The organism is Pseudomonas sp. UBA7500, from assembly GCF_002478435.1.
In the GTDB taxonomy this organism is placed as follows: domain Bacteria; phylum Pseudomonadota; class Gammaproteobacteria; order Pseudomonadales; family Pseudomonadaceae; genus Aquipseudomonas; species Aquipseudomonas palmensis.
Window position 1 is genome coordinate 54,435 of sequence record NZ_DLNW01000044.1, and the last position, 56,577, is coordinate 111,011.

General features: G+C 62.3%; 53 protein-coding genes (1 of these 53 cut by a window edge). 17 read left to right on the top strand and 36 right to left on the bottom strand.

Features of this window, described 5'->3' with window-relative positions; translation table 11 throughout:
* The 20 genes from B4I46_RS17275 to B4I46_RS17370 all read right to left on the bottom strand — a co-directional run.
* A protein-coding gene (locus B4I46_RS17275) for an integrating conjugative element protein (RefSeq protein ID WP_349681956.1) crosses the window boundary here: on the bottom strand, positions 1–93 show its 5' end (the start). 327 nt of this gene lie to the left of the window's left edge; 93 of the gene's 420 nt are visible here — the first part of the coding sequence; it begins with the start codon at positions 91–93; its stop codon lies beyond the left edge, outside the window.
* Complete coding sequence (locus B4I46_RS17280; RefSeq protein ID WP_286901132.1) at positions 90–644, bottom strand: transglycosylase; 555 nt, start codon at positions 642–644, stop codon at positions 90–92. The genes B4I46_RS17275 and B4I46_RS17280 overlap by 4 nt, the downstream gene beginning before the upstream one ends.
* Positions 626–1,345, bottom strand: a complete 720-nt coding sequence (locus B4I46_RS17285; RefSeq protein ID WP_286901134.1) for a TIGR03759 family integrating conjugative element protein — start codon at positions 1,343–1,345, stop codon at positions 626–628. Before B4I46_RS17285 ends, B4I46_RS17280 begins: the two co-directional genes overlap by 19 nt.
* A 10-nt stretch (positions 1,346–1,355) precedes the next feature.
* Positions 1,356–2,027, bottom strand: a complete 672-nt coding sequence (locus B4I46_RS17290; protein ID WP_286901135.1) for a hypothetical protein — start codon at positions 2,025–2,027, stop codon at positions 1,356–1,358.
* Entirely contained in the window at positions 2,024–2,539 is a 516-nt protein-coding gene (locus B4I46_RS17295; protein WP_286901137.1) for a PilL N-terminal domain-containing protein, read from the bottom strand. Before B4I46_RS17295 ends, B4I46_RS17290 begins: the two co-directional genes overlap by 4 nt.
* 130 nt (positions 2,540–2,669) lie before the next feature.
* A complete protein-coding gene (locus B4I46_RS17300; protein ID WP_286901138.1) occupies positions 2,670–3,386 on the bottom strand; it encodes a hypothetical protein in 717 nt (238 codons plus the stop codon).
* Positions 3,387–3,451: 65 nt separating this feature from the next.
* Positions 3,452–3,946, bottom strand: a complete 495-nt coding sequence (locus B4I46_RS17305) for a JAB domain-containing protein (RefSeq protein ID WP_286901139.1) — start codon at positions 3,944–3,946, stop codon at positions 3,452–3,454.
* Between the two features lie 66 nt (positions 3,947–4,012).
* Positions 4,013–4,270, bottom strand: coding sequence for a hypothetical protein (locus B4I46_RS17310; RefSeq protein WP_286901140.1), 258 nt, complete (start codon positions 4,268–4,270; stop codon positions 4,013–4,015).
* Between the two features lie 67 nt (positions 4,271–4,337).
* Positions 4,338–4,877, bottom strand: a complete 540-nt coding sequence (locus B4I46_RS17315; RefSeq protein WP_286901141.1) for an STY4534 family ICE replication protein — start codon at positions 4,875–4,877, stop codon at positions 4,338–4,340.
* Between the two features lie 741 nt (positions 4,878–5,618).
* Positions 5,619–7,586: a DNA topoisomerase III gene (locus B4I46_RS17320; RefSeq protein WP_286901143.1), complete on the bottom strand. Its 1,968-nt coding sequence runs from the start codon at positions 7,584–7,586 to the stop codon at positions 5,619–5,621.
* 97 nt (positions 7,587–7,683) lie between these two features.
* The gene (locus B4I46_RS17325; protein WP_286901144.1) at positions 7,684–8,028 is read right to left on the bottom strand and encodes a helix-turn-helix domain-containing protein; all 345 of its coding nucleotides are present in this window, start codon (positions 8,026–8,028) and stop codon (positions 7,684–7,686) included.
* A 464-nt stretch (positions 8,029–8,492) separates the two neighbouring features.
* Positions 8,493–8,921, bottom strand: a complete 429-nt coding sequence (locus B4I46_RS17330) for a single-stranded DNA-binding protein (protein WP_286901146.1) — start codon at positions 8,919–8,921, stop codon at positions 8,493–8,495.
* Between the two features lie 5 nt (positions 8,922–8,926).
* Positions 8,927–9,421, bottom strand: a complete 495-nt coding sequence (locus B4I46_RS17335; RefSeq protein ID WP_286901147.1) for a DUF3158 family protein — start codon at positions 9,419–9,421, stop codon at positions 8,927–8,929.
* A complete protein-coding gene (locus tag B4I46_RS17340) occupies positions 9,418–10,173 on the bottom strand; it encodes a PFL_4669 family integrating conjugative element protein (RefSeq protein ID WP_286901148.1) in 756 nt (251 codons plus the stop codon). The genes B4I46_RS17335 and B4I46_RS17340 overlap by 4 nt, the downstream gene beginning before the upstream one ends.
* Positions 10,174–10,324: 151 nt before the next feature.
* The gene (locus B4I46_RS17345) at positions 10,325–11,542 is read right to left on the bottom strand and encodes an STY4528 family pathogenicity island replication protein (RefSeq protein ID WP_286901149.1); all 1,218 of its coding nucleotides are present in this window, start codon (positions 11,540–11,542) and stop codon (positions 10,325–10,327) included.
* Entirely contained in the window at positions 11,536–12,087 is a 552-nt protein-coding gene (locus B4I46_RS17350; protein WP_286901151.1) for a DUF2857 domain-containing protein, read from the bottom strand. The genes B4I46_RS17345 and B4I46_RS17350 overlap by 7 nt, the downstream gene beginning before the upstream one ends.
* Positions 12,088–12,098: 11 nt before the next feature.
* Complete coding sequence (locus B4I46_RS17355) at positions 12,099–13,643, bottom strand: ParB family protein (RefSeq protein ID WP_286901152.1); 1,545 nt, start codon at positions 13,641–13,643, stop codon at positions 12,099–12,101.
* 14 nt (positions 13,644–13,657) lie between these two features.
* On the bottom strand, positions 13,658–14,536 hold the full coding sequence (locus tag B4I46_RS17360) for a ParA family protein (RefSeq protein WP_286901153.1): 879 nt from the start codon (positions 14,534–14,536) through the stop codon (positions 13,658–13,660).
* Positions 14,537–14,539: 3 nt separating this feature from the next.
* Positions 14,540–14,755 (bottom strand): AlpA family transcriptional regulator, encoded by a 216-nt coding sequence (locus tag B4I46_RS17365; RefSeq protein WP_286901154.1) that lies wholly within the window; start codon positions 14,753–14,755, stop codon positions 14,540–14,542.
* A 113-nt stretch (positions 14,756–14,868) separates the two neighbouring features.
* Positions 14,869–15,603, bottom strand: a complete 735-nt coding sequence (locus B4I46_RS17370; RefSeq protein ID WP_286901155.1) for a hypothetical protein — start codon at positions 15,601–15,603, stop codon at positions 14,869–14,871.
* Positions 15,604–16,237: 634 nt separating this feature from the next.
* Between B4I46_RS17370 and B4I46_RS17380 the strand changes: the two genes are divergently transcribed.
* Positions 16,238–16,741, top strand: a complete 504-nt coding sequence (locus B4I46_RS17380) for a MarR family winged helix-turn-helix transcriptional regulator (RefSeq protein ID WP_286901156.1) — start codon at positions 16,238–16,240, stop codon at positions 16,739–16,741.
* A gap of 669 nt (positions 16,742–17,410) precedes the next feature.
* Here B4I46_RS17380 and B4I46_RS17385 read toward each other — a convergent pair.
* Both B4I46_RS17385 and B4I46_RS17390 read right to left on the bottom strand, forming a co-directional pair.
* Entirely contained in the window at positions 17,411–20,626 is a 3,216-nt protein-coding gene (locus B4I46_RS17385; RefSeq protein ID WP_286901158.1) for a hybrid sensor histidine kinase/response regulator, read from the bottom strand.
* Between the two features lie 97 nt (positions 20,627–20,723).
* Entirely contained in the window at positions 20,724–21,905 is a 1,182-nt protein-coding gene (locus tag B4I46_RS17390) for an MFS transporter (RefSeq protein ID WP_313717877.1), read from the bottom strand.
* A 108-nt stretch (positions 21,906–22,013) separates the two neighbouring features.
* Between B4I46_RS17390 and B4I46_RS17395 the strand changes: the two genes are divergently transcribed.
* Complete coding sequence (locus B4I46_RS17395; RefSeq protein ID WP_054916486.1) at positions 22,014–22,943, top strand: LysR family transcriptional regulator; 930 nt, start codon at positions 22,014–22,016, stop codon at positions 22,941–22,943.
* Positions 22,944–22,962: 19 nt separating this feature from the next.
* Here the strand turns inward: B4I46_RS17395 and B4I46_RS17400 are convergent, their stop codons facing one another.
* Entirely contained in the window at positions 22,963–23,865 is a 903-nt protein-coding gene (locus B4I46_RS17400; RefSeq protein WP_054916485.1) for a LysR substrate-binding domain-containing protein, read from the bottom strand.
* A 123-nt stretch (positions 23,866–23,988) separates the two neighbouring features.
* Between B4I46_RS17400 and B4I46_RS17405 the strand changes: the two genes are divergently transcribed.
* The 5 genes from B4I46_RS17405 (at position 23,989) to B4I46_RS17425 (ending at position 29,402) form a co-directional block, all read left to right on the top strand.
* The gene (locus tag B4I46_RS17405) at positions 23,989–25,614 is read left to right on the top strand and encodes a BCCT family transporter (protein ID WP_286901159.1); all 1,626 of its coding nucleotides are present in this window, start codon (positions 23,989–23,991) and stop codon (positions 25,612–25,614) included.
* Positions 25,611–26,732 carry a mandelate racemase/muconate lactonizing enzyme family protein gene (locus B4I46_RS17410; protein WP_043860271.1) on the top strand — a complete coding sequence of 374 codons (1,122 nt, stop codon included), beginning with the start codon at positions 25,611–25,613 and terminating at the stop codon, positions 26,730–26,732. Before B4I46_RS17405 ends, B4I46_RS17410 begins: the two co-directional genes overlap by 4 nt.
* A gap of 16 nt (positions 26,733–26,748) precedes the next feature.
* Positions 26,749–27,888: a mandelate racemase/muconate lactonizing enzyme family protein gene (locus B4I46_RS17415; RefSeq protein WP_054916483.1), complete on the top strand. Its 1,140-nt coding sequence runs from the start codon at positions 26,749–26,751 to the stop codon at positions 27,886–27,888.
* Positions 27,889–28,058: 170 nt separating this feature from the next.
* Positions 28,059–29,033 (top strand): Bug family tripartite tricarboxylate transporter substrate binding protein, encoded by a 975-nt coding sequence (locus tag B4I46_RS17420; RefSeq protein WP_078481051.1) that lies wholly within the window; start codon positions 28,059–28,061, stop codon positions 29,031–29,033.
* 228 nt (positions 29,034–29,261) lie between these two features.
* Entirely contained in the window at positions 29,262–29,402 is a 141-nt protein-coding gene (locus B4I46_RS17425) for a hypothetical protein (RefSeq protein WP_173925052.1), read from the top strand.
* A gap of 348 nt (positions 29,403–29,750) precedes the next feature.
* Here B4I46_RS17425 and B4I46_RS17430 read toward each other — a convergent pair whose 3' ends face one another.
* The 3 genes from B4I46_RS17430 to B4I46_RS17440 form a co-directional block, all read right to left on the bottom strand.
* Positions 29,751–30,056, bottom strand: coding sequence for a DUF3077 domain-containing protein (locus B4I46_RS17430; protein ID WP_286901162.1), 306 nt, complete (start codon positions 30,054–30,056; stop codon positions 29,751–29,753).
* A 417-nt stretch (positions 30,057–30,473) separates the two neighbouring features.
* A complete protein-coding gene (locus B4I46_RS17435; protein WP_043861673.1) occupies positions 30,474–30,764 on the bottom strand; it encodes a DUF1330 domain-containing protein in 291 nt (96 codons plus the stop codon).
* A gap of 56 nt (positions 30,765–30,820) precedes the next feature.
* Positions 30,821–31,612, bottom strand: a complete 792-nt coding sequence (locus B4I46_RS17440; protein ID WP_254999998.1) for an NAD(P)H-dependent oxidoreductase — start codon at positions 31,610–31,612, stop codon at positions 30,821–30,823.
* 85 nt (positions 31,613–31,697) lie between these two features.
* Between B4I46_RS17440 and B4I46_RS17445 the strand changes: the two genes are divergently transcribed.
* The 4 genes from B4I46_RS17445 (at position 31,698) to B4I46_RS17460 (ending at position 37,229) form a co-directional block, all read left to right on the top strand.
* Positions 31,698–32,615: a LysR substrate-binding domain-containing protein gene (locus B4I46_RS17445; protein ID WP_286901164.1), complete on the top strand. Its 918-nt coding sequence runs from the start codon at positions 31,698–31,700 to the stop codon at positions 32,613–32,615.
* Positions 32,616–33,363: 748 nt separating this feature from the next.
* Complete coding sequence (locus B4I46_RS17450) at positions 33,364–33,879, top strand: RNA polymerase sigma factor (RefSeq protein WP_104572600.1); 516 nt, start codon at positions 33,364–33,366, stop codon at positions 33,877–33,879.
* Entirely contained in the window at positions 33,876–34,790 is a 915-nt protein-coding gene (locus B4I46_RS17455; protein ID WP_104572599.1) for a FecR family protein, read from the top strand. The genes B4I46_RS17450 and B4I46_RS17455 overlap by 4 nt, the downstream gene beginning before the upstream one ends.
* Before the next feature lie 81 nt (positions 34,791–34,871).
* Positions 34,872–37,229 (top strand): TonB-dependent siderophore receptor, encoded by a 2,358-nt coding sequence (locus B4I46_RS17460; RefSeq protein ID WP_286901165.1) that lies wholly within the window; start codon positions 34,872–34,874, stop codon positions 37,227–37,229.
* A gap of 238 nt (positions 37,230–37,467) precedes the next feature.
* Here B4I46_RS17460 and B4I46_RS17465 read toward each other — a convergent pair whose 3' ends face one another.
* A complete protein-coding gene (locus tag B4I46_RS17465) occupies positions 37,468–38,361 on the bottom strand; it encodes a LysR family transcriptional regulator (RefSeq protein ID WP_088514798.1) in 894 nt (297 codons plus the stop codon).
* A 94-nt stretch (positions 38,362–38,455) separates the two neighbouring features.
* On the opposite strand from B4I46_RS17465, the gene B4I46_RS17470 reads away from it, so the two are divergent.
* The 3 genes from B4I46_RS17470 to B4I46_RS17480 all read left to right on the top strand — a co-directional run bounded on the left by B4I46_RS17470 (position 38,456) and on the right by B4I46_RS17480 (position 41,559).
* Positions 38,456–39,622 carry an MFS transporter gene (locus B4I46_RS17470; RefSeq protein ID WP_058540393.1) on the top strand — a complete coding sequence of 389 codons (1,167 nt, stop codon included), beginning with the start codon at positions 38,456–38,458 and terminating at the stop codon, positions 39,620–39,622.
* A 124-nt stretch (positions 39,623–39,746) separates the two neighbouring features.
* Positions 39,747–40,187 carry a MerR family transcriptional regulator gene (locus B4I46_RS17475; RefSeq protein ID WP_116053566.1) on the top strand — a complete coding sequence of 147 codons (441 nt, stop codon included), beginning with the start codon at positions 39,747–39,749 and terminating at the stop codon, positions 40,185–40,187.
* Positions 40,188–40,281: 94 nt separating this feature from the next.
* A complete protein-coding gene (locus tag B4I46_RS17480) occupies positions 40,282–41,559 on the top strand; it encodes an NADH:flavin oxidoreductase/NADH oxidase family protein (protein WP_286901166.1) in 1,278 nt (425 codons plus the stop codon).
* Between the two features lie 59 nt (positions 41,560–41,618).
* Here the strand turns inward: B4I46_RS17480 and B4I46_RS17485 are convergent, their stop codons facing one another.
* On the bottom strand, positions 41,619–43,031 hold the full coding sequence (locus B4I46_RS17485; RefSeq protein ID WP_286901167.1) for an amidase: 1,413 nt from the start codon (positions 43,029–43,031) through the stop codon (positions 41,619–41,621).
* Positions 43,032–43,119: 88 nt separating this feature from the next.
* Positions 43,120–44,412, bottom strand: coding sequence for an MFS transporter (locus B4I46_RS17490; protein WP_043861683.1), 1,293 nt, complete (start codon positions 44,410–44,412; stop codon positions 43,120–43,122).
* 97 nt (positions 44,413–44,509) lie between these two features.
* On the opposite strand from B4I46_RS17490, the gene B4I46_RS17495 reads away from it, so the two are divergent.
* Complete coding sequence (locus tag B4I46_RS17495; protein ID WP_100632503.1) at positions 44,510–45,493, top strand: Lrp/AsnC family transcriptional regulator; 984 nt, start codon at positions 44,510–44,512, stop codon at positions 45,491–45,493.
* Positions 45,494–45,529: 36 nt separating this feature from the next.
* Here the strand turns inward: B4I46_RS17495 and B4I46_RS17500 are convergent, their stop codons facing one another.
* The 3 genes from B4I46_RS17500 to B4I46_RS17510 all read right to left on the bottom strand — a co-directional run bounded on the left by B4I46_RS17500 (position 45,530) and on the right by B4I46_RS17510 (position 47,202).
* Complete coding sequence (locus B4I46_RS17500; RefSeq protein WP_058540389.1) at positions 45,530–45,862, bottom strand: hypothetical protein; 333 nt, start codon at positions 45,860–45,862, stop codon at positions 45,530–45,532.
* Between the two features lie 76 nt (positions 45,863–45,938).
* A complete protein-coding gene (locus tag B4I46_RS17505; RefSeq protein ID WP_254999980.1) occupies positions 45,939–46,448 on the bottom strand; it encodes an autoinducer binding domain-containing protein in 510 nt (169 codons plus the stop codon).
* Between the two features lie 121 nt (positions 46,449–46,569).
* Positions 46,570–47,202 (bottom strand): hypothetical protein, encoded by a 633-nt coding sequence (locus B4I46_RS17510; protein ID WP_286901168.1) that lies wholly within the window; start codon positions 47,200–47,202, stop codon positions 46,570–46,572.
* Positions 47,203–47,548: 346 nt separating this feature from the next.
* Between B4I46_RS17510 and katG the strand changes: the two genes are divergently transcribed.
* Complete coding sequence (gene katG, locus B4I46_RS17515) at positions 47,549–49,819, top strand: catalase/peroxidase HPI (RefSeq protein ID WP_286901169.1); 2,271 nt, start codon at positions 47,549–47,551, stop codon at positions 49,817–49,819.
* 90 nt (positions 49,820–49,909) lie between these two features.
* Here the strand turns inward: katG and B4I46_RS17520 are convergent, their stop codons facing one another.
* The 4 genes from B4I46_RS17520 to B4I46_RS17535 form a co-directional block, all read right to left on the bottom strand.
* Positions 49,910–51,778: a sensor histidine kinase gene (locus B4I46_RS17520; RefSeq protein WP_286901170.1), complete on the bottom strand. Its 1,869-nt coding sequence runs from the start codon at positions 51,776–51,778 to the stop codon at positions 49,910–49,912.
* An 8-nt stretch (positions 51,779–51,786) separates the two neighbouring features.
* Complete coding sequence (locus B4I46_RS17525; RefSeq protein WP_043861687.1) at positions 51,787–52,470, bottom strand: LuxR C-terminal-related transcriptional regulator; 684 nt, start codon at positions 52,468–52,470, stop codon at positions 51,787–51,789.
* 107 nt (positions 52,471–52,577) lie between these two features.
* On the bottom strand, positions 52,578–53,213 hold the full coding sequence (locus B4I46_RS17530) for a LysE family translocator (protein ID WP_043861688.1): 636 nt from the start codon (positions 53,211–53,213) through the stop codon (positions 52,578–52,580).
* A gap of 81 nt (positions 53,214–53,294) precedes the next feature.
* The gene (locus B4I46_RS17535) at positions 53,295–54,707 is read right to left on the bottom strand and encodes a PLP-dependent aminotransferase family protein (protein WP_043861689.1); all 1,413 of its coding nucleotides are present in this window, start codon (positions 54,705–54,707) and stop codon (positions 53,295–53,297) included.
* A gap of 360 nt (positions 54,708–55,067) precedes the next feature.
* Between B4I46_RS17535 and B4I46_RS17540 the strand changes: the two genes are divergently transcribed.
* On the top strand, positions 55,068–56,483 hold the full coding sequence (locus B4I46_RS17540; protein WP_043861690.1) for an amino acid permease: 1,416 nt from the start codon (positions 55,068–55,070) through the stop codon (positions 56,481–56,483).
* Positions 56,484–56,577 lie beyond the last annotated feature (94 nt).

Below are 56,577 nucleotides of genomic sequence, written 5' to 3' on the forward strand. Positions count from 1 at the left end.
CGCTCGGGGATCGGGCAGTTGGCTTGGGGCCGGGAGCGCACCACCCGTCCACCACAGGCAAGTACACAGCGTTACCCAGCACAGACGGTTCATGGCTGTAGCCCTCGCGGAGATGCCACTACCGCCTGGATACGCTGCCAGTGCTGGCTGAACTGTCGGCGGTAGCGCGCTGCAGGCGCCCCTCCAGCAGGCCGGTGATAGCGGCCCGCCGCCACGACCCAGTCACCGCTGTCGGCGTAGTGGGCGCGCAGCAGCTCGGCAGTCACAGCCAGGTTGGCGCGCGGATCAAGAGCCTCGCAGGCGCTGTGGTAGCGGTCCGGGTGGTAGCCGATGTTGGTCTGGCCCAACCCGACATCAATGCGCTTGGGATCGTGGCGGGCCAGTGCCTGTTTGAGGGCGGCACACGCCTCATCACGGCGGGCGAAACGCAGCGGTGTGCCCGCGATATTCAGGGTCCAGGGCCAGGGCATGAGGTGACCTCGTAGTGGCGTACCGCTCTCCTGCAGGGCGATGGCGAACAGCACGGACGCCGGGATGCCGGCGCGCGCGGCGGCCAGTTGATACGCAGGCGGCGGTAGCGCGTCCGCGTGAATGGCCGTGGAGCCGGTCAAGGCCAGCGCCAGGATCAGTCGATGCGCTGCCATTTCCCGTCCACCTGCTGGTAGCGCGCCGGCAAGGGGCGGCTGGCGCCCAGGGCGAACCAGCGGCCGCGGTCATGGTTGAGGGTGACCTGGCCACTGCTGACCTGGGCGGAGGTAATGCCGGCGCCCCGCGCCCATTGGCGTAGACGTCCGTCATCACCCTGGCTGCCGACCAGGTACACATCGAGGTGCGCGCCGCCTTGCAGCCATTGCTGGGTGTTGGAGACGCAGGGCGGGCAGCGTTCCTCCACAAACAGGGCAAAGCGGTCGGCAGGGGTAGCTTCTGGATTGTCGGCTATGGCCTCCACGGGCAGCATTCCCGGGAACAGTCGCGCCCAGGCGGCGGTATAGGCTTTTTGGTAGGCCAGTTCGCGCTCGGCGCGTTTGGCTTCGAGACGGACCTGCAGCTCGGCGTAGCGTTGCCGTTCCTGGTCCGAGTCGGCTTCCACCCCGAGGGTGGTGAGTGGGTCGAGCTGCGGCGACCAGTAGTGGCGGGGGCCAGCCTGCAGGCGCTCGAACTTGCCCCACTCAACCGCCGTCAGCCCCCAGGCCTTTGCCCGAGTTGCGTCAGATGCCTGCCGACCCAGTGGCGTCTGTTCGCTGAACTGCGGAGCCGAGTCGACCAGCTTTGGCGCGCTCAACGCCAGTCCTGCGAACAGGCAGCTGGGAACCAGGATAAGCGAGAGAATGGAGAACCGAGCCATACGCACCTCTTCACGGCAGGGGCAGTGTGTGGTCGCCATGCCCTGCGACATGGAACACCACCTGGTCCGCGCGGATCGCGCGCAGCTGCCAGCTGTTCAAGCTGTCGCCGGGCTGCAGCAGGTGCACGGTCGTCAGCGAATGCGCACCCGCGGGCAGGGCTGCCACAAACCTGGCGTCACCTCGAGTCTCGATACCCAGCAGGGTGAAGGGCGGTGTCAGCGCCTTGGCCTTGGCTTTTCCATCCGTGGAGGCCTTTGGCTGGGTGTTGGCGGCCGCAGGCACAGAAGGACGGGTCGTCAGTTTCTCGAGCTTGGCCTCTGCCGCAGCCAGCCGTCGTTCCAGTGCCGTCAGATCGCTGCTGCTTGGACCTGGCGGTGCCGCCTCGAGCGCCTTGAGCGAGACGGCCAGTTCATCCTGCTGCTGGCCGAGCGCGGCCTGCGCCGCAGTGTGTCGACCTTGCGCCTCGCCCAACGCCACGACCTGCGGCTGCAGCGTAGTAAGCCTGGCACCCAATGCATCGATATCACGGCGCAGGGCCGGCGCTGGATCGGCTGGAGCATTGCGGGCGTCAGCCTGGAGCTCGGCCAGTTGTTGATGATGGTTGTAGGCCTCGGCGGCGAGCACGGCGGCGCCCAGGCACAGGGCACCGATCACCAAGGCCTGAAAATGGAGGACCTTCATGGCGTGAGCTCCAGAGTCGAGAAGGGGGGAGTGGGCGACGGCACGCGCAGGGCATAGCACACGGTCCGATCGACTGGATCAATGTCGAGTTGCCAGGCCGGACCGCCGATGATGGTTAGGGCGTCCAGCAGCGAGATCGGTCCGAGCTGGTGCTGGACCGCGGGCAGCGGGCGACGGAACAAGCGGTCCACTGCAGCGCTATCGGCACACAGCGCGTAGCCCGAGCGTTGCAGCATATGACGCAGTGCTTCACCGACGGTGGCATGCAGAGCTGGCGCGATCTGCACGTTGACCAATTGATACAGCGGCTGGCGCTGCTCCAGCGTCGGTCGTGTAGTGACCAGGGTGTAGCGGTCTTGGCGCACCCAGGCCGGAAGTGGGGTTTTCGGCTTAAGCGATGCCGCCGGCAATGCGGGAGGTGCTGCGGGAGCCGAGGCCGGAGGCGGTGGCGGCGTGCTGCAGCCCGCCAGGGCGATCATCAGTCCGAGGGTGGAGAGTGTGGGTGTGTGCATGACCGTGTCTCGACAAATGTTGCCGATACGATGGCGAAGGCGTGAGTCGAGTCCCCACTGGAAAACCGAATCTGGCCAGCCAGCTTTTCAGTCGGCTACCACAAAAAAGGCGCCCGGGAGGGCGCCTTGGTCAGTCTTCGGTGAATAGCGGTAGCTGCGAGAGTGGTGCGGCGTCAGGGTCAAAGATCAGCAGGCGGGTGTCTGCCTGGCCTGCCAATAGGAGCAGCTTGAGTAACACTGGGGGGACACGGTCAGCGAGCATCCGCGCACTGACCTCGTCGGCGCTGCAGGTGCTGTCCCGGGCTTCAGCTTCTGTTGCCCAAGGCGTCGAATAGAGTTTGCAGCCGACGGCATGGCTGGCGTTGAGTTTGAAGCATTCGAAGAAGCCCGCTGGCGAATTGCACCAGGTGCACACCTGCAGGAACTCAAACTCGTCTGCGGGCAGGTGCGCGCTGCTGATCTCCCAACTGCGGCTGTAATGTCCGGTGGCAAAGGACAGTTGCTCGATCAGGTTACGCGCAGCCTCGACGTTGCCCAGGTCGCCGATATGCATCGGGCGTCCGAGCTGATTGCCGATGATCTGGTAGAGCACTGTGTTCACCAGACCGTCGGCCGGGCAGCGCATGCGCACAAACTCGGGCACGCACACACCGTCGGTGATCACCGCGACGTCGTCATCGAACAGGCACGGCTGCAGGTTGATGGCTTCGTTGGGTAGCTCGTTCTGAGCCGGGTGCAAGGTGCGGTAGCACGGCGGGCAATCGTCGGCATAGCTGATCTGCAGGACACGCTCGTAGCGCAAGTCTTGGAAACCGCGAAGAAACGGATTGGGTAGGGAAGGGGACATGGTGGTTCTCCGAAAGCGCCGAGGCCACCCCGACCGGGCGGTGACCTCTAGGACAAGGTGGGCTGTCAGATCCAGCCGTATTCGGCCAACGAAAGCGGGATGCCTTCGCCGACGATGATGTGGTCCAGGACGCGTACCTCGACCAGGGCCAAGGCCTCGGTCAGGCGGGCGGTGAGCACCCGATCGGCGCCGCTCGGTTCCGAGCAGCCGGAGGGGTGGTTGTGGCTGAAGATCACGGCGGCGGCATTGTGTTCGAGCGCCTTGATCACCACTTGGCGTGGATACACGGAGGCACCATCAATGCTGCCGGTGAAGAGGATGTCGAAGCTCAGCACACGGTGACGCGAGTCGAGGCAAAGCAGGGCAAACACCTCGTGGTGGTAGGGGGCGAGCTGCAGTTTCAAGTAGGCTGCGGCATCGGCGGGGGTTATCAGCACCTCGCCGCGCTGGAAGTGACGCTGGTCCAGCAGCTGCAGGGCTTCGGTGATCAGCGCATCCTCACGGACACGTTGGGCCAGTACGGCTTCGAGTGGCTCGACTAAATTTAAGGCGGTGTTCATGGCCAATTCCTCGTGAGAGATGGAGCGCCCCCTGAGTGCGTGCCCCAGGCTGGTTTAGGTGGGTGATCAAAGGCGCGTGAAGCGATGTCGAGTACCGGGTAGTGGGCTTTGGCAGCCCTCGCACGGTTGCGTGGAAAAGGCCTCGATTCCGATGCCGGTATGCGGGTCGAAATCGGCGCTAAGGGGTAGTAGGGCCTGCAGTTGGGCGTGCATGTGGCTGATGCGTTGCTCGACTTCAGCCTCGCTGTAGTACAACGACAGCGCGCTGTAGTCGTCGTAGGCGACCGCCTGCAGGCAGTCCTCACAGAGCCAGAAGCTTTCCATGACGACCTCCGACGTGAATGAACAACAGGCGCTCATAAGAGCGCCTGCTGCGGGCGGCCAACCTGCCTTAGGCAGACTGGCGTGCGGTGGTGGATTTACGTGCGGGGGGCGGTGTTGGCCGGTCTTGAGTGGTCTCACTGTCGCTGTCCGCCTGTTCCGACTCTGCTGATTCAGTAGCCTCAGGGGCGGGGGCAGCGTCGGTGCGCGCCGGCGAACGGTAGCTGAACTGGCCATCGACCTTTATCCACTCGATGAAGATCAGTCGGCCTTTGAGGCTGGCGCCGGGTTGCCCCTTGCGCTCGCCTTTCTCGTACAAGAACGGATCGACCCAGAGGTCGCCGATGCGAAACGCGATGAGGACCTTGCGTTCAGCGCGGACGTCTTCCAGGTGTTCACGGATCAGCCGGTCTGCCTCACCGCTGGCGACCTTGCAGTCGAAGCGGGTGTACTCGACGTCGTCCGAGGCACCGTGCAGGGCAGCGATGTCACAGGCCATGAACGCTTGGCCCCGGCGAACCGGGACTTCGCGAACACGGTTCAGGTAACCGATGCCTTGGGTGTGCAGGTTGAAGTAGGTGGTGGGGGCGTTATTGCTTGCAGTAGTCATGATGGAGCTCCTGTTCAGCAGAGCGCGGACATCCACCGGCCCTGGCGGCTGGTGAGTTCCGCAAGGGGAGTTGCAAAAGCGTGATCGGTAGAGAAGGCGCTCATCACCGATGAAGCGGTGACCGTGCAAGCTGCCGAGCGCGGGTCGCACTTTGGGGGAGAACCACCCGAAACGGGCGTAGCCTTGAAGGTCCTGGCTACCTGGGTGCTGTCATCGACAGCGGTGTGCAGCTCCTCTATAAAACGCCGCGAAAGGCCCGTCAACCATGGTCTTCAGGCGCCCTGAGTGGGCGGAATCGGGTGGCTTTCGGTGGATTGTCGGCGGCGAAAAAATAGCCCGACGGTCATCAGGCTAGGAGGAGTTGGACCACCCTTGACCCGGTGATGTGGCACCGGAGTCCGTCGCAGAGCTCCACTGCCGATCCACCTGGATCAACCGACCCTTGTCGTGGCCTGGGTCGGAATCAACTGGCACGCATCCGCGCACAAAAGGTGCCCAGTGTTTCGCCGGCGGGCACCGGAGCTGAGCATCGTCGCCGAAGCGGATGACCCCTGCGGCCTGGCACAAGCCGCACGGGTCATCCACCTGGGGGACTTGGAACGCTGAGAAGTCATCCGCAGATGCGCTGAAGTGTGGCTCCGAACTCTAGGAGTCTGACCGAGCTGCCCGGAGCGAATCGGTCTCGGTCGCCAAGCGGCGAGGGGCCAGATCACTACACCAGCGCTGTAGTGCGCCGTCAAGTCATGCGCTTTTCGCCCGCTTGGATTTCGCCACTGGCTTGGTGCCCTTGCATTTTGGGTAGCGGGTGCAGGACCAGAAATTGCCGGTTCGACCGTTGCGCTGGCGCATGGCGCAGCGGCACACCGGGCAGTAAGGCCCCTTGCTGGGGGGCGGGCTGAGGGTAAGCGTGGCGTTACTGCGGACCAGGCGAGTTAACCACTCTGCCTGCTTGGCGAGAAAGGTCTCGACGCTCAGCTGGCCCGATTCGATGCGGTCCAGCGCCTGCTCCCACAGCGCGGTCATGACGGGGTCGGCCACCTTTGGTGGCACCGCTTCGATCAAGGTATGCGCTGCGGCTGAGGCGGTCAGACTACGTTTCTTCTTGGTCAGGTAACCGTGGTCGATCAGGCCCTGGATGATGGCCGCGCGAGTAGCTTCAGTACCAAGGCCGCAGCTGTCCTTGAGCTTCTGCTTGAGCCACGGATCGGCCACCTGGTTGGCGATGGTTTTCATCGCTTTGACCAGGGTGCCTTCGGTGTAGGCCTTAGGCGGCTGCGTGCGCTGTGCGTTGAGCGTGGCGTCGATCAGCGCCACCGTCGCGGATTCACGCAACGTCGGCAGTTGCTGCGCCTGTTCGACCTGCTCGCTACCATCGGCCTCGTTGATCACCGCCTTCCACCCTCGAACGAGAATCTGTTTGCCGCGCGCCACCAGTTGGTCTGTGTGGCTGTGCAACTGCGCTTGGGTTTTCAGGTACTCGTGCTCGGGCATGAATTGTGCGAGGTATCGGCCGCGAATCAGCGTGTAAACCGCCCGCTCGCGCTCGGAGAGCTGCGCCAAATCCAGCGCGACGGCGGTGGGAATGATGCCGTGGTGCGCGGTGATCTTGCTGCTGTTCCAGGCGCGTGAGCGGCGGCTGGGGTCGACTTCCTTGAGAATTGCCCCCAGCGGTAGCGCGGCGGCGGCCAGGGCGTGGAGGACGCGCGGCGCCTCATCGAGCATGCTCTCCGGCAAGTAGCCGCAGTCGGTCCGCGGGTAGGTCGTTGCCTTGTGGGTTTCATACAGGGCCTGGGCGGTGGCCAGGGTTTCCTGTGCACCCAGTCCGAGCTTGGCCGAGCAGATCTCCTGCAGCGTGCCCAGGTCGAACGGCAGCGGCGGGCCTTCACGCACGCGTTCGACTTCGACACTGTAGATCTGCGCGCTGCCGGCTTGGGTGAGGCGCCTGAGCGCCTGCTGCGCGGCGGTTTCGTCGATACAGCGTCCAACCGCATCGCTGGCCACGGCTGTGGGTTGCCAGCGCGCGTGAAAGCGGATCCCGTCCTGCTCCAGGTGCGCATCGACATTCCAGAACGGTTGCGGCACAAAGCTCGCGATCGCCCGGTCGCGCTCGACCACCAGGCGCAGGGTGGGTGTCTGTACGCGTCCCACCGGTAGCAGGCCATCGAACCCGGCCCGGCGGCCGAGCAACGTGAACAGCCGGCTCAGGTTGATGCCGACCAGCCAGTCGGCTCGGGAGCGGGCGAGGGCACAATGGTACAGCGGCAAGGTCTGTTCCCCTGGACGCAAGGCGCCCAAGGCACGGCGGATTGACGCCTCGTCCAGCGCGGAGAGCCACAGGCGCAAAATCGGTCCCTGGTACTGGCAGCGCTCGAGAATCTCCCGGGCGATCATCTCGCCTTCGCGGTCGGCGTCGGTGGCGATGACCACTTCGCTGCAGGTGCCTAGAAGTTGGCTGATCACCTTGAGCTGGCCTGCGACCTTGGGCTTGGCCACCAGTTGCCAGCGGCTGGGAATGATCGGCAGATCGTCCAACGACCAGCGTTTGTAATCGCCATAGGCTTCAGGCGGCGCGGTTTCCAGCAGATGGCCGACGCACCAGGTGACGGTGATGTTCTGGCCCACCAGACAGCCATCGCCGCGGCGGCTGGCCTGCAGCACACGGGCAATGTCGCGGGCTTGGGAAGGTTTCTCGCAGATGAACAGGCGCATACACGGTCCCTCTCGGTGGGTACCGACAGGGTGGGGGTGTAATCACGAAACGTCAGGGTAAATCCGAAGGTGGCGACTTCATATCGGCGGGCGAGCGCTACTTGCGTTGCGCGAGGTGACTGGCCAGCGCTTTCAGAGACTCCAAGGCGAACTGCTTATCCGCCTCATTGAGCTCCTTGATGATTGCGTTTATCTGCACCCCCAGGTCCTGTGGCCGAGGGCTGATTGCCAGGAGTAGCTCATCGACGGGACAGCCGTACAAGTCGGCCAATTGCAGCAGCTTGGACACCGAGAGCTCAACGAAGCCTCGCTCCAGGCGCGATACAGCTTCGCCGGAAATCCGCAGATGCTCGCCCACCTGCGCCTGGGTCAAGCCTCGGGCACGGCGATACTTCGCCAGCTGGCGACCGATTTGATGTGGGCTAGGCTCTTTGACTGGCAACGGGAGGCGCTCTTTAATTCGACCTATATGGTCGAACAGCAACCCAAAGATATGAGCGACTCAGAAGGTTGACTCACAACTCTACGAGGCGTATCACTGAAAATATGTTGGATGACTCGACCGTCACCACGGAGGCAACGAATTGCACGGATCACACCAGAGTGAGGCGGATGCGTTAGCGATCAAGGCCTATGAGCTGTTCATGGCCAGCCATCTGGAACCGGACAATGGGGGCGCACGCGCTCGGTTGATTGCCTGGGTTCAGGAGAGTCCGGCGCACTGGCGGGCGTTCCTTGCCCTGGACCAGTACTTGGAGGAAGTGAAGCAAATGCTAGAAAGTGAGCGGAGCAGGAGCGCCGGGCAAGAATGAAATAACAGCAGCAGCCGATGTTGCCCGCTGAGCTGTCTGCATCGTGCCAGTGATATTGCGCTGCGGGCGGCAATTCCACGGAGTACCACGCATTTTATCCGGACTTGCGTGGCGCTGTCTTGCCACCTCCCTTGCGCGAAGAACTGGCGTTGTCGTTGGCTTTCTCGCGCATGGTCACCGAGGCCAGGCGGTGCGGCAGGATACCAATGCGCCGCGCCTCTACCTTGAACGTCACCCGAGCGTTGTCTTCGCTGTCCTCCCATTCCTCCTTGACCATGCGCCCTTCGACCAGGACGCGCATGCCCTTCTGGTACAGCGTGCTCCAGTGTTCGGCGTCGCGGTTCCAGAGTTCCACGGGTGCCCAGTAACCGCCGCGATCCTCGTAGCCGCCTTCTCGCGGTACCGGGTTGTCGAAATAAACATTCAGCCGCAGCAGGCGCCGCGGCTCATCCGGGTTGGTGTTGAACTCCTGGAATTCCGGAACGCTACCGATGTTGCCTTCACCAACAAACAAAGTACTCATACGGGTTACTCCTCGGTGGGGGTACGGGTTAGTGCGAGCTCGGCGGCCTCGAGTTTGCTAACTCCAGTGATGGCCTGGCGATACAGCGACTGCAGGCTGCTCATCTGCAGGTTCAGCACCACACGGTTGGTCTCCAGCTGATACAACGCCTGCCGCAGTTCCGGGTGCAGACGCGGCTGTACCACCGTCTCCTGCCACACCTGCACGCCCATGCGCTGAAAGTCCGGGCTGCGCCAGCGCAGGAAATCGGTGCCCGTCGCGCTGTGCTGGACGACCAGGCGCAGGTCCAGCAGCGAGAAGGGCGGCTGGGCCATGATCGCCAGCATCACCGCCATCAACTCGGCGACCTGGGCGCGAAGGCGCAGGATCGTCTCGGCGAACTGCTGCAGCTCCCCCTTACCCTTAAAAGGCTTTAAAAGGCCTTTTAGGGAGGCACCTTGTGCGAGCGCGCGATAGGCATCCGCTGACAAACGCCGCGCGATGGCTTCGGCCAGGGTCATGTGTCACCTCCTTCAATGGCGGCATCCGGAGTGAGTTGTTCATCGACCACTGGCGGACTGGCGCTTTCGAGCTTCGGCGTAGGGTTGCTTCGGGCGATCGGCGGTGCGAACTGGGAGCGGCGCGTCCCTTCGAGAATGTCTTGTGGTAGGACGCCAAATTTATCGATGGCTTCGCGGGCGCGGGCGTTATTGGCGGCCATGTCATCCCGGCTGACGCCGGCCACGCGGTAACGCTGCGCGAGGCCGAACAGGCTACGCAGCAGATGCGCACCGCAATCGATCCAGGTCTCCATGTCAACCCGGCCAATCAGCGCGGTATGGTGGGCGAGCAGCACCCTGCGGACAAACGAGTCGTAGTCGGTTAGCAGGTAGATCGCGAGAAAGCCCAGCTGGCTACCGATGAACAGCGGAAGGGTCACCGGATGGATGTTGAGGTTGTCGCCGACATCGACCTGAGTGGGCATGGCGCGTTCGACCTGGCTGACCTGCTGAGTCAGGCCCCCCATTTCACCCCTGGCCTGCAACAGCTTCTCCTCCAGCTGCAGCATGAACCAGTCGGCATACGGATCGCCCTGACTGCTGGCATGCTTGAGCAGGTTGGTAACGCTGATGTAGCCGGGCATGCCCAGAATCGGATGCACCCCTTCACGGCCACTGCGACCCTGCCACAGCCGCGCCGCGTGATGGGTGTGCAGGGTGAGGGTGATGCTGCTGCGCAGAGAACCTAGATTGAGCTGATAGTGATCGACCATCGCCAGTACCTCGTCGTCGGAATGAGGCCGACGATGGGCGTATCCGCGATGCTCCGCGCGGATCAACGCGAAGCTGCTTTGCCCGTATTTTTCAGGTAATGGACTTCCTTGGAAATGATCGCATCGGCATTGATTCCACCGACTTCCAGCCCTAACTAGCCACACTGGCGCCGCGACAGCGTTGCTTCAGTTCTTGCAGACAGGAAAGCGCGAGGGGTGAGGCGGTGCGCTGACCGTTGCGGCGTGGCCGTTCGCTGAGCGGCTCTGACACGGTTTTCGAGTTCAACGCCGGCGAAGGTACGGACGCTGCGGGTGCCGTCTCGGCGCGAGCGGCCCACAGGGTGAACTCCCCTTGGCAGGCGCGCTTGATCAAGCCCATCAGGTAGGCGATCGGTTTTCGGATCTCACCGCGGGCGCAGCGCACCGCTGCTTCGTTGATGACCGCTTGTTGCTGTTCGGGTTCGAGCTGACGCATCGCCTGGGAGGCCATGCGTCGCTCGGTCGGGCTGAGGGGTAGATCCTCAGGCCATCGCGCTCGTCCAAACTCCACCTGCGCCAGTACCGTATCTTTTTTGCTTTTGACTTTCTGTACTGTACAGCCGGCGTCGGCATTCCGAATCACAGCCGAATCCGGCGACTTGCCGCAGAGTTTGGAATCGGTTGGCGAGGGTTCAGAACTCCGAACGGTGTGGTGTTCGCTTGGTTCGGAATTGTTTGCAGCATCGCTCGAAAGCTGCAGCACCTGTTGTTGCGCTGACGGCCTAGGTGAGACGAGTTTCTCCTTGTCGACCTGTGCGACCTGCTGGTCGGCCTGGATTTCCGCAAACACATGCTGCGTCACCTCACGTACGCCTTTGGTCGCATGGGTGAGGTTTTGCTGTAGCAGCGCCGCATAGCCGGCGTCCAATTCTAGCTGTTCCGCCGGGGTCAACGGATCGCCATGCAGCACGTAGACGCAGCCACGCAGGCAGCCTTGCGCATCGCGCGTACGCTCGACCAGGCTGAGCCAGCGGGTCGTCCGGAGGACGTTGAGGGCGCGGGCGATTGTTTCACGCGACGCCTGGGTGCCACAAGGACTCGTTGCCAGGTAGGGCTGCAGATCCTGATAACGCGGCGTTTTTACCTGGCGCTCGGTGATCAGCCAGCGCAGCACCTGCCAGGTATTGCGCTCCAGCGGTGTCAGGCGGCGATCGAGCAGCAATGCCTGGGGTAAAGGATTGTTGTCGCCGTAGTAGATCGTGCGTAGCGCGGGCTCCTCCGTGGCGGCCTGCAGCTGGGCCTGCGTCGCCTGCCACTCGAGACGGCGCCGAAGCGCGTCGTAGCACTGGCGCACAACATCCTGCCAGTCGACCTCGTAGAAGCTCAGCATGGCGTACCTCCGTACAATTCGACCTGCTGCCAGACCAGGGTCAGGCTGATAAGTTGTTCCTCCGCCAGCATCATCATCGTGTCCAGCGGATCGTTTTCCGGATCTTCCGCACGCAGCTGGCTCCAGCGGTTCCATACGGCGTGCTCCTGGTCTTCGCTGAGCTGAACCGGTCGGCCGCGGTGGGTCTCGATCTTAAGCACGCGGCGCCGCAGTGCGGTTTCCGAATGGTCCAGGCCGAAGCAGCGGTACATGATGTTGGAGCTCGCACCCAATTTGAGTGCCCGGTTGATCAGTCTCTCGTTCTGTTCGTCACGATCGGCCTGGGCGATGAGCCTTCGCAGCACGGTCGTGTCGACTTTCACCTCGACCCAGGCAATTGACGAGTGCGCCAAGTGGGAGAGGGTGGTGGGCGGCAAAGACTGAAGCACCTCAATGTCTTCGTCGGTCAGGCCCAGGGCCTTGCAGCGCTGCAGACGGCCATGGCGCAGCTCATGTAAAACCTGGTTCAACATGGCGTGGTTCAACAAATTGAAGGTCGTGCTCATGAGGTTGCTCCTCACGTTAGCGAGTGGGACGACAGCGTCAGCTCGATCAACCGTCGGGCGTGACGGATCAGCGTGAAGAGCTGCTCCAATTGGGCGTCGGGTAGTCGCTCAAGGCCGATCGTCAGGGCAGGGCGCTCGGCGAACGGCATTTCATAGGCGCCGATTAGTAACTGGCCGAACAGCGCGGCCGGTATTTGCTGACGTTGGTGCCACGTCACCTCATCCTGCAGGCGCAGCAAGGCGGAGAGCAGCAGCTGAATGCCGGTGTGTCGCGGGCTGAGCAACTCGATGTGATCCGGTGACAGGGTGAACCCGAGGCCGTCCGCACAGGGACCGACCATGGCACTGGCGTCGGCATACGCGGCGAGCTCGGCCGCCAGTGCGGCGCATTTGTCCCGCAGGGTGCTGATCTCATCCTGCGAAGGCGGATGTGACAAAGAGGAACAGACTGATGCTTGAGCGCTTTCCATGTCGTCTGGCGGCATCGCTGAAAGAGGGTCGTCGCTCAGCGCCTGGCGTATGCGGGGGAGGCGTAGTTCTTGCGCCGCCGTGGTCTCGCCGGTGCCTTCCGTGTGAGCTGGGCTGGGCAACTCATTCGCTGTTTCAGATCCGTCTCCGTAGCCAAATGGCAGTCGTGAGGCCTCGCCTGGTGGTTCCTGCGACCGAGCTTGAACAGTGTTCAAGCGGGGAGGCGAGAGACGCGGCTCCTGGTGCATGTCCAAGGCCAGCAGGCGCGGTGTTTGCTTCAAGATTACCGCCATTTTCGCAATCAGTTCGTCCTGCAGCTCGCTCGAATCCAACTCGGGTTTTTCACCGTCGAACGCCGACAGCACTGCAAACCATAACAATGCGAACTCATGAGCATCACCGAAATACTGGTTCCAGACCGATTCCGCCCGGCGCCGCAAGCTGATGAGCCGTTCGATGGCGGGTTTGCCCAGACCTGCGTACAGCACCTGTGGAATGGCCGGCAGCAAGTACTCGAGCGCATCGAACATCCGACTGATATGGGACTGTGAGATCGGGTAGCCATCCTGGCTCAAGCGCGCGGAGAGCTCGCGCTGACTGAGGGATTTGTCCGGCTCCTGAAGCATGTCCTTGAGTCTTGCGACGGCGAGCGCCCGTTCGATAAAGGTGAGCTGGCCGTGCAAATCACTCTCGGCCAGGTGTCCGAGCAAGGCATGCGACTCGGACTGCCAAGGACGGAACAGGCAATGGATGCGAAAAAAACGCTCCTCATGGGTCTCCTGCCAGAGCTCACCGAGGATGCTCAAACGCGTGTTGCCACCGTTCCGGATGATGAAGTGCTGCTCGTCCGGACGCCGGGTGATTGCGGGCGGCTGGTCCAGGCCGCGTCCGCGGATCGAGGCTTTCAGCTCGTCATACAGCGGGTTACGGATTACGCGTGGGTTCAGCTCATAAGGGCGCAGTTGTTCAAGGCTAACCACCATCGGCGTGTCGCCGACCGGCACGGCCGTGATGGCACGGCCGTGTTTTTCTGGGAAATGCGCCTGCTGCAATTGACGCGTGATGTCATCGGAAGTTGGCGGCTTCATCACACAATCTCCGATCAGGCGCGACGGATCAGTCGACGGCCGCCAGCAGGCGGTTGGCCGGATACGTGCGCGCCCGAGGCGACAATTCGCTCAGCCCACTGCGGGAGCAGCTCGATCGCCAGCGCACGCATGACCTCCGCAGCGCAAGGTCCGCGGCTGCCTGGGGGTGGGATGGGCTCGACTCGGTGCGCAGGCAGCCCCATCGAAGCGGCATTGAGGTAGGCCACCCGGTCGGGAATCACCGTGCTACAGACGCTGACATGGGGATCCGCTTGGAAGGATGCCCTCAGGCTCTGAGTTATCAAGCGGGTATCGCGGCGGTTGGCATTGACCTGGTTGAGCAACAGCTTCACCGCCGGCAACGCGACACCTAGGTAGCGATACGGCTCCAACTCCTCGAACAGCCCCAGCGTGCCACGGCGCAGCTCGCGCGCAGCAAGCATTTCGGGTGGGACCGGGCACAGGGCGCAATCGGAAGCGAGAATAACCATCTCCACCACCACGCTACGTGCGCCCTGGGTATCGATAATGAGCACATCGTAGTGATCCTGGAAGGCGGGCAGGAGATTGCGTAGCCGCAGGCGGCCATCAGGGGCATGTAACAGCAGGGTGCTGATGTGCCCGGCGCGATCGTTGGACACGATCAGGTCGAGGTGCTGGATGACTGTGGTGCTGACGACTTGCTCAACGGCCGTGAGCCGCTGGGCGATGAGTTCGTAGCTACCGACTTCACGCGGGGTGCTCAAGGCGTAGTAGCTGGACAACGTCGGTTGGCTGTCGAGGTCGAGCAGCAACACCTGCAGCCCAGCGTCGGCAAGCAGTCCACCCAGGTTGGCGGCGACGGTGGTCTTGCCCGCGCCGCCCTTGGTCGAGATTAGCGAGAGGACGTTCATGGGCTACTCCCTCACTGACAGTCGATCCTGAACCCACTGCTCGATCTCCACTGAATCCCAACCGACGGCACGCGTGCCAATGCGTCGGCACAGCGGGAATTGTCCGGCCTTCATCAGGTTGTAGATATGCGAACGCTTGAAGCCGGTTTTTTGTTCCACCTCATCGCGGCGCATGATATGGCGGTCGACCGAAATTGGGGCGGGGCTGGCAGGTTGCATGGTGTCACTCCTTAGCGCCATGTGGCGCGCAGTGGGAAGTGACAGTCAGTGAAGGCCTGCAGAGGCGAGAAGTCATTGCCAGGCAATGGCGCCCATTGCCTGGCAATTTGGCCTTAGGCCTGTTCGGCCTGGGCGAAATGACGTCGAGCTTCAGCAAATTTCCGATCAAGTGTACGTTTACTCAAGCCTGGAACGCCCGGGAATTGCGTCGTGATAGCATCTACAATGGCCGTCTGGGTTCTATAGATGGACTGCAATAATCCGCTTTTCGACTTCCCTAGCATGATGGCGAGCAACGCGCCGATGATCATGAAATAAACGCTCGTGGATACGTCGGAGGGCGCTTCAAACGCACCACCCTGACCGCTTAACTCCTGGCGGCGGGCTTGGTCGGTCATTTCTTGCATCAGTGCCCTGTAGGTTTGCCGCATTTTTTCCAGCGCGCGCTCGGCTGCGTCTAAATCCGCCTTCAGCGCCAGATAAGCGCCGAGGCTCACGCATTGGCAATGATCGATATTCTTGGCAAAGAGAAAAGCGGGCTTGTCATCTGGGTAGTACTGCCCGATCCAGACTCGCAGATCACAATAGCGGATGGCGAGGTGGGCTCGTTCGAACCGGTCGCTGGGGGTGACAGGATGCCCCAAGTACGTCGCAGGTAGGTCGCCGCAAGCGATCGCGTCGTAGATGCGCTCGACGTAGACGTTGAGAAATGGCCACTGCGAAAACTGCTTGAGCAGATTCACGGTCGGGGATAGGGCGACCTGCAAAATCTCTTCCTGGTGGGCGGCAAGGCCACACCAAAGTATTGCGGCATCAATCGGGCGGTAAGTGCTTTTAGGCGAGACCATGGGCGCAGCCTCCTGCTAACTCATCCTTGAATCGCTGCCGAGCCCATCTGTTATCGACTCGGTTCAGCGAGCTTTGATCCGGACGAATTTCCGGATTCGAAGTGGTGACCATTTACTTAATATTTGGTTCGTTCTGAAAAATTTGAGTGCGACAAGTTTCGACGCACTGTCGCATAGACAGGCAAGGGCGGATTATTTTGTATGGCATACACAAATTGCTGGTTTCTGGATGCTCCTTGGAATCGCGCATCACAATCAAAGCAACGGCTCAAGCGATAAGCGCTACGAATTTAGCTGACGCAATCAATCGGGCGTGATGCTGCATTTCCAAACTCAGGTAAATCACCACAGGCGGAACAGACCCACTGGCGAAGGCGCCCAGTTGAGCTGGGAGCCGACTGCGAGGCTCTCAGGAATGCCGATGATGCTTTGATCCACCTCACGGTGGGGGGAGGAGTGCTCCTTGGAAATCGCCGACCATGGGGTTCCCGGAAATATACAGGGCATGGAGTTCATCTCGATGGCTCATGAGTGATTGCCCGAGCTTGCAGCCGTTCTCACCTCAGGCTCTCAACTAGAGGCATCGAAGGTAACGTCGCCCGTGACCCAGATTGTATGAATCAGGACATCCGCAATGACCCTCCGTGACAACCCAGACCTAGCGCGTTCTTATGCTCCAAATGATTGTATCGACGCTATCGAGGAGCCTCAGGGTCAGTTCGATTTGTTGAACGGGACGCTGGGTTACGCGATCAAGCGTGCGCAGATGCGCTCGGTAGAGCTACTGGGGGAGATGATCAATGCCAGTGGCTTGACGCCGGCTAAGATGACCGCGTTGTCCTTGATCGGTACGGAGTCAGGTATCAGCCAATCGGCTCTGGGGGAAAAGCTGAGCATTAACCGTGCAAGCGTCGTCAAGGTTGTCGACACTCTCGAGGTTCTGGGCTTCGTAGTACGGCATCCCACCCCTGGCGATCGTCGTAGTCACTCGCTGGCATTAACCAATGAGGGCAAAATCAGACTTGGGAAGCTGCACGCGCAAGTGCAGGAATTCGAGCAATCCATTTCGTCAAAGCTCTCTGTTGAAGAACGCAGTCAGCTGATCAGTCTTTTAGAGAGGGTAGCGGTTCAGTCTTGACGTCCAGACACGATTGCGTTTTTGCGGCCTCACGGGGCGTCCACAGGCACACCTCCATATGCAGGTCGGTGTAGCGCGCAGTTTTGTCCTTGTCGTAGCCGCTAGAAAGAAACGCGATCGCCGCTGGTACATTTGCTGCTGACGAGAGTGTTCCGCGCATCCGCGCCACCTCACCGCCTCTGCCGGTACCGACATTAGCAGGTGAGCGGATAGGCACAATGTCAGTGGAGCCTCGATCATCAGGTTAACTATGCGGCTCAGGTGCACGCCATTCTCTGTGTCCAACTGGTTGTGCCCCGATACAGGCAAGATGGTGGAACAGAGCATTTCTCCACAGCGGAGCGCAGGGTGCTCACCGACTTGATTTCAACGATCACCTTCGTGGGCAGGGCCAGGCGTACAGTGGCCTCGGATCAACGTCGTCATTGCGCTGCTGTGCTTGCGATACCGAGACAATGAGTCCAGAATCAAGGCCATTCCTGTTTCAGGAATTATTGAAAACCCTTTGATTTCAACGGGTCGGACACCAGATGCGAGTCTCGTTTCCCGCTCCAGTATTTGGAGCTACAGATCGAAAGGTCTGTAATTCGTCAGAAAGAAGGGCCACTGAAAAGTGGCCCTTTTTTCGTTGCGCAACAATCCTCTTCGAGTACGTGAGACAGGACGGCTTCAACCGTCCAGGGCCTGCTGTGTGTTCAGCACGGTCTCCAGGCGCGTTTGCACCTGGCGTACTTTCCGGGCCAGCTGCGGCGTGATGTGCGACCCCGCAAGCTGGCATTCCAGTTCGGCGCACAAGGTGGCCAGGGCGAACGCCTGAACCGAGCACAGGGCGCCGCCCAGGCTGTGCAGTACCTGCGCCAGGACGCCGGCATCGGCGTTGTCCAGTGCGACGTGGATCTTGCGCAGGTCGTCGCGCATCGAGGTGATGAACAGTTTTCGCATCGCAGCCGGAACGTGGACGGTGTCGACGTCGCTCAAGGGTGTGGTGGCGGCGTCGTCGACCTCGGTGAAGGGCTGCGGCAGAACCAGCTCGCAGTGCTGCAACAGCTGAGTGCGCAAGGTGTGCAGGTTCAGGGGCTTGACCATCCAGGCGTTCATGCCCACGGCCGCGCAGCGCTCGCCTTCATCGCGCATGGCGTTGGCTGTGATGCCGATCACGGGCAGGTCGGCATCCTGCTGGCGCAATGCCTGGGTCAGCTCATAGCCATTGATAACCGGCATGTTGACGTCGGTGAGCACCAGGTCGTACGCCCCGGGCGCCCAGAGTGCCAGTGCCTGCTCACCGTTGAACGCCACCGTGACCACGCAGCCCAGGGCTTCGAGTTGCTCCTTGATGATCGCCTGATTGATGGGGTTGTCTTCGGCTACCAGAATCCGCAGGTCCAGTGGCTGGCGGGTGCCCGCTGGCCAGGCGCTGTGCTGCGTGTCGTGACCGCCGTGCGCCAGGCCCACCGCCCTGGCGATCGCGCGAACGTCGTAGGCATCGACTTCCCAGCCATCAGCGCCGTGGTCGGGTGGGTTGGGCCCGCCCGGTACGGCGTTGATCCGGGGGCCAGCCCACGCTTGACCGGACGCGAGCATGTCCACCAACAGTGTCGCGTCGTTGCCCGAACCCATGTCGCTGGCCAGCGGACGGGCGTCGACCCCCAGCCGAACGAGCCAGGCGCAAAGGTGCCGGGCCAGTTCCGGGACGGGGGCGCGCACGTACACAGGGGCGGTGGATGGCTCGAGTTCAGGACAGTCGGTGAGTGCGCCGGGCGCGCGGGGCAGCTTCAGCTGCAGGGTGAAACTGCTGCCCAGCCCGATTGCACTGACCACGTCGAGCTGGCCGTCCATCAGTTCGCAGAGCCGGCGGCAGATGGACAGGCCCAGGCCTGCGCCGGCCTCGCTGCTGGCGTCGCGCACCTGATAGAACGGGTCGAACAGATGCACCTGCTGGGCCTGGGAAATGCCCAGTCCCGAATCGCTGACCTGCCACTGCAACTGGCTGTATTCGCTGTCCTGTTCCACGACCCGAGCCCGCAGCACCACCCGGCCGCTATCGGTGAACTTGATGGCATTGCTCAGCAGGTTGTTGAGGATCTGGCGAATGCGCAACGGATCGCCGCGCAGCCGGTCGGGCAGGTCGGCATCGATGCAGGCATACAGTTGCAAGCCTTTGGCCTGGGCGTATGCACTGTAGGTGCCGAGTGTGGCCTCGATCATCTCCAGAGGGCAGAAGTCCAGATCGTCGATGGTCATCTGTCCGGATTCGATCTTCGACACATCCAGCACGTCGCTGATCAGCTGGAACAGGGTGGCCGATGATCGCTGGATGGTCTGCAGGTAGTGCTGCTGGCGCGGGTCGAGCGCGGTCAGCCCCATCAGCTCCAGGGTGCCCAGTACGCCGTACAGCGGTGTGCGGATCTCATGGCTCATGGTGGCCAGGAAACGTGTCTTGGCTTCATTGGCGGAATCGGCGGCCAAGCGCGCCTGTTCAAGGCTGGCGGCATCTTCGACAAGCCGGGTAACGTCATGAAAGGCGCACAGCCAGGCGTTTTCGCCGTGGTAGCGGGTAGGCACAAGGCTCACGTGCCAATGGCGGCCTTCAACCTGCAGATCGGTTGAGCCCCGCTCGGGCAGGTCGTGCTGTCGACGCAGGGCGCCGATCAGCGTGGCGCTGCCGTGGGACTGCTGGGCGTGCTGGTTTTCCAGCAGCACCGCGTAGTCGCTGCAACGCAGCACGCACAGACCGGCTGGCGCCGTGTCGATGACGGCTCGACTGAAAGCCTCGCTCTCGGCGATGTCTTCAAGTGCACGGTGGGCAGGCAACACCACATGCTTGCGATACCAGTGATTGAACGCCCAGCCGCCGCCCAATCCGGCCAGCATCAGTGCAACCAGCCCCAGCAGCGGCCAGAAGGCATAGTCCACAAAGCTGTTGAAACCGATCACATAGATGCCGGTCCAGGGCTGCTCGCCCGGGCTTGTCACACGGAACACCAGCCCGTCAGCGTTCAGGTTCAGGCCTTCATGCAGCACCCGATCGGGCTTGAACTCGCCCACCAATGCCTCGCGGGTGGGGGCGATCAGGCTGAAGTGATCGTAGATCGACCACTGCATGATGCGTTCGATGTTGTTGACCTGATCCAGCGTGAACATGGACGCCACCACCACCGAGGGGCTGGCCCCTGAAATGTGCAGCCGGGTTGCCGACAGGTCGATGTCGACATACCCCAGCACAGTGGCAGGGGCATCGGGGCCTGCGTCATAGGGCACCCACTGCACCTGGTGGTCCTGCGGCGCGTGGTCGTGCAGGCTCTTGCCCACCTGGCGCACCACACGATCGAAGTCCTCTTGTCGGGGCCGACCCGTGCCGCGCAGGCGCCCCATGGCCGGTACGCTGATATCGAAGTTGTCCGGCAGGTTGAACAGCAGCACCTGGGGCGATTGATAGTGCGAAGCCGACCAGAATGCACTGTAGTAGTTGGCCAGGTTCGCCCCCAGGGTAGAGACGCTGACGTGTTGCGAGGCTGCGATCCTGGCCGGGTTGATCTTCACGCTGAACGGCAGGGAGAAGGCGTATTCGAGTTCTTCATAGACCGCACCGGTGGCATCGGACGAAGACCGTTGCACCACCACCGGCACACTGGAGGCGCCCAGCAGTTGGCCTTCGGCGCTTTTGCGCGACACAGCGCTGAGAAAGGCTTCCTGCTCGCGAATGTTTTCCATCAGGCGGGCGAAGTGAAACTTCACCGTGTCTTCCTGCTTCTGCAGCACGCGATTCACGCCCCAGTAGCACAAGCCAGTCAACAGCAGCGCCAGGCCCAGGAGCACGGCGAGCCCCATGTTCAGGCGCAGTGAACTGCTGGCCAGCCTGTCCAGGCGGGTGTAGCGGTGATTCATCGTGCAATCCCGTCAGTGATGAGGCGCGTCCAGACCCAGTCTATACAAGAGCTGGAGTGCTTGCCGGATCATCCCGGGTGCCACACCCCGTGCGGCCCTAGCCCTGCGGTAGCGTTCGGGTGCGGTTTTCAGCCACGAGCCGCCATACGATCATCAGGCCGGCAAGCCCCAGCCAAGGCAGCAGCAGCGCATTCATCACCTGCCAGCCAAACACGTCGAGCAGGCCGCCTGCGCCAAACGAGCACGTCAATCCCACCGCAAAGATCGCCATGTCGTTGGTCGCCTGGGCCCGGCTCTTTTCCGCCGGGCTGTAGGTTGTGGTCAGCAAGGCCGTGCCGCCGATGAACAGGAAATTCCAGCCCACACCCAGCAGAACCAGAGCACTGGCAAAGGCATTGAAGCCCGTGCCGGACCAGGTGGTCAGAACGTGCAAGGCCAGCAGCATCACCCACGCCGCACCCAGCCGGGAAATCAGGGCGCCGGTGAAGAACGAGGGCAGGAACATGCCCATCACGTGCAACTGGATGACGGTGGCGGCCGTGGCCAGCGGATGGTGATGGTGGAGCATCGCCAGCGGAGTCGCCGTCATCGCCAGTATCATCACGCCATAGCCGGTCACCGCGCCGAACAGGGCTACCAGGTAGGTCGGCTGCAGGACGATCCGTGCCCATGGCCGGCCCTTGTCCAGGCCCGCCGCCGGTGGTTCGGTGGCAGGCATATCCAGAAACAGCAGCACGCCCAGCCCCAACACGGCGACGACGGTCAGCAGAACAAATGACCCGAAGTACTGCGGGCCTATCCACTGGCCTCCGAACCGCGCCAACGCCGGCCCCAGCAGTGCAGCGACAATGCCACCTGCCAGCACCAGCGAGATGGCCTTGGGACGCAAGCTCTCGTCCGCGACCTCGCTTGCGGCAAAACGGTAGAACTGGGCAAAGGCCTGATAGGTGCCGACCAGGAAGGTGCCCAGTGCGAGCAGGGCCAGGGAGCCGAACCATATACCGGCGGCAGCGACCATGCCGCCGGTCACGCCCAGCGCCGCGCCAAGTACAAAGCCGGCCCTGCGCCCGGCGTTTGCCATGAATGACGAGGCCGGAAACATCGCCAGTGCGGTGCCCAGGAACATGCTGGCGATAGGCAATGTGGCCATGTCGGCGCGGTGGGTCAACTGGGCGCCTGCCAGTGCGCCGATGGTCATCACCAGAACCGAAACCGTCTGGAACAAGGCCTGTGCACTTGCCAGAATGCCGACCTGCCTGTGCATGTGTGTTTTTTTCATCTTGCGTGCAGCCTCTGTCTTGCCTGGGTGAAATCGAGGCTGGAAGTATGAAAATCGCAGGTCTATTATTCAAACGAATAATATCGTCACTTAACCTCAGTAAATTTAATGGACAGAATCCCGATCGATGTTCGCCACCTGCAAACGCTGGTGGCCCTGCGCGACAGTGGCAGCGTCTCCCGCGCCGCGTCCTGGATGCGACTGACCCAAGGCGCCTTGTCCCATCACATCAAGGCGCTGGAGGAGTTTTTCGGCACCCCATTGTTCGTTCGCAAGTCTTCCCCGGTGGTCTTTACGCCGGCTGGCAAGCGGCTGCTGGAAGCCGCCGACAAAGTGGTGCCCATTCTTAATCAGACCACGCGTGACCTGCTGCAGATGGCCGAAGGCACCGGCGGTACCTTGCGTATCGCCGTCGAATGCCACACCTGTTTTGACTGGCTCATGCCCGCAGTCGATGCCTTTAGAGCACGCTGGCCTGAGGTGGAAGTGGACCTGGTATCGGGTTATCACGACGATCCCGTTGGCCTGCTGCATCAGCGCACCGCCGATCTTGCACTGGTGTCCTGCTCCGAAAGGGACGAGGAAGGGGTCGATTTTCACGGGCTGTTTCGCTATCCGCTGGTGGCACTGGTTGCCAATGACCACCCCTTGGCCCTGCGCGAGTTCTTGACGGCCGAGGACTTTATCGACGAAACCCTGGTGACCTATCCGATCGAGGAAGACGCGCTGGACATTGTCCGCTCATTGTTGCGGCCCGCGGGGATCAAGCCTGTGCGCCGCACCGCCGAGCTGACTGTCGCGATCCTGATGCTGGTGGCAGCGCGGCGCGGCATTGCGGTGCTGCCACGCTGGGCCGTGCAGACCTACCTCCAGCGTCAGTACGTGACGGCCAGGCCCATCACCCGCGAGGGGCTTATCTCGGATATCTGGGCTGCCACCTTGCCGGCAGACAGCCAGAAACCCTATGTCGTCGAGTTCCTGGCGCTGCTGCGCGAAACCACGGTGGCGGCGATTCCGGATGTCGAGCTGATGGGCTGATCGGGCACCCAGTCACGCACTACGCCCCGTTGCCTGCCTCTTCCTTCAGCCACGCAATGAACTGCCGGGCCATGTCGCTGATCTGCTTGTGCGGCTTGGTCAGCAGGTAATACGCCAGCTGATGCGGCATCACCAGCTCGGGGAAGGGCATCACCAGTTCGCCGCTGCGCACCGCCCGTTCGGTCAGCTCGATCGCACACAGGGCGACACCATGCCCCTCGATCGCCAGCTGCGCGAGCACATTGGAGTCGGTGACCACGTGCCCGCTGCGCACCTCCAGCCCTGGCGTGGGGTACAGCGCCTGCCAGGCTTCCCAGTCGTGATGATGCCGGTCATGCAGCAGCGGGTGACGCGCCAGGTCGGCCGGCACCCGCAGCGCGTCGGGCCCTTCGAGCAATGCGGGCGAGCAGATCGGCACGTAGTTCAGGCCCATCAGAAACTGCGTCTCGAAACCCGGCCAGTCGGCCGTGCCCCACTTGATCGCCAGCTCCACCTCGTCGGGAAACTCGACGCGCTGGGTGCTCAGCAGTTGCTGGATGCGCAGCGCGGGGAAGCGCTGGGTGAAATGCTTCAGGCGCGGGGTCAGCCAGAACGCGCTCATCACCGGCTCGGCCTCGATGTGCAGCACCGACGGTGCGGCCTTGCGCGCGCATTTCTCGAAGGCGGCCACCAGCTGGTCGAAGGGGGCGCGAACATCGTCCAGCAGCGCGGCGCCTGCCCTGGTCAGGGCCACGGTACGGGTCGAACGCACGAACAGCGTCACCCCCAATGCCTCCTCCAGCTTGACCACCTGCTGGCTGATGGCCGACTGCGACAGGTGCAGCGCGGTGGCGGCACGGGTGAAGCTGCCGTGCTCGGCAACGGTCTTGAAGGCCAGCAGCAGGGTCATGTGCGGCAGGCGGGTCAGGGCGAATTTATTCATAAGACTTCGTTATTAGTCCATTACCAAATCGCGATTCTCTCGGCGCTGGGCACCAGCTTACATTAGCCGCCGAGCCCGCCAATACGGGGGTCTGTCCAATAATTACAACAGTTGGGACTCACTATGCAGCAGAACACCCAGAAAGACCTGACGCTGATTTTCACCAGCATCGTGGTGATATCGCTGACGGTCATCGGTTTGATGATGTTCCCCGATCAGGCCAAGGTACTGGCCGATCAGCTCTTCACCCGTGCCACCACCACCTTCGGCGTGCTGGTCCAGGTATTGGGCTTTGCCTGCGTGGTACTGGTGATCGGCCTGGGCATGAGCAAGTACGGCAACATCCGCCTGGGCGAGGGCAAGCCCGAGTACAGGAACACCAGCTGGATCTTCATGTTCATCTGCGCCGGCCTCGGCTCGGCGACCATGTACTGGGCGTTCATGGAATGGGCCTACTACTACCTCACCCCGGGCCTGAACATCACCGCCGCCAGCAAGCAGGCGCTGGAGATGAGCATCGCCTACTCGTTCTTCCACTGGGGCGTGACCCCGTGGGCCATCTACGGCATCGCCTCGCTGGCGATGGCGTATCACTTCCATGTGCGCAAGAACAAAGGCTTGAGCCTGGCGGGCATCATCGAGTCGATCACCGGCTACAAGGCCCACGGCCCGGTCGGGCGGGTCATCGACCTGATCTTCCTGTTTGCCACCTTCGGCGGGCTGGTGCTGACCACCACCCTGACCACCTCCACCGTGGCCAAGGGGCTGTCGGACTTCACCGGGCTTGCCGACGGCTTCATGCTCAAGGCGTCGCTGGTGATCCTGGTGACACTGGTGTTCTCGCTCAGCTCCTACATCGGCATCAGCTCCGGCATGCAGCGCCTGGCAAAACTGGCCTGCGGCATGACCATGCTGTTCGCCCTGGTCGTGCTGCTGCTGGGGCCCACCCAGTTCAGCGTCAGCAACATCGCCAACGCCATCGGCCTGACCCTGCAGAACTTCATCCACATGAGCCTGTTCACCGACCCTACCGGGGACGGCGGCTTCTCCCGTGACTGGACCGTGTTCTACTGGCTGTACTGGATCACCTACACGCCGGGCGTGGCAATTTTCGTCACCCGCGTCTCCAAGGGCCGCACGATTCGCGAGGTGGTACTGGCGATGATCCTGGGCGGCTGCGGCGGTTGCTGGTTCTTCTTCGGCAGCCTGCAGAGCTTTGCCATTCACCAGTTCGTCACCGATGTGGTCAATGCCCCGGCCATGCTCAGCGGTGCCGGCGGCGAAGCGGCGGTGTCGATGCTGCTCGCCAGCCTGCCGTTCGGCAAACTGCTGTCGGTGGTGTACTTCCTGCTCATGCTGGTGTTCCTGGCCTCGCACCTGGACGCCGTGGCCTACACCGTGGCCGCCACCAGCACCCGCAACCTGCGTGAAGGCCAGGACCCGTCGCCGAGCCTGCGCCTGTTCTGGTGCCTGATGCTGGCCGTGCTGCCGCTGGCGATGCTGTACATCAATGCCTCGCTCAACACCCTCAAGACTGCCGTGATCCTCACCGCCATCCCGTTCATCTTCATCCTCATGGTGAAGATCTGGGGGCTGCTGAAGTGGCTGCGCGAAGACTACGCGGCAATGCCCGCACACCTGATCGAAGCGCAGTCCGCCCGCCTGGCCCAGTGCACTGCGTGCGACGCCGAACAGGCCCCTCGCCAAGCTTGCCAGGGCGCCCCGAAAACTCTGGAAAACCTGCAATGAAAATAGTCGATGTAGAAGCGATCTGGTTGCGCGTGCCTGCGCTCGACCAGCCCTGCGAGTGGGGTGAGGATGCGTTGATCGTGCGCATCTACACCGACAGCGGCCTGCTGGGCATCGGTGAAACCGACAGCTCGCCGGCCGTGGTCAAGGCCCTGATCGAAACCCCGGCATCCCATGAAACCTGCCAGGGGCTGCGCGACATCCTGGTCGGCGAGAACCCGCTGGAAATCGACCGGCTGTGGAAGAAGATGTACCGCCACTGCGAATACATGGGCCGGCGCGGCGTGGCCATCCATGCCATCAGCGCGCTCGACATCGCCCTGTGGGACATCGCCGGCCAGCACTACGGCGTGCCGGTGCACACCCTGCTCGGCGGCAAGTACCGTGAGCGCATCGCCGCCTACGGCACCTTCATCCCGCGGCCCGACGAGGCCGGCAACCGCGAGCGGGTACGCGGCCTGCTGGCCCAGGGCCTGCGCAGCATCAAGCTCGGCGGCGCAGGTTTTGGCGAAGACCTGCCCAGGGACAAGGCATTGCTGCAACTGGTGCGCGAGGAGATCGGCGACGACGTGCAACTGCAGATCGACCTGGTGGGGCGCTGGCGCAACTACTCCCACGCGCTGGTGCAATGCGATGCACTGCGCCAGTTCAACCTCAACTGGATCGAGGAACCCTTGCCTTCGGACGACACCCGCGGCCTGGCGTACCTGGCCGAGCGCTCCGGGCTGCGCGTATCCGGCGGCGAGGGGCTGGCCACGCGGCACGAGTTCCGTCACTTTCTGGAGGCTTCGCGCCCGGCGATCATCCAGCCCGACATCACCCGCTGCGGCGGCATCAGCGAGATGCGCCACATCTATGAACTGGCGCAACTGCACGGCGCGCAACTGGTACCCCACGGCTTCAGCACCGGCATCCTGCTGGCAGCCACCGTGCACTTTCTGGCGGCCAGCGAGTTTGGCGAGTTGATCGAATACTCACAAAGCGACAGCCCGTTGTTCCGTGGCCTGGTGAGCAACCTGCTGGCGCTGGAGGACGGCCATGTGCGCGTGCCCGACAGCCCAGGCCTTGGCGTGATACTGGACGAGGCGATGATCGAGCGTTATCGCGTTCGCACCTAGAGGCGGGAGGCCCCCAATGCACAACCAGATCATCGACCGGGTCGAGGTGTTCGTGTGCGCGCCGCCGCTGCGCGGCTCCACCTGGACCCCGGAGCAACCGGCGCCGTGCACCACGCACACCTTCATCCGCATCAGCACCTGCGACGGCATCGTCGGCGTGGCGGCTACCGATTCGTACACCACGCACCACCCCGACGCGGTACTGGCCGAGACGCTGCGCGACATGATCCCCGACCTGCTCGGGCGCTCGGCACTGCAGCGCGAAGGGCTGTGGATGCACTTCAAGCCCAGGGCCTATGCGCGCTCGGCCCAGGCCCAGGCGCTGATCGACGTGGCGCTGTGGGACATCGCGGCGCAGGCGGCGGGCCTGCCCCTGTTCAGGCTGCTGGGCGGCTACCGCGAGCGCATCGACGCCTACGCCAGCACGCCGGTGCTGGCCACGCCGCAGGCCTATGTGGACGCCGTGCAGCAACTGGTCGAGGCGGGCTTTGCGGCCATCAAGTTCCATTGCTGGTGCGACCCGGCGCGCGACCTGCAACTGCTCGAGCAGGTTCAGCGGGCCCACGGCGACAAGGGCCTGGCGCTGATGCTGGACGTGGAGCAGCGCTACGACCTGGACGCCGCGCTCAAGGTCGGGCGGGTGCTGGGCGAGCTGGGCTACGCCTGGTTCGAGGCACCGCTGGACGACTACGACCTGGCCGGGTACCGACACTTGAGCACGCGGCTGCAGGTGCCGGTGCTGGCCGCCGGCAACGCCATCACCGACAGCCAACTGGTGGCGTTTGCCGCCAGCCAGCAGTGCTGGAGCCGTGTGCGGGTGGATGTGATGACCTGCGGCGGCATCACCCCCGCGCTGAAGATCATCCACCACGCTGCGGCCAGCGGGCTCAAGGTCGAATTGCAGAGCTGGGGGCATTCGCTGGCGCAGGCGGCCAACCTGCACCTGATGCTGGGGCAGCCGGTGTGCAGCTACTTCGAACAGGCGTGCGAGGTCGAGCTGTTCGAGTTCGCCACCGCCAACCCGATCCGCACCAACGCGCAAGGGCAGGTGACGGTGTCGCAGCAACCGGGCCTGGGCCTGCAGATCGACTGGGAGCAGATCGGGCGCGTCGCCCAGTTGCAGCTGAGCGTCGGCCGCCAGGCGGGCGCTGCGTAACTGCCGTGGTGCCGGTTTTGCAGTCATGGCGCGGGCAGCGTACGCTGCCTTGCTGCAAGGTTGGAGAAAGCTACACAGCCTAAGATTTGGTACGTGCAGTTGTGCACTGGCGACAACCCGCCCGGTGCGCAACTGCCAAGTCATACCAAAAACAATAACAGGCGACCGCCATGACGTTTTTCCTGCGCAGTATCTGCTCGATTGCTTGCTCCCTGTTCGCCACTTCGTTGCTGGCGGCGCCGCCGTCTTCGCCCGAGTGCATCGTGCCCGGTTCATCGGGTGGCGGTGGGGACCTGATGTGCCAGTTGATAAAGACAGCCCTGGCCCAGAACAAGGTGTTCGACCAGCCCATGCAGATCACCTACATGCCCGGTGGGGTCGGGGCGGTGACCTACAACACCATCATCGCGCAACGGCCGGCAGAGCCGGGCACCCTGATCGCGTGGTCCAGCGGGTCGCTGCTCAACCTTGCCCAGGGCAAGTTCGGGCGCTTCGACGAGGGTGCGGTACGCTGGGTCGCCGCCCTGGGCAAAAGCTATGGCGCCATCGCGGTAAGAAGCGACTCCCCGTACAAGAACCTCGACGACCTGGTCAAGGCGCTGAAGCAGCAGCCGCGCAAGGTGCTGTTCGGCTCCGGCGGCACTGCCGGCGGGCAGGACTGGGTGCAGGCCGCATTGCTCGCCAAGGCCGCGGGTATCGATATTGGCGAATTGCGCTACATCGCCCTGGAAAGCGGCGGCGAAAGCGCCACGGCGTTGCTGGGCGGTTACATCGAAGTCAGCAGTACCGATGCGTTCGAGGTCATCACGCACCTGCAGCGCGGCGAGATGCGCCTGCTGGCCGTACTCTCGGAAGAACGCCTGGGTGGTGAGCTCAAGGACGTACCCACCGCCAGGGAACAGGGCTACGACATCGTCTGCCCGGTGGTCAGGGGTTTCTATCTGGGGCCCGGGGTCAGCGACGAGGACTATGCCTGGTGGAAGCACACCTTCGACCAGCTACTGGCCTCGGAACAGTTCGCCCAGCTTCGCAGCGGCTTCAGGCTGCTGCCGTTCGCCCTGACAGGTGATCAATTGCGCACCTACGTCAAGCAGCAGGTGGCCGGGTACAAGACCCTGATCGACGACCTTCGCAGGGGCCAGTGATGCGGGTGCCCGAAACAGCTGCCATCTGTCGAGATACGTACCTTGGCACGGAATTTTCATGCCTTTGTCGAACGCTGTTTTTTGTGGTGTAACCAGCACGTTCCTTCCCGCCCAGAAAAACAATCAGGGGGTTGCATGAGCTGTCTGATCTGCGCCGGCCACGCCGAGGCCATCGACTGCCCAGCCGGGTGGGAAGGGCGGCGTTGCCTTCAGTGTGGATGTTACCGTATGTCTCAAACGCTCATCCTGGCGATGATGGACGAGGGGCAGATTTTCGATGCCTGCAAGATGCGCCAGTGGCTCGACACGCGCCGTTGTGTGGTGCCGATTCCGACAATTGATGTGCATGAGGCGATTCTGGTGGTGTAGTTGTGGTGGCTGACAACTCGAATCTCACAGGCGTTGGCACGTGGCAGCCCATGTAGGAGCCGGCTTCGCCGGCGAAGCGCCGCGCTCGCGGCGCTCGATCTTGTGACCGGCACAACAGCATTGACTGGCACCTGATAACCTCACCGCGATCCTTTGGTTGCCTTTCTGAAGACATCCCCAGTCACCTGTCTTGTAATTGCATCTGGGTTTGGGGGGCATGCCTTGAATCTGATGGCGCTCTCTAGGCCGCGCGCTGCCCGCGCGTCGCTTCGCCGGCAAAGCCGGCTCCTACTTGGCGCATAGGCACCCCTATCAGTGGGCCGCGTCTGCGGCCCGGGTGTCTCGTCGTTACGCGTCTACCGCTTGCGCCTCCATGCCGTCCAGCACCGTGTCGATCAACACGGTGCTCATCTCCAGCGACTGCTGCGCTGCCACAAGCAGGTGCTTGAACTGCGCGTCGGCGCGTACGCAAGCTTGTGCGGTGGTGTCCTTGGCGCATTGGATCTGTAGCGACAGATGGACCAACGCATCTTCGAGCTCGATGCCTTCGCAGACGGAAAACAGGGGAGGGTGGTTTCCGTTGCAACAGCCGAAGGCGGTGTAGGCGGTTTTGCGGGGATTAACAAGCGGGGGATCGGGGACGATTTTTGTCATTGTGCAGCTCCCTTTTGCAGTGGAACCGCCAGCCATCACTTGCAGTTGATAGGGTGGCGGCTACGTGCGGGTCTGCAAGACCGGGGCAAAAGGAACCCGGCAGACCCGAAGGTCTCCCACACCTAGCCACCATAAATCGAAACCACGGGCACAAAAAAGCGCCAATGACTGTCAGATGGCGCTGTGCGCTTTTTACTTGGCGGTCTAGAAGACCCGGCCGCTGAAATGACAGCGGCGAGGCGAAGGTTAGCGGGGATTGGGGAATGTTCAAGGCGGGTTGATTGAGGCTGTCTATGGGGCTATCGATCGATACCTGGTTTTTGGTGAAGGCTGCTTTCGGCCAGAAGCGGATATCCATGGACGACCGCTTCCGACCTAAAGCGGGCATTCACGGATCAACCTCCAACACACACAATACTAGGCGAGGTTACCTTCAATAATGATCATTTCGCGGTGACAGGCACGTACTGCGAATTGCTTGGCCTCGTCGTAGGCGGGATCGCTGTAGCAAGCTTTGGCTTGTTCATAGTTGGGGAATTCGACAGTAAGTACTCGCGTGCTGATGTGGGATTCGACCAATGCACCGGTCTCAAGAACCTTGATCTTGGCATTGTACTTCTCACTGATCGGCGCCCAAAGCCGGCTATATGCGTGCTGTGCAGCCGAGTCAATTATGTCCGTACCGAAAATGATCCAGTAACCTTTCAACCTGACGCTCCATTACAAGTAAGAGTTTGTGGGAAGGGCTCGACAGGGCCTTTAAGTTACGAACGACGTTGGGCAAAAGTTGCAGCCGACTTTTCGAAGGTCTGACCAGCACGCGGGTTCCACTGTACGCCGGAGCGGGCGATTACTCCTGGCTTAAGCTGCTGATTCTCGTCGTAGTCCTGGCGAGGGTGAAAAAATAGCGGTGGAAGGTCATCAATACTCGACAAGCGTTCGGCATAGTCATGCAGGTACTGCTGGCGTTGCTCTTGACTAACCTGTGCCGGCATCCATGCCGCAAATGGCGGCAGCACGGTGAAGCCGGTGTACGCGAGAATTCCGTTATGAATGGGCCAGAGAATGTGGTGCAGGTCGCCATCAATGCCGCTCGGTGTATAAAGAGTGTCCGCTGTGCCTGTGGTCAAGCTCAGCATTGCTCGTTTGCCCTTTAGATGCCCACTATCGTATTTGCGTCCGGACGAATATGCGAAACCACGACTCAGCACGCGGTCAACCCATCCCTTGAGGATTGCGGGCATGGAAAACCACCACATCGGGAACTGGAATATCACCAGATCTGCCCATTCGACGCGGGCCTGTTCACACAGGACATCCGGGCATACTTTTGCATGGGCCTGAGCGTGCTCCTGCTCCTTTGATGCGTCGAAGTACTGTGAATTGTCGCGATGGGCAAAATCGCCAGGCTGGAGTACAGCTGACCAACTTTGCGCGTACAGGTCGCTGACCTGTACCTCGTGCCCCAATGCCGTAAGCGTTCGTACGGCAGTTTGGGTCATGGCGCCGTTGAAAGAATGTGGCTCTGGATGGGCATGGATGATCAGAATCTTCATGTCAGAAACCTTCATAGGTATGAGCGGATGATGATCTGATTGTCGTGAGAACGCCGGCGGGGTACAAATCATCAGTATTGAGACTATGAAAGAGAAAAACTGCACCATGCGAGCCAACACGCCACTCAAGGCCATTGTCTGCTTCGATGCGGTAATGCAAACAGGCAGCGCATTGCTGGCGGCGCGTCAGCTGTTTGTCACCCCGGGTGCTGTCGGGCAGCAGATACGCAAGTTGGAGGATTGGCTGGGCACATCGCTGTTCGTGCGTAGCGTGCGTAAGCTACAGCCTACCGATGAGGCGTTTCGCTACTGGGAACAAGTCAAGCCAGCGCTACAGCAGATCAACGAAGCCAGCGCCATGGTGCAAGGTAAGGATGCATCCCTGGTACGGCTGAGCATGCCACCGGCTTTCGCCAACACATGGTTTGCCAGGCGCATGCCTGACCTGACCTGTAAGTCTCCCGGGTTAAAGCTTCACCTGAGCGCATCGGTCGCGCCAGTCGACTTCCGTGGGTACACGTTCGATCTGGCCGTACGTCATTTTGACGGTCAGGATGACAGTCTCCATGTACGGTTACTGCTGCGCGACGAGGTGAAAGTTTATTGCAGCCCAGAATACCGGGATCGACTGCAATTGACGGGGGTGGGTGATCTTAGGGGGGCTACCCTGCTTTACACCACTTCTCATGCCAATTGGTCGCGGTGGCTGACACAAGCCGGTATGTCCTTTGATGGAACGATAACTGACTTGCTTTTTGACCGGTCGGAAATGGCTATCGATGCTGCCCGACGAAGCCATGGCCTAGTGTTGACAAGCCCTTGGCTGGTGGAAGATGACTTGGAGCGTGAGAGTCTGATACAGCTGTTTCCATACGCGCTGCAAACCGGAAAAAATTATTTCCTTGTTCATGCCAAAGATAGGCAGCTCAGCCCGCCGGCTCAGCAGCTATGTGATTGGTTAATTAACACTGCGCTTGATATCAGTAATGACGTAGCGGAATGATCGTACCTCCGCTCATGGCCGACCTCGGCCTGTCGCCATCTCCTTGGCGCATTGGATCTGTAGAGACAGATGGACCAACGCATTTTCGAGCTCGATGCCTTCGCAGACGGAAAACAGGGGAGGGTGGCCGTTGCAACAGCCGAAGGCGGTGTAGGTGGTTTTGCGGGGATTAACACGCGGGGTTCGGGGACAATTCTTGTCATTGTGCAGTTCCCTTGATTGGCGGAGCCGACACCTATCGCTACCAGACGAAGGGTGGCGCTGTACGCAGGTTGGTAGACCGGGAATCAAGGAACCCGGCGCGCACGAATGCACCCCACGCACAGCCGCCATGACACGAAACAGCAGACAAAAAGCGATGGGCGAAGGTTAGCGGGTGTTGGGGGATGTTCAAGGGCGGGTTGGTTGAGGCTGTCTGTGGGGCTATCGATCGATACCTGGTTTTTGGTGAAGGCTGCTTTCGGCCAGAAGCGGATATCTATGGACGACCGCTTCCGACCCATAGCTGCCGGTGAGTCCACGCAGAAATTGCATCTGGATTCATCGACATCTTCGGGCTGAATAGTGGTCGTATAGTCACCAGAGCCGGCGCCCCGAGGTAAATATTTTCGCAGCCATCGTTGCTGGTCTTAGGTGTACTCCATATCCAAAGCTGGATATCCCACCTATCAAAAAGAATGATTCCCATTTGCCATTGCTGCTCTGGGTGCCTATGATCCGCCATCTTGCTGGGAAAGGAAGCATTGGGATGGAGTGGAAAGGCATCAATTTGCAGTGGGCATATTCCGACCTCCTCCTGGGGATCGGCCGGCACACCCAGTGCATGCAACGCGCCTGTGACGTGCTGCACGATGCCTTCATACGCTTCGTACTGGCGTCCCAGCGTCGGAAAATCGAGCAACCAAATGCCTACCTGCGGCGCATCGCCCATTCGGTGCTGATCGACCATTACCGTGAGGCGCGTCGCTATGTGGGGCTGCCCGAGGGTGAAGGAACACTTGAACCGTTGATGGTCGTGGCCGGCGAGGCGGCTGTCTCGCCATCGACTGAACACCTGGCGGACTTGGCCCAGCGCCTGGATGCACTGCAACGTATTCTCGATTGCCTGCCACCACGGTGCAGGGAGGTGTTCTGGCTGGCGCGTATCGAAGGCCGCCGCCAACCCGAGATCGCCAAGCTGCTGGGGATATCTCTGTCGGCGGTCGAGCGCCATCTAATCCGTGCGATGCTCGACCTACGTGCGGCGCGGGCGCTGTTGTCATGAGCGATGTTCGCCAGCAGGCTGCACGCTGGTTCACCCGGATGCTCGAATTGCCCGACGATCACCCAGAACGTGCGCGCTTCAACCAATGGTTGGAAGCAGACCCGCGGCACGTCGAGGAATACCAGACCTTCGTCGACCTGTGGCAGGGCTTTACCCACACCTCGCAGACCCAGGCATTGGCGGGGGCCATGGAGGGCGTCAGGCGTCGGCGGTTGTTGGGCGGGAGCCTGCTGGGGCTGCTGGCGATGTCGGGCCTGGGGGGCTTGCTGACCTGGTCGCGGCTGGTTGGCCGTGAAGTGCAGTACGCCACTGGCATCGGCGAGCAACGGTCGGTGGCGTTGGACGATGGCAGCCAACTGACCCTCGATGCCGATTCGCTAATGCTCGTGCGCTACTCCAGCGGCGAGCGGTACCTGATGCTCTTGCGGGGGCGGGCGATTTTTTCGGTACAGCGCGATGCCCAGCGGCCATTTCTGGTAGAAGCCGGATTGGCACGGGTGCGGGTGCTGGGCACACGTTTTGTGGTCGAGCGCCTGCCCGAGCAGATCCAGGTCAGCGTCGAGCGCGGACGTGTACAGGTCGATAGCGATACCGCTCAGGCGGTACTCGAAGCTGGCCAGGTAATTCGTTGCGATGTGGCTGGCCATTTAACCCGCCTTGCCCGCTCGGCTTCGGCGGCGTTCAGCTTCGCCGACGGCAACCTCAACTTCGAGGATGCAAGCCTCGCAGAGGTCGCTGCGGTGTTGTCGCGCTACCAGCGGCTACCCCTGAAAGTCCTCGGCCCGTCGCAACGTCGGCTGTCGGCGGTGGTGCAGTTGGGTGACATAGAAAGTTTCGTCGAGACCCTGCCGGTATTGGCCAACGCCACCCTGCAACGGCGCGACGACGCCATTTGGTTGGTGCCTCGCTGATCTTTTTTGCAATCGGACGTCAGGGAAATGTGGCGCTACTCCGTCAGGGAGTATCTGCCCACATCAACGAGAGATGACCCCATGCTGTACAACGCCCTCCGAAGCCTGGCCGCAAGCTCGGCCCTGGTGCTGAGCATCCCGGCCCTTGGCGCAAGCTTCGACTTCGACCTGCCTGTCCAACCGCTGTCTCAGTCCCTACGCATGATCGGTTTGCAAGCCGGTATCAGCCTGGCCTTCGACGAGCGCCTGACTGCCGGCAAATCCGCTCCAGCGCTCAAGGGGCGGTATGAAACCGAATCAGCGGTACGCCTAGCGCTGGCAGGGAGCGGCCTGGTACTGAGCACCGAAGGCGCGGTCTGGGTGATTGCAACTCCAGCAGCAAACAGCCTGGAACTTGATGCCACCACCGTGAACAGCCGAGGCCTGGGCGAGACTACCGAAGGCAGTGGCTCCTACACCACCGGCCCTATGCGTAGCGCAACCAAGCTTGCGCTGACTGTGCGCGAAACCCCTCAATCGGTCACGGTGATCACGCGCCAGCGCATGGATGACCAGGCGATGAACACCCTGGATGATGTGGTGCGCAATACCCCCGGCATGAGTTCACAGAAACTCGGCCCAGACAGGCAGCGCTACTACTCCCGCGGGTTCCAGGTCGACAACATCATGTACGACGGGATCCCGACCAACGTCGGAGCCAACGCCGCCGACATCATCGCGTCGGGCGACCTGGCGATGTACGACCACGTTGAAATTGTCCGTGGCGCGACCGGCCTGATGCAGGGCTCCGGTAACCCGGCAGCCTCGATCAACCTGGTACGCAAGAAGCCCACCGCACAAACCCAGGCAAGCATTACCGCCAGCGCCGGCAGTTGGGACCGCTATCGCTCGGAGGTGGACGTCAGTGGTCCTCTCAACGAGCAGGGCTCGGTCCGTGGACGCTTGGTGGGTGCCTACCAGAACAACCACAGCTTCCAGGACAACATCCAGACCGAACGCGGCGTCTACTATGGCGTGTTGGAGGCAGACCTGACCGACGACACCTTGTTGACCGTGGGCGCGTCCTATCAGGACGACAACAACCACGTACCATGGGGCGGCATTCCCGTGGCGGCGGATGGCAGCGACCTAAACCTGCCCCGCTCGACCTATCTGGGCAACGACTGGGATTACTGGGACAAAGACACCACCATCGTTTTTGCCAAGCTTGAACACAATCTCGCCAACGACTGGAGGCTCACCCTGTCCGGCAACAAGACCTGGTCAAAGCTGGATCACCTCGCCAGCAAGGTCTACAACACCAACAATGTCTATCGCCAGATTTTTGGTGGCTACAAATACGATGACGACCAGACCGGCGTCGACGCGTTCGCCAGCGGCTCGTTCCAGCTGTTGGGCCGCGAACACCAACTGGTGGCCGGTGCCAGTGCCCGGGAAGAGAAGATCAAGGTGGTAGAAAACACCGACAACTCCATCTACAACGACATCGACATCTACAATTGGGATCCGAGCCTTCGCCCCAAACCGTCGTCGCTGATCTCCACCTTCTGGCAACACATTGATATCCACCAGAAGAGCGCCTACGTCACCGGCCGTTTCAGCCTGGCAGACCCATTGCACCTGATCCTCGGCAGTCGCCTGGACTGGTACGACTATGACGCCGAATCTCAATACGGGACGGTGGACTACAAGGTCACACGACACGTCACCAAGTACGCAGGCCTGATCTACGATCTGAACGATAATCACTCGATCTACGTGAGCTATACCGATATCTTCAAACCGCAGAATAACCTGAATGCCAGCGGCGGCCTGCTGGCCCCGATCGTGGGCAAGAACTATGAAATCGGTATCAAGGGCGAATACTTCAACGGTGAACTTAATGGCTCCATTGCGTTGTTCCGGATGGATCAGGAAAATCGTGCGCGAGTCGCCGACGGCTGCCCGACTGCCGTAACGTGCTATGAAGCGGCAGGTAAAGTGCGCGCGCAAGGTATCGATATGGAACTGCAAGGCGCAATCACGCCTCGCTGGCAAGTTGGCGCAGGCTATACCTACACCGAGGTCAAATACCTCAGTGATTCCAACCGTGCCAACGTCGGCCGCGGTTTCGATACGGACCTGCCGCGCCACCTGGTCAAGCTCACCACCAGCTATCAATTGCCAGGCGATCTTGAACGCTGGCGCATCGGCGGTACCGCTTATGGTCAGAACTCCGTGTACAACAAGGGGAGTGGCTACAAGGTCGAGCAGGATGCCTACGCCCTGCTGGACCTGATGGTCGGCTTCAAGCCCACCGAGCATATCGACGCACGCCTGAACCTCAACAACGTGTTCAACAAAAAATACTACGTGAGCATCACCGACAGTCCAGCTCGCGCCGAAAACATCTACGGCGACCCGCGCAACCTGATGCTTACGGTCAAATACAGTTTCTGATGTAAGAAGCAGACCATGGCCTTGACTGTTGTGTAGTCGGGGCTACTGGCCGTCTTTCGAAAGGGACAGGTCGAACCCTGCCTGAGCGCTGTGCTCATCAGTAATGGAGTGACCACTACATCAAGGTTCTGGCTTGTGGGGAAGCTGGAGGGGTTACCGTTTCAGCATTGATGCTGGTGAGGTAACGACATTTTGGAGACTTCAACACCACAAGCACCCGGAATTTCAGATCAAGCGCTTACATCCGGTGATGTTCCAGCAAGAAGTCCACGAACAATCGCACCCGCGCCGGCATTGCCGCCCCGCCGACGAACACAGCATGGATCGGTTCCTGGTCCCCAGGGTTCCAGGCTTCCAGCAGCGGAATCAGGGCGCCGCGCTGCAGATCCTCGCGCACGCTGAACTCACCGATACGTGCAATGCCGGCACCTACTCGCGCAAGTTGTGCCAGCGCTTCACCACTGCTGCATTCGATGTTGCCGCTGACCTTCAGGGAAAACTCTTTTCCATCGCGGATGAACGGCCAGTTGGGTTCGGCACGCCGGAAGTTGAAGCGCAGGCAATTGTGCTGAAACAAGTCTTCCGGCTCCTTGGGGATGCCCTCGCGCTGCAGATAATCGGGCGATGCCACCACTACCTGGCCGGTGTCGCCGATCCTGCGCGCGGTCAGTGGGCTGTCGGGCAGATGGCCGAAGCGGATCGCGACATCGGCCTGCCCGCCGAGAATGTCGACCACTTCGTCGCCGAGGGTAAGGTCGACGACGATGTTCGGGTAACGGGCGCTGAATGCTGCCACCAGCGGGACGATGGCCAGCCGCCCGTGGCCAAGGGCGGCACTGACCCGCAATCGCCCCCTGGGCACGCCCTGGTCAGCGATCGCTGCTTCGACCTCGTCCATATCGGCCAGGATACGCCGGGCGCCGCGCAGGAACGCTTCGCCCTCGGCAGTGAAGGCGAGCGCTCGGGTGGTGCGCAACAGCAGGCGGGTGCCAAGGCGTTGCTCGGTACGCGCGATGACCCGACTGACTGCCGAGGGTGTCACGCCCAGTGCACGCGCCGCGGCCGACAGGCTGCCTTCGTGCGCCACGGTGGTGAACACGCTCATTTCACCTGACCTGCCGTTGAAGTCCACTTGTGCCTCCTGCGCAAAGGTGATTGCCAAAAATGCTATCTACCGCGTTAAAAAACTGCATCGTAGCATTGGCGGCATAGATAAGGAGCCTTCCATGCGTATCAATCCACCACTTGTCGCACTTGCCATCGGTGCCTTTGGCATCGGCGTAACAGAATTCGCCCCCATGGGCATGTTGCCGGGTATCGCTCAGGATCTGGGCGTTTCGATTCCCGCTGCCGGTTTGCTGGTCAGTGCCTACGCGCTGGGCGTATTGCTCGGCGCACCGCTGATGACCCTGACCACCGGCAGGATTCCCCGACGCTATCTGCTGATCGGGCTCATGGGGATTTTCACCTTGGGTAATCTGATGTCAGCCCTGGCCACCGATTACTACAGCCTCATGGTCGCCAGGGTGGTGACCTCACTGAACCATGGTGCATTTTTTGGCGTTGGCTCCATCGTCGCCGCCAGCGTGGTCGCCCCGGAAAAACGTGCCGGGGCGGTGGCGGCGATGTTCATGGGCCTGACCTTGGCGACCATCGGCGGTGTGCCGCTGGCCACCTGGTTTGGTGAACTGTTCGGTTGGCGCACCGCTTTCTGGGGTATTACCGGCCTCGGCGTGGTGACCATGGCCGCATTATGGTTCGCCCTCCCTAACCTGAAGACGTCGCAAAGCGTCGGTGTAATGGCCGAAATTCGAGTACTGGGGCGCGGTCCGGTGCTGGGCGCGTTGGCCCTGACCGTAGTCGGGTCGAGCGCAATGTTTACTGTCTTCACTTACATCGCGCCGATCCTCAGCAGCGAGACCAATGGTTCCACCGCCTATATCACTGGCATGCTGGTTCTTTTCGGGGTGGGGTTGACGCTGGGCAACCTGTGGGGCGGCAAGGCCGCCGACCGCTCGATAGATCGCACCTTGATCGTCTCGCTAAGCGTTCTGATTCTCGTCTTGCTGGCGTTCACTCTGCTGATGCGTTGGGCGGTGCCGGCCGCTCTGGCCATCCTGATATGGGGTATCGCCAGTTTCGCCCTGGTGCCGCCACTACAGATGCGTGTGATGGAAGCAGCGAAGGACGCGCCCAATCTTGCCTCTGCGGTGAACATTGGCGCCTTCAATTTTGGCAACGCGATTGGCGCAGCGCTGGGCGGAGCGGTGATCAACGCCGGGTTGGGTTATCCGGCCATTTCCCTGGCCGGAGCGTCGATGGGTGCTCTGGGGCTGCTGATGGTGTTGGCGTATGGCTGGCGTTCCAGAACTGTTGCATCAACAGTGGCGTGACGAAGCGCTGATGCCAGTGGCGTAGACAGTGGTCGAGCCTGAATTCAATGCGTGATGGTTGGCCGCCCCGATGGCTTTAGGTTTAAAGTCAACTTCAAGGTCAACAGAGTGTTCAGGGTGGGTTATGCGAATAGGCGAACTGGCGAAAATCAGTGGTTTGGCGCCCTCACGCATCCGGTTCTACGAGTCGAGCGGCTTGATCAAATCTGTCGAGCGCAAAGCAAATGGTTACAGGGACTACGCGCCTGATACCAAGTGGGTGTTGGAGGTCATCACCGCAGCGCAGGCGGCGGGTTTTTCATTGGAAGAAATTCGGCAGTTGATGCCGATGAATGCCAGCGGTTGGCAGCACGATGAATTGCTCAGCGGGCTTAAGCAAAAGGTTGAGGAAATTGCTGTTCTACAGCAACGGCTAGCCCACAACAAAGCGCAGCTTCTGCTCGTCATCCAGGGCATCGAGGGTAAGCCCGAAAGCATGGCGTGCGCGGAAAATGCGCAAATGCTGATCAATCGCCTGCGTGAAGAAGGCATTGGCAAAGCGCCGGGCAAGCGTGCGGTGCGTTAAGGTCAAATTCCACTGCTGCACTGCGCAAAAGGGTATTGACCTTAAAGTTGACTTTAATCTTAAGGTGGCCTCCTCTTCAGTTGAGGGCTGCTCCATGAATGTGTTCGACACCCTGATGCTTCCCAACGGTTCAACCATCAAGAACCGAATCGCCAAAGCTGCCATGGAGGAGAACATGGCGGACGCCGATCAGGCGCCTTCCAAGGACCTGCTGCGTCTCTATCAAGCATGGGCCGACGGTGGTGCCGGCCTGATCATTACCGGCAACGTTATGGTCGACGGCCGCGCCATGACCGGACCGGGTGGCGTGGTGTTGCAAGACGATCAGCAATTGCACAAGTTCAAGCACTGGGCGCGTATAGGTCGGTCTGGCGGTGCGCAGTTCTGGTTGCAGATCAATCATCCCGGTCGCCAGATGCAGTCCAACCTTGGGCAAAAGACCTGGGCCCCATCAGCCGTGCCGCTGGATCTCGGCAAAATGTCCAGGCGATTTGCCACACCTCATGCGATGACCCCAGGCGTGATCGAAGAGGTTGTTCAGCGCTTCGCGAATACCGCACGCCTCGGCGAGCAGGCCGGATTCACTGGTGTGGAAATTCATGCTGCCCATGGCTATTTGTTGAGCCAGTTCCTTTCGCCGTTGACCAACCAGCGGACGGACGAGTGGGGTGGCCCTCTGGAAAACCGGGCGCGCCTGTTGCTAGAAATCGTCAAGGCGGTCAGGGCTGTGGTTTCTGCGGATTTTGCAGTGGCGGTCAAGCTGAACTCCGCCGATTTTCAGCGCGGAGGATTCACCGCCGATGACGCGAAAAAGGTGGTTGAGTTGCTCAACGACCTGGGCGTGGACATGGTGGAGTTATCGGGAGGCAGCTACGAAGTACCCGCCATGCAGGGTGACGCGCGCGATGGTCGCACCCTGGCTCGCGAAGCCTATTTTGTCGAGTTCGCCCGTGATATCCAAACCGTCGCCAACATGCCGGTGATGGTCACTGGCGGTATACGCCGCCGCCCGGTGGCCGAAAGCGTCGTGCAGAGCGGTGTGGACATGGTGGGCATCGGAACCGCTCTTGCTATCGACCCGCACCTGCCTCGCCAGTGGCTGGCGGGCAACGACAATGCCCCGCAATTGCCGCCGATCACCTGGAAAAACAAAGCCATGGCGGCCTTGGCGAACATGGCTGTAGTGAAGTTTCAACTGCGTAAACTCAGTCGCAATAAAAATCCCGACCCGAGTGTTTCACCGTTGCTCGCGCTGATCCTGCAACAGGCCGCCATGGCCTTTCGCACTCGCCAGTACCGGAGATGGGTAGAAAAGTCTTCGCATTGCAACGGCCTGACGATCGCAGCGCACGGCGATGGTCTGCCTGGATGACACCTGCGCAACATCACTGAAGACGTTGCGCCAGGTGCTACGCGAGTGTTGTTCCGGGCTTAAAGCCCCCACCGCCCCAGCTCGGGCTTGCGCTCGTCAAGCAGCAGTGCAGGCGCCATGGCGCTCGCCATGTTCAGCAAGTGCATGTCGGTAGATACCGGTGACAGCAGCTGCACGCCAATCGGCATCTGTGCTTCATCGAATCCGGCGGGTAGTGCGATTGCCGGGGTGCCGAGGTAGTTACTGGCGCGGCTGAACGTGCCGATGCTCACGTGAGCAGCGTCCTGGTCATCAAGAGGCAGGGCCCCGTGACCGCTGACCGGCATCAGCAGAACACCGGATGAGCCGATCGCTCGTCTGAAGGCCTCGGCGGCGTGGGCACGCTGTGCAACGGCGTGTTCGTAGTCGTCACGGCTGATGGCCGCGCCGGCCAGGATGCGATTGCGCACCACCTCCCAGAGCGGCTGCGCAGGGTCATGTGCAAGGTGGCCGAACTCGCGATACCCCTCATAGGCAATGATCATCGAGTTGCACTCGGACAGCCGGCCGATGTTCAACTCATCCTCTGGAACCCAGCTCTGGAGCGTCCAGCCGGCCTTTTCCAGGGTGCTCAGGGCCTGATCCCATACCCGGCGAGCGCCCACGGACAGCGCACTTGGGAACGCGCTCTGGTCCAGTACGAACACCGTGCCCGGCTTGGCTGGTACCAGCTCACCTGCAAGGTCGGCCTGAACGCTCGACCCACTGCCGGTAGACGGGCTGGCAAGGATGGCCGTGAGTGCATGGGCGTCGCCAACATCACGGGCGATCGGGCCCAGCACGTCGAGGCTGGGCGCAAGCGGAACCACACCGTGCACGCTGATGACCCCGCTGGACGGCTTGAAGCCGACCAGATGATTGAGCGATGCGGGGGCTCGGATCGATCCGCCGGTATCGCCCCCCACTGCAACAGGTACAAGCCCTGCGGCAACAGCAACCGCCGCACCTGAAGAGGAACCGCCCGGGGCACGATGCAGCGTTGTGTCCCACGGGTTCCAGGGCGTGCCTCGGGTCGGGTTCTGCCCGGACAGGCCGAACGCAAATTCGGTCATCTGGGTCTTGCCCAGGATAACCATTCCGGCCGCCTGCAATCGTTGCGCGACGGTGCTGGTCACGGCACTGACAGTGCTCAGGCGGCTCAACGAACCTGCCGATGCCGGGGTATGGGCTATTTCGATGTTGTCCTTGATGGCGACCGGTACGCCATGCAAAGCGCTCGATGGGTGGCCTGCCTCGAGCGCACTGTCGGCGGCATCGGCTGCCGCCAGGGCTTGCTCTGCGAACACTGCGGTAAAGGCATTGAGCTCGCTGCCGCGAGCAATGCGGTCCAGAAAGTAGTGCGTGACGGCACGCGAGGTGATCTGCCGGGTAGCGATCAGATGGGCAATCTGCAGGGCAGACTGGAAACATAGGGCTTCGGATCGTTCGAGCATGGGTTCTAGGTTCTAAGCGGTGTGGGTCGGTAATCCCCGTATCCGATACTCGTTGACGGGGATTGCATGGCGTTGTTCGAGCCAGTGACTATTTCAGTGGCTTTCCGGCTGTTTCCGGCATTTTGATGAAGGTCACAAGCGTGAGCGCGGCGCCTGCGAGCACGTAGTAGAAGAACCAGCTCTCCTGACCGTTGCTCTGCAGCCAGGTCAGCAGATACGGCGTGGTACCGCCCAGCAGCGCCACCATCAGGTTGTAGGGAGCACCAATGCCGACTGCGCGAACGCGGCTGGGGAACTGTTCGGACATGATTGCCGGGGCGATGGAGGTATAGAGCGCGTACAGCATAAGGCCGAACAGCTCCACCATCAGGATCGACGAGAACGTCGGCTGCATGCTGGTGATGATCGGGTAGAAGAACACCAGGTAACCTAGGGCGAACACGATCAGTTGCGGCTTGCGCCCGAACTTGTCAGAGAGCATGCCGAAGAGTGGGTGCACGAGCATGAACGCGACCATTGCAACCGTGTTTGCAGCGAACGCTGTCGAGGACTCCACATGCAGCGCGCGGATGGCATAGGTCGGGATGTAGATGACGAACAGGTAGAAGGCAAAGGTGCTCAGGATCGAAAAGCCCACGATCCGCAGGGTCTCGCGCGGATAATCGCGCAGCAGGGTGCGCAGCGGTTGCTTCTCTACCTTGTCTGCGGTTGGCGGCGTGGAGGCTTCTGCTTCAGGTACCGACATACGCAGCCAGATGCCTGCGATACCGCCCAGGGCGCCGAGCAGGAACGGAATGCGCCAGCCGAACTCTCTCATCTGTTCCTCGGTGAGGAGGGTGGTAAGCGCCCAGCCGATCGCCGAGGCGGTCAGAATGCCCGCGGCGGAGCTGAAGAACACGAAGCTCGAAAAGAACCCGCGACGGTGGTCCGGCGCCAACTCGGCAAGGTAGGTAGAGGCTGAAGCGTATTCACCGCCCAGAGACAAGCCTTGCATCAGGCGCGCGATCACCAGCAAGACCGGCGCGAGCAGGCCGATCTTCTCGTAGGTGGGGGTGATGCCGATCATCAGGGACCCGCCTGCCATCAGCAGGATGGTGACCCCCAGTGCCGATTTGCGGCCATAGCGATCAGAGTAGATCCCCAGGGCCCAGCCGCCGATCGGGCGCATGAAGAACCCCACGGCGAAAATCGCGAAGGTCGCCAGCAGGGACGCCGTTTCGTCATTTTTTGGAAAGAATTGTGTGGAAAAGAACACCGCGAACGACGCATAGATCGTCCAATCGAACCACTCCACCGCATTGCCAATGCTGCCAGCAGCAATTTTGCGCGCGGTTGATACCTGCGGCTTTGCCGCTTCGGACGTTTGAGTCGCATAATTCATTGGCTTGTGCCTTTGGGTTTGAGTTGTAATTGTTTTTAGACATATGCGGCGTTTTTTTGTATTAATTTGGCCACTTGAGCGAAGGTATTGTAAGGATATGGTCTCGTCAACCGTTGATTCGGATGAAAAAAGACATTTTGCGTTGGATGACGCGGATCTGGCCTGCCTGATTGCACTGCAGGCGAACCCTCGCGGCACCTGGCGGGATCTGAGCGCCGGCTGCGATGTGGCGGAGCGTACGCTTTCGCGTCGGCTGCAACGCTTGATGGACAACGGGTATATCCGGGTGATCGGCGAGCTCGACCCGGTTGTGGTGGGGAGTGGCCCGGTGCTGCATGCCTGGATTCGGGTAGCAGACGGTCGTCAGAGCGAAGTGGCGCAGCACCTGGCGCAGTGGGCACAGACGCAGGTTGTGATGGCGACAACGGGCGAGTTCGACATCTTCACCGAGATCAACCTGCCCAGTGTGGAAGCGCTTTCTGACATGGTGGTGCGGGAGTTGCCGCTGGTGCCGGGGGTTAGGCAGGTTCAGACGCAGGTGGTGCTCAGGTCCTTCCGACGAGCCAGCCGCTGGCGCATTGATGGTTCGGTGCCTACCGAGCCGGTGCTGGCCGGGCCTGTGAGCCTGAGTGCTGACGAAATGCGGTTACTCGGCGCCCTGACCCTGGATGGAAGGGCCAGCCTGGGCGTGCTTGCCGAGACATGTGGAGTCAGTGAGCCGAAGGTTCAGCGGATGCTGAGTGGGCTTGTCGACAGCAATGCCCTGACATTTCGTGTGGAGCTCGAGCCGTTGCTGGTGGGCTATGGGGTAGAAGCGATTGTGTCGTTGCAGACTCGACCGGGTGCGGCGGAGGGCATTGCCCAGGAACTGGCGAAGGATGAACACACGCGTTGCCTGTTTGGCACCAGTGGCGGCTCGCAGCTGTTCTGGCATGTGCTGTGCCGTGATATCCATGATCTATGGACCGTCTCGACCGCCCGCATGGGATCCCTGGACGGGATCATCTCGTGTGAGACCAACACGGTGGTCAGGGCCTACAAAAGGGCGGGGCGGGTGCGTCGAGGGTTGATGGTCGAGTAGGGCTCATGCCTGCCTTTGTGCAAGCAACGTAGCTGGCTACGTTGCCTGTTTGGGCTTCCAGTAGTCCATCTCGGCCACCGCTCTTTCAATGTCATCCATGTCGTCGCAGCCCAGCGCGAGGTCGAACTTTTCAGTGATTGTTCTTCGCATGGCGGCCAGTCGACGGGTGATCTGGTTTTCATCGATGAACCGTGTCGTCTCTTCGCAATACAGCGCTCTGTCGCCTGGGCTGATGTCGCCATCAACATCCCTGTAGTAATGGCGGGCAATGTCTCTCAGGGAAATGAGCATGTATTCGATATCGGCGACAAGGTGGATGGCTTCTTCTCCAGACAGGAGGATTTCTCTGTTTTCCTTGAGCAGTTTCAATGGGTCTTCCACTCGATCTTTGAACGGGCCAGGTAGCGAGGATATCCCATGTGGCGCTGACGAACCCCATTGCGGGTCACTCGGATGATGACCGCCCCTGCGGGTCATTCACCAGAGCGGCCGCCGTCGCATGCAGCACCTGCACCAGCCACAGCACCGCGGCCCCCTTGCTGTAAAGCTCATTGACGGTCACGGGCGGGTGTTGGCGTACCACGCTCAAGCTGCTGAACCTGCCGTGCTCATCGTGAAAGGGTTGGGTCCAGCCGAGGCAAACGCCGTGATCCTGCGCGCCTGCCCACAACTCGGGGGGGCTGGTGAAAGCCTCTGGTGTCCACAGCAACGGGAAGGATGAGTGCCGGCTGTGCGCAAGCAGGGGCTCAACGACCGCAGGCTCATGGCGACGGTAGCGCTCGCCCCATGGGTTGGGGCAGTTGCTTTGTGTGATCGAAAACGTCGGGGTGGTGAAACTGAAGGCGTAGCAGTCGAAACCCAGGCACCGAAGCAGCTTTTCCAATTGCGCCAACTGGCTGTCCAAGTCCTTCGAGCACACCAGCTGACGCAGTTGCTCCGTTGTCCAGTGATCCATCGTTGCTCATCCCTGCATGATGTGAACATCCGTGGATACAGATCAGTTTCTCCTGATAAATACGTATCAGATGCGCCTTTTACGACTGTAGCTCAGCTTTTTTGCGCTATTGCAAAAAGCGCTAACGCTTTTGCCGGGTGGCCTGCCTCTGGTCGGACCCGCCCTCAGGGTCAAGCTCGCGCAGGCTTGCGGGCCCTTGTGCCGGTGATTCACCAGTCACCTGGCACAGCAACGCGCTGACTCGCTCGCCGTCCACCACACCCCGTGCCTGCAAGAGGTCGGCCACTGCTACCAGCCCCGCCCAGTACCGGCGTACCAGGCAGCCGGACCGGGCGATGGCCAGGGCCTCGGCATCGAGCAGCTTGTGCGCGGGCAACAGGCTGATCAGTTCATGCCCGCGGCAGCGGTCGCCACGGCCGCTGCCGCGCAAGATCCGGTCATAGCGTGCGTGCCGGTGGATGGCTTCGGCCACGGGCCCGGCAAAGCAGTGCAGCAAGTCGCGCTCGATGGGTTCGACGAGGGAGGGCAGGTATTCGGCAATGCCACGGGCGGCGAAGGCCGGGTGCACGATCAGGTAGTCCGCCTCCACCAGCCCCTCGGCAAAGTGCGCACGCCCGTTCAGGTCGATCAGCGGGCCGCTGGCGGCCTGGGCGTGGGTCAGCACGGTCACCCGTGCAATGGGCTGGCCGTTCCACCACACGGCCAGGGCGTGACCGGCCTCGTGGATGGCGGTTGAACGCGGGCGCATGTCCATGGGGCGAGCCTCCCGTGGGGTGGTCGCTCGCCCTGACTACGCCTGCGTTATCGGTGCACGGCTCAGCGAGCGTTTGTCCTACCTTCTGCTCCCTGGCGGGTTCCGTATAAGAGATTATGGCTATCACCCACCAATACTGCGGCTATTTGCCGACTCGGGGGCGGCGAACTAGCCTTAGTTCGGTGCCGGTGCCAGCTGGCCGACCCATCCTGATGAAGAGACAAGATCGCGGCGCTCAGCCGTTCGAGTCGTTGACGATGCAACCTGTGTAACTGATTTCGCACGTTGCCACGGCGCCCTGGCAGGGCTGCCTGGCGACATGAACTCGACCAAGGGTAGCTCTCACATGGCAACTGAATCGAAATGCCCGTTCAATCATGCCGCCGGCGGTGGCACCACCAACCGTGACTGGTGGCCCAACCAGCTCAACCTGAAGATCCTGCATCAGCACGTGCCCCAGGCCGACCCGCTGGGCGAGGGCTTCGACTATGCCCAGGCGTTCAAGAGCCTGGACTTCCAGGCCCTCAAGCAGGACCTCACCGCGCTGATGACCGACTCGCAGGACTGGTGGCCGGCCGACTTCGGCCATTACGGGCCACTGTTCGTGCGCATGGCCTGGCACAGTGCGGGCACCTACCGTACCGGCGACGGGCGCGGCGGTGCCGGCTCCGGCCAGCAGCGCTTCGCGCCGCTCAACAGCTGGCCCGACAACGTCAGCCTCGACAAGGCGCGGCGGCTGCTGTGGCCGATCAAGCAGAAGTACGGGCGGGCGATTTCCTGGGCCGACCTGATCGTGCTCACCGGCAACGTGGCGCTGGAGTCGATGGGCTTCAAGACCTTCGGGTTTTCCGGCGGTCGCCCGGACGTGTGGGCGCCGGACGAGGACGTGTACTGGGGCTCGGAGAACAAGTGGCTGGGCGGCGACACGCGCTACGGCAAAGACCCTGAAGCCATGCAGCCGCCGGGCGAGGGCACCCTGGTGGCCGAACCCGAGCAGCACGGCAACGAAGAAAGCCGTACCGAGCAGGGCCGCAACCTGGAGAACCCCCTGGCCGCAGTGCAGATGGGGCTGATCTACGTGAACCCGGAAGGCCCGGAAGGCAACCCCGACCCGGTCGCCGCCGCCAAGGACATTCGCGAGACCTTCGGGCGCATGGCCATGAACGACGAGGAAACCGTGGCCCTGATCGCCGGCGGCCACGCCTTCGGCAAGACCCACGGCGCCGGCCCGGCCGACAACGTGGGCCCCGAGCCTGAAGCGGCAGGCCTGGAGGAGCAGGGCCTGGGCTGGAAGAACAGCTTCGGCGCCGGCAAGGGCCCGGACACCATCACCAGCGGCCTGGAAGTGACCTGGACCACCACCCCGACCCGCTGGAGCAACAACTTCCTGGAGAACCTGTTCGGCTTCGAGTGGGAGCTGACCAAGAGCCCGGCCGGGGCCCACCAGTGGACGCCCAAGGGCGGCGCCGGCGCCGGTATCATCCCCGACGCCCACGACCCGTCCAAGCGGCGCAACCCCACCATGCTGACCACCGACCTGTCGCTGCGCTTCGACCCGATCTACGAGAAGATCTCGCGCCGCTACCTGGAAAACCCCGACCAGCTGAGCGATGCCTTTGCCCGCGCCTGGTACAAGCTGATCCACCGTGACATGGGCCCGCTGTCGCGCTACCTGGGCCCGGAACTGCCCGCTGAGGAGCTGCTGTGGCAAGACCCGATTCCCAAGGTCGACCACCCGCTGGTCGATGACGGCGACATCGCCGCGCTCAAGGCCAAGGTACTGGCCTCGGGCCTGTCGGTGGCGCAGCTGGTGTCCACCGCATGGGCGGCGGCTTCCACCTTCAGGGGCTCGGACAAGCGCGGCGGTGCCAATGGCGGGCGGCTGCGCCTGGCCCCGCAGAAGTTCTGGCAGGCCAACCAGCCCGAACAGCTGGCCGCCGTGCTCGCGACCCTGGAAGGCATCCAGAACGAATTCAATGGGGCGCAGGCCGGTGGCAAGAAGATCTCCCTGGCCGATCTGATCGTGCTGGCGGGCAACGCCGGTGTCGAGCAGGCTGCGAAAAACGCCGGGCATACGGTCACGGTGCCGTTCACGCCGGGGCGCACCGATGCCAGCCAGGAGCAGACGGACGTGGAGTCGTTCGGCTTTCTCGAACCCATTGCCGATGGTTTTCGCAACTACCTCAAGGGGCACTACCGCGTGCCGGCCGAAGCGCTGCTGATCGACAAGGCGCAACTGCTGACGCTCAGTGCACCGGAGATGACGGTGCTGGTGGGCGGCCTGCGGGTGCTGGGGGCCAATGTGGGCCAGAGCAGCCATGGCGTGTTCACCCAGCGGCCGCAGGCGCTGACCAATGACTTCTTCACCCACCTGCTGGACATGGGCGTGGAGTGGAAGCCGGTGTCCGAGGCCGCTCAGGCGTTCGAAGGGCGTGATCGCAAAAGCGGGCAGGTGAAGTGGACCGCCACCCGGGTCGACCTGGTGTTCGGCTCGAACGCGCAATTGCGGGCCGTGGCCGAGGTGTATGCCAGTGCGGATGCGCAGCAGCAGTTCGTCAGCGACTTCGTGGCGGCCTGGGCCAAAGTGATGAACCTGGACCGTTTCGATGTGAAGTAGCGCGTTCGTCCGCAAGGCCGGCCTCTGCAGAGCAGCACAACCCCTGCAGGGGCCGGCCTTGCCGGCCAAGCGAATGCCTGCAGTACCGGCTCAGACGCTGGCCGGCACCTCCCGTTGCAGCGCAAGGCGTGCAACAAGCCGCGTACAACCCGGCAGCGAAACCACCTCCAACTGACCGCCCACCCGGGCGATGCGCGCATGCATGCTGCGCATGCCCACGCTCACCCCGGCGCGCTGTACCGCCAGCACGTCGAAGCCGATACCGTCATCCTCGATGTTCAGCTCCAGGCTGTCGGGCTGCGGCTGCTGCAGCTCAACCTGCACATGCCGGGCACGGCTGTGCTTGACCACATTGGTCAGCGACTCTTCCACCAGGCGTGTCAATGCCATGCACTGCAAGGCGCTGGGCGGTGTGCGCCACTGCGCGGCAAAGTGCCAGGTGCAGGTCACATCCAGTTCGTCGAACAGCTGGGTGAAGCGATGGCGCAGCGGGGCGATCCATTCCTGCGGCGTGGCCGGCACCTTGATGCCGGCGCTGGAGCCATTGTCGATGGTCTGGCGCAGGTCATCACGCAGCAATTTGAGCATCGACAGAAACTGCGGGCCCTGCAGCGGCGTGCTGGCCTGCTCGACCATGGCCATCATGCGCACCAGCGAACCGCCCAGCCCATCATGCAGGTCGTGGGCGATCTGCAGGCGGTCCTGCAGGCGGGAGTTGGTCAGCGCCAGGGCGTGTTCGCGTTCGAGGGTGGTGGCCAGTTCCCCGCGAGCGCGCTCGATGCCTTCGGCCAGCTCCAGGTTGAAGCGCTCGATACGGCGCACGCTGCGCGCATGGCGCAAGCCCAGCACCACCGACATGCACAGGGTCGTCACCACGCTGGTGAGCGGTGTCCACGCGGGCGTTTCGCCGATCAGCTTCAGCATTATCAGCAGGTCATGGGCCCCGGCCAGCATGAATATCAGCAGGCTTGCGGCCAGCCACACATGCTCGGGCCGCCGGGTGCGCAAGGCATGCAGCTGAAACTGCAGGCAGTTGAGGAAAAACACCGTCGCCGTGCTCAGCACCGCCACCAGTTGCGCGTTGCCGACGCGGGCATCCGGGGCCAGTGCCATCAAGGCCACCAGTGCGGCAGTCAGCAGCCAGAGTGCCTTCTCCAGGCGCGGCAGCGATTGCCCGCCAAAGCGCCAGACAAACACGCAGAAGCAGGTGACGTACATCACCAGCGCGATGCCGTTGAAGCGCGCAGCCATCAGGGTGGTGGAGAAGGGCCAGGGGCTGGTCATCAGTATGTTGGCGATGAACAGCACCCAGCACAGGGCCATGGCCGCATACCAGCCAAAGATCCGTTGCTCGCGGCGGATCACCCAGATACAGAAGAACAGCCCGCCCAGCACCGCCGAGACGGTCAGGTTGAGCACGAACAACGAGCGGTTGGTCCACAGCAACTCTTCATACAGCTGGCGTGCCGAGGCCTCATCCCCCAGGTACACCGGCCCCAGCCCGGGTGACTGTACCGCCAGGCCCACCACACGTACCCACAGCGTGTTGACGCCTTCGTGCAGCAGGCCTTCGGGCAGGTGCCAGTAGCGGGGCATGTTCCAGCTGCGTGACAGCGGCTCGCTCAGCTGGCTGTCACGCCACAGGCGCTGGTCGTTGACGAACACTTCGCCGGCCATGATCACCGAGCGCAGCGTCAGTGCCACCGGCATGCGTTGACCGGCCGCGCAGTCGCGCTGCCACTGGAGGCGGTACCACACCGTGCCGTCGTGCTGCGGCCAGCGTCGGCTCCAGTCGTCGGGCAGGGTCACGGCCTGCCAGGGGCCGGCCTCGGGGCGGTTGCCCTGGTCATCACCCTGGGCGGTGGCTACCGACAGCACCTGCACGGTGCAGCTTGCACCGCCCGGCGTTGCAGCCTGCGCTGCACCCGACAGGCACAGGACGAGCAGCCAGCACGCCATCAGGCCTCTCAATCGAGCAGGCCACGCGTGCGTGCCGCATGGATGGCGCGGGTGCGCGAAGACACCGCCAGCTTGCGATAGATGCGTTTGACGTGGCATTCGACGGTGTAGCGCGACAGGTTCAGCTGTTCGGCGATTTCGCGGTTGCCCAGGCCCTCGGCCACCAGGCGCAGGATCTGGTCTTCACGCGGGGTCAGGCGTTCGCCATCGGCGGTGTCGACCGGCTGGGCGGCCCCCGGGCGCAGTTCCTCGATGATGCGCCGGGCCACGAACGGGTCGATGGGGGCGCCGCCGCGCAGCACGCTGCGCAGCGACAACAGGATCTCCAGGTCGTCGCGTTCCTTGAGCACATAGCCGGTGGCGCCTGCCCGCAGCGCCGCGAGCAGGGTGTCTTCGGTGCTCCATGCCGAGATCACCAGGATCGCCTGGCCGGGGTCGGTGGCGTGCATCTCTTCGATCAGCTCGATGCCGTTGCCGTCGGGCAGGCCCAGGTCTACCAGCGCCAGCGCCACCGGCTGCGCCGCCAGGCAGGCGCGGGCCTCGGCCAGCGAGCTGGCGAACAGCAGGGCCTCGGGCCGGTAGCCCAGTTGCAGCAGCAGGGCTTCCAGGCGGCGGTGGATCAGCGGCTCGTCCTCCACCAGCAGTACCGGCGCGAGCAGCGTGGGTTCGGGAACAGTCGTCTGGATAGGCATGGGCAGTCTCGGGCGCGCGGTGGGGGCGAATGTGCCCCATGCAGCGGCCAATAGGTATCCCTGAAAACAGGTAAATGAAGCCTCATAGCCTACCCCACGCCCCGGTGCTAGCCCAGCGCCATTACCGCGATCACGCCCAGCGCCAGCAGCACCAGCATCGCCCCCGTGGCCCGCTCCAGCCACGGCAGGGCACGGGCGAAGCGGCGGCGCACGTGGCGGTTGCCGATCACCACCGCCACCAGCAGGTCCCACGCCAGCACCACGCCGAACATCCACAGGCCGTAGGCCAGCTTCCAGCCAGGGCTTGCCTGCGGCCCGCTCAGCATGGCCGCCAGGCTGGCGTAGAACAGCGCGTTCTTGGGGTTGAGGATGCCGGACACCACCCCCATGCCGGCGGCGCCCAGCCAGGTGGTGGCCGCGGGCGACGGTGCCGGCGACCCCTGCGGGGCAACCTCCAGCGTACTGGCACCGGCATGGCGGATGAACAGCCAGCCCAGGTACAGCAGGTAGGCGCAACCGGCCAGTTGCAGCACGATGAACAGCGTGCTGTGCGGCTGCAGCACCGACACGCCGGTAAAGGCGGCGACGATGAACACCCCGTTGGCCAGTGCGATGCCCAGGCAGGCTCCGCTGGCCACGCGCCAGCTGGTGGCCAGGGAGGTGCGCGCCACCAGGAAGAAATCCGGCCCGGGTGACAGCAGCGCCAGAAAGTGCGCTGCTGCAATGATCAGGAACTGCTCCATGTAACCTTCACTTCTATGGATGTGGGTCCAGGAAGTGTGTGGCGGGGCCGGGGGCGGCGTATTGAACAAAATTGCGCAGGTTCAGGCGGCGTGACGGGCGAACAGCTTTTCCAGTTGCTGCCACAAGGCCGGGTCGGTGCTGAACGCCACGTTGAAGCGCATCCAGCCGGTGGCCTGGGCGTCGACCATGAACAACTGGCCGGGGCCGATCATGATGCCGCGCTCCAGGGCGTCGTCCACCAGCGCTGCGCTGTTGGCGATCTGCGGGTGGCGGGTCCACAGGTACATGCCCTCGTCGGACTCGACGAAAATCTCGAAGCCCAGGCGGTTCAGGCGACGGCTGACCTCCTGCTGCGCCTCGGCCAGGCGCTGGCGCAGGCGCTTGAGGTGCTTGCGCCAGCGCCCGTCGGTGATGGCCGCATATACCACGCGCTCCATCACCTGTGAGGTGGTCAGGCCCGAGCGCATCTTCAGTTGCAGCAGCTTCTGGATCAGTTCGGGGTTGGCCAGCATGTAGCCCACCCGCACGTTCGGCGAGATGCTCTTGGAATAGCTGCCCACGTACACCACCTGCTGCAGGTGGTCCAGGCTGCTCAGGCACGGTTGCGGTTCGGCCACCATGTCGGCGTACAGGTTGTTCTCCACCAGGCGAAAGCCGTGTTGCGCCGACAGTTGCAGCAGGCGGTGCAGTTGCGCCAGCGGGGTGCGCGAGCAGGTGGGGCTGTGCAGGTGCGGCTGGGTGAAGAACACCGTGGGCCGGTGGTGGGCCAGCAGCCGCTCGAGATGCTCCAGGTCATACCCGGCCGGGGTGCGCGGCACGCCGATCAGGGTGGCGCCCTGAAAGCGCAGGATGCTCATCAGGTTGGGGTAGCCCGGGTCGTCCACCAGCACCACATCGCCCGGGCGCACCAGGGTGCGCACCGCCAGGTCCAGCGCCTGGCTGGCGCCGTGGGTGAGCATCAGCTGGTTGGGGTTGGCCACGATGCGCTGGTCCTGTTCCAGGTTCTGCGCGGTGAGGGTGCGCAGCTCGAGCAGGCCCATGGGGTCGCCGTAACCGCTCAGTTCCATCACGCTGCCGGCCACCTGGCGCAGGCCGCGACGTAGGCCGTCCTCGAACATCCACTCGTTGGGCAGCCAGCCACAGCCGGGCTTGAAGGCCAGTTGGCGGCTTTCGAAGATGTTCTGCAGGTACCACTCGGAGTTGAACTCCGGCTTGCCCGGCTCGGCGTCGCTGGCCTGGCTTTCGATGCGCTCGTTCACCGAGCGGTTGACGAAGAAGCCGGCATTGCCGCGGCTGACCAGCAGGCCCTGGGCCACCAGCCGATCGTAGGCTTCGACCACGGTGAAGGTGCTGACCGAGTAGGTGGCGGCGAAGGCGCGGATGGACGGTACCTTGGCACCGGGTTTGAGGGTCTGGTTCTCGATCAACTCACGCAACCCGTTGATGATCTGGTTGACGAGCGGGGGGGCGGAGTCGGGTCGTAATTCAAGCATGTTGGGGCTGTGCCTTCAGGGTGCGTAACGCCTGGCGCCTGCAGGGAACGGGGGTGTACTGCATTGGCGGCCTGTACAGTGCAGTGCATATTTCACGGCGCTGTGCATGGCTCTCTGTGTCGTACATTTTTACATTAGGGGTCTGTATTCGCCAGCTAAAGCATGTTGAGAGGCCCGATCACTACCGCCAGGGGCAAGCCCCCGGGCGTGCACAGCACGATTGCCGACCTTCAAGGCCATGGATGCCCGCCGGGTTTGCGATCCATCCCGTACACAATCAGACACTGACGAGCAATGAAGCCCGGCATTCGCCGGTCTTGCGTGTTCGCTGGAAAAAGAAAAACAAGGGGTAGACAACTGATGGACGCTACATCGACTTCCACATCCTCCAAGGTGGAGCCCGAGAGCAAGCTTAGCGCTTCGCTCAAATCGCGCCACCTGACCATGATGTCCATCGCCGGGGTGATCGGCGGTGCGCTGTTCGTGGGCTCGGGGAGTGTGATCCACAGCGCCGGGCCGGCCGCCATCCTGGCGTACCTGGCCGGCGGCATCCTGGTGGTGCTGATCATGCGCATGCTGGGTGAAATGGCCACCTCCTCGCCAGACACCGGCTCGTTCTCCACCTACGCCGAGCGCGCCATCGGGCGCTGGGCAGGCTTCACCATCGGCTGGTTGTACTGGTGGTTCTGGGTCATCCTGATGGCCTGGGAAGCCTATGTGGCGGGCAAGATCCTGCACGGCTGGTTCCCCTCCATCAGCGTCAACGTGTTCGTGCTGGCCACTACCCTGGTGCTGATCAGCGTCAACTTCTTCAACGTCAAGCACTACGGGGAGTTCGAATTCTGGTTCGCGCTGATAAAGGTGGTGGCGATCATATGCTTCCTTGTGGTGTGCGGGCTGGCCGTGGCCAACCTGTGGCCCACCGGTGAGGTCCACGGCATCAGCAACCTCACGGCCCAGGGCTTCATGCCCAATGGGGTGGAGGCAGTGGTGGTAGCCATGCTGGGGGTGATGTTCGCCTTCCTGGGCGCCGAAATCGTGACCATCGCGGCCGCCGAGTCGAAGAACCCGTCCGAGCAGATCGTCAAGGCCACCAACTCGGTGGTGTGGCGTGTGTGCCTGTTCTATGTGGGTTCGATCTTCCTGATCGTGGCCCTGGTGCCGTGGAACGACCCGCTGATGGGCCAGTCGGGCTACGGTTCGTACCGTCGTACTCTGGAGCTGCTGGGCATTCCGGGCGCTGAGTTCGTGATGAACTTCGTGGTGCTGACCTCGGTGAGCAGCTGCCTGATCTCGGCGCACTACACCGCCTCGCGCATGCTGTTCTCGCTGTCGACCCGCGGTGATGCACCGTCGTTCTTCAAGATCACCCGCGCCGGTACCGGTGTGCCGGTGTTCGCCATCATCGGTTCGTGCTCGGTGGCGGTGTTCGTCGCCCTGATCAACTTCAGCGACACCCTGCGCCCGAAAGACGTGCTGGACGTGCTGATGAACACCACCGGCATGATCGCCTTGCTGGTGTACCTGGTGATCGCGTTCTCGCAACTGAAGATGCGCCGCAAGCTGGAAGCCGAGGGCAAGGAAATCCGCCTGAAGATGTGGCTGTTCCCGTGGCTGACCTACCTGGTGATCGTGTTCATCATCGGGTGCCTGGTGACCATGGCCTTTGTGCCGGACTACCAGGTACTGGTGTTCTCCACCGGTGCGGCCGCGGCCATCGTGGCACTGATGGGCGTGTTCATGCACGTGCGTGCGGCCAGGCAGCTCAAGGGCTGACAGGCACCATGACGAAAAAGACCAGGGCCGCAAACGGCCCTGGTTTTTTTTTGCCTGCCCGCGGCGCGGATGCCGTGCGCCGGGTTCGTCCTAC

What these genes read in the sequence shown, in the direction of transcription:
- B4I46_RS17450 (WP_104572600.1), top strand. Translation starts at nt 33,364, where the DNA reads ATGGAGTGGAAAGGCATCAATTTGCAGTGGGCATATTCCGACCTCCTC.
- B4I46_RS17290 (WP_286901135.1), bottom strand. Translation starts at nt 2,027, where the DNA reads ATGAAGGTCCTCCATTTTCAGGCCTTGGTGATCGGTGCCCTGTGCCTG.
- B4I46_RS17470 (WP_058540393.1), top strand. Translation starts at nt 38,456, where the DNA reads ATGCGTATCAATCCACCACTTGTCGCACTTGCCATCGGTGCCTTTGGC.
- B4I46_RS17360 (WP_286901153.1), bottom strand. Translation starts at nt 14,536, where the DNA reads ATGAACGTCCTCTCGCTAATCTCGACCAAGGGCGGCGCGGGCAAGACC.
- B4I46_RS17430 (WP_286901162.1), bottom strand. Translation starts at nt 30,056, where the DNA reads ATGACAAAAATCGTCCCCGATCCCCCGCTTGTTAATCCCCGCAAAACC.
- B4I46_RS17440 (WP_254999998.1), bottom strand. Translation starts at nt 31,612, where the DNA reads ATGAAGATTCTGATCATCCATGCCCATCCAGAGCCACATTCTTTCAAC.
- B4I46_RS17425 (WP_173925052.1), top strand. Translation starts at nt 29,262, where the DNA reads ATGTCTCAAACGCTCATCCTGGCGATGATGGACGAGGGGCAGATTTTC.
- B4I46_RS17370 (WP_286901155.1), bottom strand. Translation starts at nt 15,603, where the DNA reads ATGGTCTCGCCTAAAAGCACTTACCGCCCGATTGATGCCGCAATACTT.
- B4I46_RS17330 (WP_286901146.1), bottom strand. Translation starts at nt 8,921, where the DNA reads ATGAGTACTTTGTTTGTTGGTGAAGGCAACATCGGTAGCGTTCCGGAA.
- B4I46_RS17415 (WP_054916483.1), top strand. Translation starts at nt 26,749, where the DNA reads ATGCACAACCAGATCATCGACCGGGTCGAGGTGTTCGTGTGCGCGCCG.
- B4I46_RS17510 (WP_286901168.1), bottom strand. Translation starts at nt 47,202, where the DNA reads ATGGACATGCGCCCGCGTTCAACCGCCATCCACGAGGCCGGTCACGCC.
- B4I46_RS17530 (WP_043861688.1), bottom strand. Translation starts at nt 53,213, where the DNA reads ATGGAGCAGTTCCTGATCATTGCAGCAGCGCACTTTCTGGCGCTGCTG.
- B4I46_RS17520 (WP_286901170.1), bottom strand. Translation starts at nt 51,778, where the DNA reads ATGGCGTGCTGGCTGCTCGTCCTGTGCCTGTCGGGTGCAGCGCAGGCT.
- B4I46_RS17485 (WP_286901167.1), bottom strand. Translation starts at nt 43,031, where the DNA reads ATGCTCGAACGATCCGAAGCCCTATGTTTCCAGTCTGCCCTGCAGATT.
- B4I46_RS17385 (WP_286901158.1), bottom strand. Translation starts at nt 20,626, where the DNA reads ATGAATCACCGCTACACCCGCCTGGACAGGCTGGCCAGCAGTTCACTG.
- B4I46_RS17455 (WP_104572599.1), top strand. Translation starts at nt 33,876, where the DNA reads ATGAGCGATGTTCGCCAGCAGGCTGCACGCTGGTTCACCCGGATGCTC.
- B4I46_RS17390 (WP_313717877.1), bottom strand. Translation starts at nt 21,905, where the DNA reads ATGAAAAAAACACACATGCACAGGCAGGTCGGCATTCTGGCAAGTGCA.
- B4I46_RS17420 (WP_078481051.1), top strand. Translation starts at nt 28,059, where the DNA reads ATGACGTTTTTCCTGCGCAGTATCTGCTCGATTGCTTGCTCCCTGTTC.
- B4I46_RS17395 (WP_054916486.1), top strand. Translation starts at nt 22,014, where the DNA reads ATGGACAGAATCCCGATCGATGTTCGCCACCTGCAAACGCTGGTGGCC.
- B4I46_RS17310 (WP_286901140.1), bottom strand. Translation starts at nt 4,270, where the DNA reads ATGGAAAGCTTCTGGCTCTGTGAGGACTGCCTGCAGGCGGTCGCCTAC.
- B4I46_RS17505 (WP_254999980.1), bottom strand. Translation starts at nt 46,448, where the DNA reads ATGGATCACTGGACAACGGAGCAACTGCGTCAGCTGGTGTGCTCGAAG.
- B4I46_RS17540 (WP_043861690.1), top strand. Translation starts at nt 55,068, where the DNA reads ATGGACGCTACATCGACTTCCACATCCTCCAAGGTGGAGCCCGAGAGC.
- B4I46_RS17365 (WP_286901154.1), bottom strand. Translation starts at nt 14,755, where the DNA reads ATGCAACCTGCCAGCCCCGCCCCAATTTCGGTCGACCGCCATATCATG.
- B4I46_RS17280 (WP_286901132.1), bottom strand. Translation starts at nt 644, where the DNA reads ATGGCAGCGCATCGACTGATCCTGGCGCTGGCCTTGACCGGCTCCACG.
- B4I46_RS17535 (WP_043861689.1), bottom strand. Translation starts at nt 54,707, where the DNA reads ATGCTTGAATTACGACCCGACTCCGCCCCCCCGCTCGTCAACCAGATC.
- B4I46_RS17355 (WP_286901152.1), bottom strand. Translation starts at nt 13,643, where the DNA reads ATGAAGCCGCCAACTTCCGATGACATCACGCGTCAATTGCAGCAGGCG.
- B4I46_RS17350 (WP_286901151.1), bottom strand. Translation starts at nt 12,087, where the DNA reads ATGAGCACGACCTTCAATTTGTTGAACCACGCCATGTTGAACCAGGTT.
- B4I46_RS17340 (WP_286901148.1), bottom strand. Translation starts at nt 10,173, where the DNA reads ATGGTCGATCACTATCAGCTCAATCTAGGTTCTCTGCGCAGCAGCATC.
- B4I46_RS17285 (WP_286901134.1), bottom strand. Translation starts at nt 1,345, where the DNA reads ATGGCTCGGTTCTCCATTCTCTCGCTTATCCTGGTTCCCAGCTGCCTG.
- B4I46_RS17480 (WP_286901166.1), top strand. Translation starts at nt 40,282, where the DNA reads ATGAATGTGTTCGACACCCTGATGCTTCCCAACGGTTCAACCATCAAG.
- B4I46_RS17525 (WP_043861687.1), bottom strand. Translation starts at nt 52,470, where the DNA reads ATGCCTATCCAGACGACTGTTCCCGAACCCACGCTGCTCGCGCCGGTA.
- B4I46_RS17410 (WP_043860271.1), top strand. Translation starts at nt 25,611, where the DNA reads ATGAAAATAGTCGATGTAGAAGCGATCTGGTTGCGCGTGCCTGCGCTC.
- B4I46_RS17460 (WP_286901165.1), top strand. Translation starts at nt 34,872, where the DNA reads ATGCTGTACAACGCCCTCCGAAGCCTGGCCGCAAGCTCGGCCCTGGTG.
- B4I46_RS17405 (WP_286901159.1), top strand. Translation starts at nt 23,989, where the DNA reads ATGCAGCAGAACACCCAGAAAGACCTGACGCTGATTTTCACCAGCATC.
- B4I46_RS17345 (WP_286901149.1), bottom strand. Translation starts at nt 11,542, where the DNA reads ATGCTGAGCTTCTACGAGGTCGACTGGCAGGATGTTGTGCGCCAGTGC.
- B4I46_RS17475 (WP_116053566.1), top strand. Translation starts at nt 39,747, where the DNA reads ATGCGAATAGGCGAACTGGCGAAAATCAGTGGTTTGGCGCCCTCACGC.
- B4I46_RS17490 (WP_043861683.1), bottom strand. Translation starts at nt 44,412, where the DNA reads ATGAATTATGCGACTCAAACGTCCGAAGCGGCAAAGCCGCAGGTATCA.
- katG (WP_286901169.1), top strand. Translation starts at nt 47,549, where the DNA reads ATGGCAACTGAATCGAAATGCCCGTTCAATCATGCCGCCGGCGGTGGC.
- B4I46_RS17320 (WP_286901143.1), bottom strand. Translation starts at nt 7,586, where the DNA reads ATGCGCCTGTTCATCTGCGAGAAACCTTCCCAAGCCCGCGACATTGCC.
- B4I46_RS17335 (WP_286901147.1), bottom strand. Translation starts at nt 9,421, where the DNA reads ATGACCCTGGCCGAAGCCATCGCGCGGCGTTTGTCAGCGGATGCCTAT.
- B4I46_RS17305 (WP_286901139.1), bottom strand. Translation starts at nt 3,946, where the DNA reads ATGAACACCGCCTTAAATTTAGTCGAGCCACTCGAAGCCGTACTGGCC.
- B4I46_RS17380 (WP_286901156.1), top strand. Translation starts at nt 16,238, where the DNA reads ATGACCCTCCGTGACAACCCAGACCTAGCGCGTTCTTATGCTCCAAAT.
- B4I46_RS17295 (WP_286901137.1), bottom strand. Translation starts at nt 2,539, where the DNA reads ATGCACACACCCACACTCTCCACCCTCGGACTGATGATCGCCCTGGCG.
- B4I46_RS17400 (WP_054916485.1), bottom strand. Translation starts at nt 23,865, where the DNA reads ATGAATAAATTCGCCCTGACCCGCCTGCCGCACATGACCCTGCTGCTG.
- B4I46_RS17300 (WP_286901138.1), bottom strand. Translation starts at nt 3,386, where the DNA reads ATGTCCCCTTCCCTACCCAATCCGTTTCTTCGCGGTTTCCAAGACTTG.
- B4I46_RS17495 (WP_100632503.1), top strand. Translation starts at nt 44,510, where the DNA reads ATGGTCTCGTCAACCGTTGATTCGGATGAAAAAAGACATTTTGCGTTG.
- B4I46_RS17445 (WP_286901164.1), top strand. Translation starts at nt 31,698, where the DNA reads ATGAAAGAGAAAAACTGCACCATGCGAGCCAACACGCCACTCAAGGCC.
- B4I46_RS17315 (WP_286901141.1), bottom strand. Translation starts at nt 4,877, where the DNA reads ATGACTACTGCAAGCAATAACGCCCCCACCACCTACTTCAACCTGCAC.